Source organism: Streptomyces sp. NPDC059248 (assembly GCF_042753905.1).
In the GTDB taxonomy this organism is placed as follows: Bacteria; Actinomycetota; Actinomycetes; order Streptomycetales; family Streptomycetaceae; genus Streptomyces.
The window spans coordinates 1-52723 of record NZ_JBHYZV010000058.1 but is presented as its reverse complement, the minus strand read 5'-3'; the positions used below and the strand labels follow the sequence as shown (position 1 = coordinate 52723).

The following is a 52723-nucleotide window of genomic DNA, read 5'->3' as shown; positions in this document are numbered from 1 at the left end:
CCGCTACGACAAGACGGCAACGATCTACCGGGCAGCCCTACACCTCGCGGCCATCCACATCTGGGCCGCGAGGTGATCGCTAAGAAACGCCCTAGGCGGTCCGGCCGGCCGGGGCTCGCGGCTCTTCCGGTCAGGGCTCGTGGCTCTTCCGGCCGGGGGAGCCGCCGTCCGGCCGGAGGGAGCCGCCGCCCGGCGCCCTATCACCGCGCGAAAGCCGGTCCCGGTCCTCGGGGTAGCGGTGGGGGGATTTCGTGAAAGAGGTTTGGGCCACGGCCCGGGAATTCAGGGGCGGACGGCTCCGTCGCGGTGCGTGATAGCCCGCCGGTCCCGGTGATAGCCGATCTCGTACGCCGCGTGATAACCGGTCGACTGCTTGTGACCGGCGCCGCGCCGTTGATACAACCTGGCCACTACAACCATTCGGAGCGATCCCCCACGTCAGACGCCTATCCGGCACCGACGTGGGGTGCCGTTCCACACCCTCAATCGGAGGCTTTTGTGCGCCACATCATGAAGCAGACCTTCGTCGGCCTCGCCGCCGCCGCGAGTGTTGTCGCGTTCAGCCCCACGGCGTCGGCTGCGAACGCGCCGATCGCCGCGGCGCCCGCCGCGGTCCTCGCCCCCGACTGCTCCAAAGGCGTCGGTGGCGGTGCGGACAAGTACGGCTGGGCCCAGTGTTCGGGCCTGAGCGCGACGCAGCGGATCCGGGTCGAGGTCTGGTGCCCCGGCCGGGTGGAGTACGGGCAGTGGGTCCACAACGGCCAGCGGTCCGTCAAGTACTGCTCCGACCTGTCCGTGCCGAGCCGGGTCGACATCGACTACCGCTGAGCGGACCGGGACCGGGACCAGTGAGGACGTCGGCCCCGTAAGAGGGGACGACGGAGGGCGCCCGCGTGGTGTGCGGGCGCCCTCCGGCTCGTATCCCCGATACCGCCTACGGCCTACGGCCTACGGGGTGTCCTTCTCGTCGCGGGCGTTCAGGAGCGCCGCCGCGGTGAAGAGTTCGACGCCCACCCGGATGGCCTCCTCGTCGACGTCGAAGTCGCCGCGGTGCAGATCGCGGCGGACCGTGTCGCCGGGGCGGCGGACGCCGAGCCGGGCCATCGCGCCCGGGACGTGCTCCAGATACCAGGAGAAGTCCTCGCCGCCGAGGCTCTGCTCGGTGTCCTCGACGGTGTGGGCGCCGCGGCGGGCGGTCTGGGCCTCCCGCAGCAGTTCGGTGACGGCGGGGTCGTTCACCACGGGCGGGACGCCGCGGATGTAGTCGATCTGCGTCTTCGCCCGGTGGACCGTGGCGATCTCGTCGATCGCCGCGTGCACCAGGTCCGGCGCCTCACGCCAGGTCGGCAGATCGAGGCAGCGGACCGTGCCGGAGAGTTCGGCGTGCTGCGGGATCACATTGCAGGCGTGCCCGGACTCGATCCGGCCCCAGGTCACGGCGAGCCCGGAGCGGGCGTCGACCCGGCGGGCGATCATCGCCGGGACCTCGGTGACGATCTTCGCGGCGGCGGTGACCAGGTCGGTGGTCAGATGGGGGCGGGCGGTGTGGCCGCCGGGACCGTCGAGGGTGATCTCCAGCCGGTCGCAGGCGGAGGTGATCGGTCCGGGCCGCAGTCCGATGAATCCGGCGTCGACCTTGGGGTCGCAGTGGACGGCGATGATCCGCCCGACGCCGTCGAGCACCCCGGAGTCGATCGCGTCCGGCGCGCCGCCCGGCAGGACCTCTTCGGCGGGCTGGAAGACCAGCCGTACCGGCGCGGGCAGCAGCCCTTCCCGGTCCAGCTCGGCGAGTACGAGTCCGGCGCCGAGCACGGCCGCGGTGTGGACGTCGTGGCCGCAGGCGTGGGCCCGGTCCGGGACGGTGGAGCGGTACGCGACCGAGGTCTTGGTGTCCGGGATGGGCAGGGCGTCGATGTCGGCGCGCAGCGCCAGCATCGGCGACACCCCGTCCCAGATGCCGATGTCGCAGACGAGTCCGGTGCCCATCCCGAGTACGCGCGGCGCGAGACCGGCCAGCTCAAGCCGGTTCTTGATCGCCGTGGTGGTACGGAACTCCTGGTTTCCCAGCTCCGGGTGCATATGGAGATCGCGGCGGAACGCGATGAGCTCGGAACAGAGCGCCTCGGACAGCGTGCCGGGCAGGGCGACGGTGACGGGCGGTTCGCCTTCGGAGTCGGACTCGCGGGACATCAGTTGGTTCACCTGTTGAAGAGTAGGCCCAGCAGGGGGTCAACTGACCACTGATCAACAAAAGTTCAACCGGTCAGGGGAAGAAAAAACGTCGCACGGTGCATGATCATCCGACCCTGTGGGTAAGCTCACGCCTCCTTCCCGACCGTACAGGCCCCTGGTCCGTGCCGCCTCCCGGAGACCGCGCGGTGCGAGGATGGCCGAATGATCGGTATCGAGGATGTGCGCGCGGCGGCCCGGCTCGTCGAAGGGCGTGTGGTCCGCACCCCGACCGTGTTCTCCCCGGGGCTCACGGAGCTGCTCGGGGTCCCCGTCACGGCGAAGCTGGAGCTGCTCCAGCGCACGGGCTCCTTCAAGGCGCGCGGCGCGCTCGCGAAGCTGCTGTCCCTGGACGAGCCCCGGCGTAAGGCGGGTGTGGTCGCCGTCAGCGGCGGCAACCACGGGGTGGCGGTGGCGGTCGCCGCCGGGATGCTCGGCATCGAAGCGACGGTCTGTATGTCGCGTACGGCTCCGGCCCGGTCGATCGCGGCGGCGGAGGCGGCGGGGGCGTATGTCCGGCTCACCGACACGATGCCCGAGGCGTTCGCCTTGATGGAACGGCTGGTCGCGGACGGTCTCACCCTGGTGCACCCCTTCGACGATCCGCTGGTGGCCGCCGCGCAGGGCACCGTGGGCCTCGAATTCGCCGAGGACCTCCCGGCGACCGGCGCCGAGGCCCCGACGGACGTCCTGGTCAGCATCGGCGGCGGCGCCCTGATCACGGGGGTCGCGGTGGCGCTGAAGGCGCTGATCCCCGGGATCCGGGTCTGGGGTGTGGAGACGGCGGGCGCCGAGTCGATGTCCCGGGCGCTGGCGGCCGGCGGCCCGGTACCGGTGGAGCTGTCGTCGCTCGTGACGACGCTCAGCGCGCCCTCCGTGTCACAAATGACCTATGACCATGTGACAGCGCTGGTCGAGGACGTGCTCGTGGTGACAGACGCGGCGGCGGTGCAGGGCGTCACGGAGCTGGCGGAGCACGCCAAGCTGTGGACGGAGCCGGCGGCGGGCTGTCTCGTCCCGGCCGCGCAACTGCTCGTGGACCGTGTCGGCCCCGAGGCCCGGCTGGGCCTGGTGATCTGCGGCGGCAACGCGACGCTGGCGGACGCCGTGGAGTGGGGAGCGGTCTGAAACCGGCGCCCCCCTCGGCGGCGGGGGCCGACGAGGGGGGCGGTGGTACGGATCAGCTCGCGACGCCGTCCTTCAGGCTGCGGACGAAGGCGGTCCAGGCGGGGGCCGGGAACACCAGGGCCGGGCCGGACGGGACCTTGGAGTCCCGGACGGGGACGACGGGGTAGCCATCGGCAACCTCGACGCAACTTCCGCCGTCCGAACCGCTGTAGCTCGACTTACGCCAGCCGGTCCACGCGGCGGTGTAGCCATCCGCGACCTCGACACAGCTGTCGTTGTCAGGGCCGCTGTAGCTCGACTTGCGCCAGCCCGTCAGCACGGACGCGTCGAGAAGTATCCGCTCAGTTGTCATCGCGTTCGTAGTCCTTCGCAGTTGCTCGCACGAGGGCCAGGGACTCGGTCAGCGGCAGTGCCTCGGCCAGGGCGTGGTCGTATCGACCCTGGATGATTTCCACCACCGGCTGGACGTCGTGCACCTTGCCCGTCCGGACCCCCTCAACGTAGGCGATGGGCGGCTGATCCTCGAACCACATCAGGGACACCATGCCCTCCAACAACGGATACGCTCCGGCTCCGTACGGAATGACATGGAGCCGGATGCGCTCGCGGTCCACCAGGTCGGCGATGTGGTGGAGTTGGCGGGCCATCACACCCGGCCCACCGATGGGACGCCGTAACACGCTCTCATCCAGCAGTACCCAGACAATCGGGTCCACAGGGTCGGCCAGAATCCGCGAACGCTCTATGCGAGTGACCACGGTCCGGTCACGATCCTCCGCGCTGATCGGCGGGTATGCCGTCCGGATCACCGCGTGAGCGTACTCCGGGGTCTGGAGGATGCCCGGTACGAACGACAGGGCGAACTCCCGGATGATCGACGCCTGCCCCTCGAACTGGAGGGCCGCCTCGAAGTGGTCAGCCACCGGGTACGCGTCCGCCCCCGGCCGGAAGTTGGCCAGGACGTCACCCGTGTTGAGCGCCCGGTCCAGCCGTTTCGCGTCCTCCTCGGACGGCGTCCGCCGCCCCGCCTCGATATGAGCGATGTGGGTCCGCGTCATGATCGCCGCGTCGGCCAACTGCTGTTGCGTCATGGACGCCTTGACGCGCTGCTCCCGCAGCCACTCTCCGTAAGGCTTCGCCATCGTTCCACACTCCTTCGCAACTTCCTTGTCCTCTACGTGCCTTAGGGGACGTCACTCGCGACCCCCTTTCGGAGGCTACCGAGTTGGCCCGAAGCTTGTCCTGGAAAACCGGAAAACCGGGAAGTCCGTAAACGGCCGAAGGGATACGGCAACGAGCCATGACCGAGCACCGCACCCGCTCCGCCAATATGTTCGAATCGGCGGAGCTGTATCGATTGTTGAAAGCCGGGGGCGCCTGGCAACTCGCGCCGAAGTGGGTCCCCAGGACCGGCTATGCTCCCGTGACACCGGAACTACTCGAAGCCATTGCGCACGGGCTGCGAAGGAAACTCCGGTGAGCGGCGACAGGGACGCGGCGCCGACCGCGTACATTCCCGCCGTCGATGATGTGGTCCTCGACTCGGCCACCCACAAGGTGGGCCGCGTGATGGACAGGATGAGCCGCTTGGTGCAGCTCAGGCCGTTGGGCGGCGGTCTGGAGTGGGACGCGGCGGCGGCCGACCTGACCCCGGTCGAACCCGCCGACCTCCTGCGGCGGGCGGTCTCCGAAGCGAATGCGGCAAGCCGCCGGGAGGCGCTGAAATGAGCGCTCCGGAAGAGCCCGGGGAAGAGCGCATGATCTGCGCCGCCCTGGCCAGACTGCCGCTCCAGTTGATCGTCCTCACCCAGGAAATGGCACCCGATCCGCCGGTCCATCCCATTCGGATCATGACAAGTCTGCGGTGCGCGCTGGAATCGCACGGGACCGGCCCGCATTACGACCTCGTACGGGAACAGGACGAGGCGGAGGACGGTGCGGTATGGGCCCGCTGGAGCACCGGAATAGAGCCTTCCGCAGTGGGGATTCTGCGGGATTGCCCGGCCGACAACGGAGCGCCCGGCGCGGAAAATGACGCGTGCACGCTATTCGCCGGGCATCCGGGCGGACATAGTTTCATTTTCTCCGATCCGGAGTACGAGTCGGTGCTCACCAGCCCGGAATACGTACGGCTCGACGCGGAGTTCGACGGCCCCAAGGACCCGGCCGACTGAGCTGCCGCCGCCGCCCGGCCGCCCCTCCCCTCGAAGCACGGGCGGGCGGCCGGGCGGACGTGGTCGCACCGGTCACCCTGCGTGATAACCGCGATGTCAGTGGGTCTTTCTATGCTGATGGAGCAAGATCGACTCATGGGTGTGTCACGCGGGTGGGCCGATGGGCCAGGGGCGGAGGGGCGGCGGGCCGTGCGGATCGAGCGTCATGAAGTGGGGCGGGAGGCGATCTCCGAGGCGCTGGAGGGGTTCGCCGGGCGGATCGCGGGCGACGTCCGGATGATGGAGCACGACCGGCACCCGGCGGGTGGCTGGCAGTTGATCGCCGAGTCGCTGGTGGAGTACGCGGCGGCGAGGTCGGTGACGCATCCGGAACTGACGGACGCGGACGCCAGGATCGCGATCGAGTCGGCCGCGTCGGCGGCCGTCGGCTCGGTGGCGCTGGCGGCGGGCCTGGGCGGCCGGGTGTGGATCGACTACACGGGCACGGGTGTCGAGCACCGGGCGGCCCTGCCCGGCGGGACGGGCTCGCCCGTCCGGCCGCATGTCTGGCTGGAGGCGTTCCTGCTGGCGTTCGTCGCCGGGGTGTCCGACGAGAACGGGGACCTGTTCGTGGCGGCGGCGCCCGCACTCGCCGGTCAGGAGAGCCGGCCGGATGTGGCGCTGGTGCACGCGCTGCTGATCTATGTGTACGGCTGTGCGGAAGGGTGGCCGGAGACGGCGGGGCCGCTGTCCGAGACGAACCGGGCCGAGTTGATCGGCACGATCTGCGACGGGGTCGACCCGGATCCCACCCTCGGCCGCCAGTACCGGTCCGCGCTGGTCAGCCTGCGGGCCCTGGCCACCGGTGACCGGGAGGGGTTCGCCCGCTCCCTGGCCGCGCAGTTGGAGCGGCACCGGGCCGTCGAGTCGTCGTACGGCCGTCCGACGCTGAGCGGACTGCTCCCGATGGACGCGATCGCGCTGGCGGCGATGGCGGTCCGGTGGCACGAGTGGGAGCTGCCGGTCGAATCGGGGTATCTGCCCCGGGGTCCGGTATCGGGCTTCCGGCCGCCGCCGGGCCGGGTGGGGCCGTACGGACGGCACAAACGCCCCGACGCTGACCCGCTTCCGCTGGTGGTCGACCGCCCGGAGCACCCGTACGCCCGGTACGCGGCGGGGGACGGCACCGACAGCGGGTCGGGGATCTCCGCCTTCGAGGAGTACGTGGCGCGCGAGCTGGCCCTCTTCCACGACATCGACGGGGACCCGGCCGAGGCGAGCCGGGCGCTGGAACAGGTGATGCGGGGCCATCTGTGGCTCTTCCTGCACCGGGTCGCGGGTGACCCCGAGGGCCGGGACCCGGCGCTGCCGGACCTGCTGCGGACCGCCACGGAGGCGGGAGCGGCGGCGCTGCGGCTGGGGCGGGCGCCGAAAGGCACCCTGCTCCCGGTGACCGTGGGCGCCACGACACGTACCGTCCCCTCCCGGCCCGGGGAGGCGGGCGACCCCGGGTTCTGGAAGGAGACCATCGCCCTCGCGCTGATCACCGGCGACCGGGTGTCCCTGGCGGCCTGCGTCCTCGTGGAGCCCTCGTTCTTCACGGCCGCCGCCCCGCATCTCACGGACGTCGCGGCGTACGGGGCCGCGCTCCACGACTACCTGCGCGGCGAGGACCCGGTCCCGGCCGTCGACCGCGCCCTCACCATCGCCGCCTCCTACGACCACACCCGCACCCCCACCCCACCCGTGACCCTGCTGTCCCAGGTGGTGGAGGGCGACCGCGAGGGCTTCGCCCTGGCCCTCGCGGACACCCTGGAGAAGCACCGCGACCACTACGCCACGGGCGACCGCGCGGACACCCATCACGCGGTGCTCGACCTCGACGCCCTGGCCCTGGTCTGCCACGTCCACCGCATGGGCTGGCAGGTCCCGGTGTCCTCCCCGTACCTCCCCGCCCGAATACTGAACCTGGGCGCCCGCCCGGACACCGTGTGACGCCATGCCATTGCCGGGGGCGGGCAGATGTCACCGGCTCCGCCTACGGTCTGGGCATGACTGATCAGCGGTGGAGCGGTGTCCGTCGGCGTGTGCGCGACCTGGGTGTCCTGCCGTCGAGCGGCAAGGTGTTCGGCTCGCAGGGACACCGGTGGGCCCTGGACGACCCCCTGGCCGACGACCAGCTCGCCGAGCTCGAAGCACAGCTGGGCGTACGGCTGCCGGACGAGTACCGGACCTTCCTCACCTGCGTGGGCGCCGGTGGCGCGGGTCCCGCGTACGGCCTCTTCCCCGTTCGCCGGGTGCAGGGCCGCTGGCGCTGGGAAGGCGACGGTGCCCACCTGGCCGATCCGTCCATGCTCGCCCGGCCCTTTCCGGACCAGGGACCGGACCCCCGGGAACGCGACGCGCTTCTCGCCGTGCGCCCCGAAGAGGAGGACTTCGACGAGATCGATGACTTCGACGATGCCATCGAAGAGTGGGACGAACGCTGGGGAGCCCTGTTGTTCGCCCCCGAGCGCACCGCCGGCGCCATCGTGGTCTCCCACCTCGGCTGCGCCCAGCGGGAGTGGCTGATCATCAGCGGCACCCATCGCGGCACCATCTGGTCCGACTGGCGGGCGGACGACGGCGACCTCGTTCCGCTCCACGACCAGACCGGCCGACCGGTCACCTTCGCCCGCTGGTACCTCGACTGGCTGCGAAAGGCCGAGCTCACCGCCCACCAACCGGCTACGGACGCCTGACCTCGGCAAGGCGTGCGGACCACTGGAGCGTGCAGAGCGCTGACGAGCGAGCGGGGCCGCCCCAGTTCATGAGGGCCGGCAGAACTCCGCGTCGGCGATGCTTCTGGCCGCTGTGTCCTGGAGTGCGAGGTGGTCGGTGTTGAAATACAGGGTCATCCGGTGGCGGGTGTCGCGGGTGGAGACCGTGAGGGCTTCGAATCCGTAGCCGCCGCCGCGCTGTCCCCAGAGCTCGGCCCCGCAGGAGGTGGTCATACGGAAGAGGCCCAGCCCGTAGGCGTCGGCGCCCACGGAGATGGTGGTGGTCATCTCCCTCAGTTGCGCCCGGGGCAGCAGCCGACCGTCGAGGAGGGCGCTGTAGAAACGGTTGAGGTCGTCGGCCGTGCTGATGATCTCCCCGCTGGCGCGGAGGGGTGAGGGGTTGAACTCGGTGACGTCGACGCCTGGCAGGGGTGCCTGGATCTGAGCGGTGGAGTAAGCCCGTCCGGACGGGCGGGGCAGCGTCTCGCGGGTACCCGGCGAACTGGTGCCTCGCAGCCGGAGGGGGGTGATGATGCGCCGGTGCAGCTCGTCCTCGTAGGAGTGGCCGGTGATTCTCTCCACGATCAGCGCGGCCAGCAGGTAGTTGGTGTTGGAGTACACGAACCGTTCGCCGGGGGCCGCCGAGGGTGGCTTCGACATCGCGACGGCCAGGAGCTCCTCAGGGGTCCAGGTCTCGTGCAGGTGCTTCAGCCAGATCGGGCCGATCTGGTGCAGGGCGGGGTCGTTGAGGTAGTTGTACACACCGCTGGTGTGGTTCAGCAGCTGTCGGACGGTGATGCGGCGGCCGTCGTGACCGTGGCCCCGGACCACCCCGGGCAGATGCTTCTCCACCGTGTCGTCGATACTGAGCCGCCCCTCCGCCTCCAGCTGGAGTACGAGGGTGGCGGTGAACGTCTTGGTGATGCTGCCGACCCGGAAGTGGTCCGCCGGATAGGGAGGGCGTTTCGTGTCCCGGTCCGCTGCCCCTGCCGTTCCCACCCACCGGCCATGGCCGTCGGCCACGGTGACGAGGACCCCGGGCGCACCATCCCGTACCGCCCGGTCCATCGCGGCCCGCGTCCGCGCATGCTCCTGCCCGCCGGCCCCACCGGCTGGTGCGGTGGCAGCAGACGGCGATGGAGGCGGCAGGAATGCGGTCACCAGTGCGGCGGCCAGAGAGGCGAGAGCGGCCCGGCTTCTTCCAGTGGCCATGGGCATGGGTCGTGCTCCCTCGCGCGACGGGGATCATCCGCTCAGTCAAACAGAGGCGCCACCGCCCCGCACGCGGGTGGCCCGCCGGCGTTTGCTCCATTCGGCACGGGAACCGCAGGTCACCAGGCCACTGCGGGTCTGGCCGGGCGGGGCGCCGCGGCGTTGGGGTGGATGGGCGCGCGCGGGTGAGACCCCGGGTGGCCGGGGATCCCGACCCGGGGGTACGCGACGTGGTGGAGTGGGCCCGGTCGCCGGGGTGAGCGGCGGTGGAGGCGGGCCGCCGGGGTCAGGTGCCGCTGAGGGAGAGCTTGACCGCGAAGCCGAGGAAGAGCGCGCCGGCCGCCGATGTGGCACCGGCCGAGAGACGCCGACGACGCCGGAACGCCTCCGCGAGATGCGTACCGGTGAAGATCAGCAGGGTGAGGTAGAGCGCGCTGGCTATCTGCGCGAGGCCCCCGAGGACGGCGAACGAGAGCGCCGGATACGAGTACGCCGGGTCCACGAACTGCACAAAGAAGGCGATGAAGAACAGGATCGCCTTCGGGTTGAGCAGGCTGATCACCAGGGCCCGTCGGAACGGGCGCTCCACCGGCTCGGGTATCTCGTCGGCGGTGGCGGTGACCGCTTCCGCCGCGTCGCGCCGGTCGCGCCACATGCCCCAGGCCGCGCGCAGCATGCCCACCGCGAGCCAGGTCAGATAGCCCGCGCCCGCGTATTTCACGATCCCGAACAGCAGGTCGTTCGTCTTCAGCAGAGACGCGATGCCCGCCGCCGAGAGCACCATCAGCACGGCGTCGCCGGTGAACACACCGGCGGCGGCGCGATAGCCCGACCGCACGCCTTTGCGGGCCGCGACGGAGAGCACGTAGAGCGAGTTCGGCCCCGGCAGCAGAATGATCAGTACGAGTCCGGCCAGATAGGTCGGAAGATCGATGACGCCCAGCATCACGCGAGTGTCGCACATGTGTCCGACAACCCCGCAGCCGTTTTTTCCGGCGGTCCCTTGCTCCAGCGGTCCCTTGCTCTGGCGCCACGGCTCCGGCAGGTCAGAACGCCGCCGGCGGTTGATACGTGCCCCACACCTCCCGCAGGACCCCGCACACCTCCCCCACCGTCGCCCCGGCCCGTAGCGCCTCCCTCATCGGATACAGCGTGTTCGTCCCGGGCGACCCCGGCTCAGGGCCCGGCTCCGGGGCCGTGACCGGGAGCCCGGCCGCCGCCGTTCGCAGCTCCGCCAGCGCCGATGTGACGGCCGCCCCGTCCCGCGCCGCCCGCAGCGCAGTGAGCCGGTCCTTCTGGCGGGTCTCGATCCCGGGATCGACCCGCAGGGGTTCGTACGCCCGCTCCTCCTCCCCCTCCCGGAGCCGGAAGCGGTTGACCCCGACCACCACCCGCTCCCCGTCCTCGGTCTCCCGGGCGACGCGATACGCGTTCCGCTCGATCTCGCCCTTCTGGAACCCCCGCTCGACCGCCTCGACCGCCCCGCCCATCTCCTCGATCCGGTCCATCAGCCGGACCACCTCCGTCTCCACGGCGTCCGTGAGGCTCTCGATCGCGTACGACCCGGCGAAGGGGTCGACGGTCGCGGTGACATCGGTCTCGTACGCCAGAACCTGCTGGGTCCGCAGCGCCAGCCGGGCCGAACGCTCCGTGGGCAGCGCGATCGCCTCGTCGAAGGCGTTGGTGTGCAGGGACTGGGTGCCGCCGAAGACCGCGCCGAGCGCCTGGACCACGACCCGGACCAGATTGACCTCCGGCTGCTGCGCGGTGAGCTGGACCCCCGCCGTCTGGGTGTGGAAGCGGAGGGTCTGCGCCTTGGGGTCCCGGGCGCCGAACTCGTCCCGCATCACCCGGGCCCAGATCCGGCGGGCCGCCCGGAACTTGGCGATCTCCTCCAGCAGGGTGGTGCGGGCGACGAAGAAGAACGACAGCCGGGGGCCGAGTTCATCGGCCGTGAGCCCGGCCGCGAGAGCCGTACGGACGTAGGCGACGGCGTTGGCGAGGGTGAAGGCGACCTCCTGCGCGGGCGACGCCCCGGCCTCCGCCATGTGGTAGCCGGAGACGGAGATCGGGTTCCAGCGCGGCAGCTCGGCCCGGCAGTACCGGAAGGTGTCCGCGACCAGCCGCAGCGACGGTCCGGGCGGGAAGATGTACGTCCCCCGGGCGATGTACTCCTTCAGGACGTCGTTCTGGATCGTGCCGTTCAGCCGGTCCGCCGGGGCGCCCTGCTCCTCGGCGGCCAGTTGGTAGAGGAGGAGCAGCGGAGCCGCCGGGGCGTTGATCGTCATCGAGGTGGAGACCTGGTCGAGCCCGATGCCCGCGAAGAGTTCGCGCATGTCGTCGAGGGAGTCGATCGCGACCCCGACCCGGCCGACCTCGCCGTGGGCGAGGGGCGCGTCGGAGTCGTGGCCCATCTGGGTGGGCAGGTCGAAGGCGACGGAGAGACCCGTGGTGCCCTCGGCGATCAGCCGCCGGTAGCGGGCGTTGGACTCGGCGGCGGTGCCGAAGCCCGCGTACTGCCGCATCGTCCACGGGCGGCCGGTGTACATGGTCGGGTACACCCCGCGTGTGAAGGGGTACGTCCCCGGTTCGCCCAGCTTCTCCGCCGGGTCCCAGCCGGTCAGGGCGCCGGGGCCGTACACCGGCTCGACGGGCAGTCCGGACTCCGATTCACGGGGTTGTGCCGCCATGCGCCGCCTCGCCTCCTGAGGGGGTGACCGGGGCCGATCGGGAGCGACCGGATCCGGCCGGATTCCGCTCCCCGAAGATCTCGGGGTGTCGTTTTCGCCTCGCCTTCCCCATGATGCTCAAGAACGGACACCCCGGCAGGGCGGAAAGAGCATCCTCAAGGGTGGGCCACCACAGGGGTACCGGGTTACCGGGGTACAGGGGGACGGCGATGACGGGGCACACCGGATACGTACACAAGGCGCTCGCCGCCGCGGCGGTCGTCGCGCTCACCGTGAGCTGTTCGGCGCGGGCCACCGAGAGCCCGGCCGGAGCGGTCGACGCCGCGGCGGACGGCAAGGCGTCGGGCAAGGCGTCCGGCGGCGCCGCGCCGTACGACGACGGGCTGACCGTACCGCCGTCGTCGCCCGCGCCCTCCCCGTCCACCGAACCGCCCGGCCCGTCCGCGTCCCCGTCCGCCTCCCCGTCTGACGACGCGTCGGAGCCCGCGACGACCGCGCCGCCAGCCCCCGTACTGATGGAACGGGGCGACAGCGGGAAGCGGGTACGGGAGCTCCAGGCCCGGCTCGCCCAGCTCAGCTGGTTCGACGAACGGCCCACGGGTACGTACGGCCGGGTCACGGCCGCCGCCGTACGGGGCTTCCAGGACAAGCGGGGACTGCCCGCCACCGGCGCGGTCGACACCGTGACCTGGGACCGGCTGCTCGGAATGACGAAGCGGCCCACCCGCGACGAACTGGACGGCAGGACCGCCGGGACGAAACCGGCGGCGAAGCTGGATCCCCGGTGCCTCAACGGCCGGGCGCTGTGCGTCAGCAAGACGAGCCGCACCCTGTCCTGGGTGGTGGACGGCAAGGTGCGGTCCGCGATGGACGTCCGGTTCGGCGGCGAGGAGACCCCGACCCGGGAGGGCGTGTTCTCGGTGTTCCGGAAGGAGCGCGACCACATCTCGAACCTGTACGACACACCGATGCCGTACAGCCTCTTCTTCAGCGGCGGCCAGGCCGTCCACTACTCGGCGGACTTCGCCGCCCAGGGCTACGGCGGCGCCTCGCACGGCTGTGTCAACGTCCGGGACCGGGGCGCGATCGCCGCGCTCTTCGACCAGGTCAGGATCGGCGACAAGGTCGTTGTGCACTGGTGAGCCGCCGCCGGGTCGTTTGGAACGTCAGGAACATCGGGAACGTCGGCAACGGGAAGAAGGGGCGCGGGCGGGACCGGGGGAACGTGCCCCGCCCGCGCCGGTGCGCCAAGCCGTAGGTACGGGGGGAACCCCGGCTTCTTGGCGCTCGCCGATGACCAGTCGGCTCACTCTGTACAGCGTCGCGGTGCGCGAAAGTGTCACAGCACCCGCAGAATTCCGAGAAGACCCAGGTCAGGCGGGCAGCGTCGACGCGAAGGGCGCGGCGAAGAAGGTGGCGCTCTCGTCGCGAATGACGTCGCGGGTGACGTCGCCGTTCACCGTGCCGTCGGTGACGTCCCCTTGCGGGGCAGTGCCCTGCTTCTGCTTCTGCTTCTCGACGGGCTTGGGAGGCTTGGGGGCCTTCTCCGTCTTGTCCTTGCCGGGGGGATTCGCCTGACCCGGCCGGGTGTCCTGGGAGCCACCGCCGACACCACCGACACCACCGACCGCGCCGCCCTGGCCGTTCCCGTTCCCGCGGCCCTTCCCCTGGCCCTTGTCCTTGTTCTTGGCCTTGCCGTTCGGCTTGCCCTGGCCGTGGTCGTGCCCATGTCCGTGGCCGTGGCCGTGGCCGTGCCCGGCGCCGGGGGTGCCCTGGGAACCCCGGGCGCCACCACCGCCCGCGCCCGGATGCGTACCGGCGGCCCGGCCGAGTACCCGGTCGCAGAAGGCTTCCACGGCGGCCCGGCCCTTGGCCTCCCGCTCCAGCAGCTCGCGCCCTTCCGCGCCGAGGACCTCGGCGCGATGTTCCCGGCACGCCTTCGCGATCCTGCGCGCCTTCTCGCCCTTGGACCCCGTCCGCTCGCTCTGGCCGATCCCGGTGCCCTTGACCGGACGGGACGGGGAGACCTCCGGAGGGCCGTCACCGTCGAGTACGCCGGGCGCACGGGACGTCTCGCCGGGCGCCTCGCCCAGCGACCCCGTCGAAGTCCCGTCGGAGACGGACGTCCCGACCGTCGAGGTGTCGGTGTCGTCGAAGGGGGAGGGCAGGAAGTCGGAGGCGACGGCGACCCCGCCGATGGCGAATCCGGCCACGACTGCCACAAAGCCGAGCCGGAGCGGTGTGAGCGGCCGTCGCCGCCCGGCTCCCGGCCGGTCGTCCCGGCCCCGCGCCCCCACCGTGACGACGCCCGCGCTCCCGACCCCGCCCCCCGCGTTCGCGGCGCGGGCGGCGGACGCGGCCCGGAACGCCGCCACGGCCGCGTCCTCACCGGGCAACGCCCTGTCGCCGCGGTCGGCACCGGCCTCCGGTTCGGCGGCGGCGCGCAGCGCGTCGGCCAGCCGTACGGCGTCCCGACGCGCGGGTTCGCCGAGGTCTCCGAGTTCCCCGACCGGTTCACCGCGCAGCAGACGCTCCGCCGTCACCTGGTCGAGCCACTCGTTCCGGTCGTCGGCCATCACATGTCCTTCTGCGTCCGCCAACGGGAATGCGTCACACCCGCGGACTCCCGCTCCCCCCGCTTCCTGCCCCGCTGCGGCGGCACCCCGTCAAGCCCCCGCACCGGCTCCGGCCGCCCGGCCCCCGCGACCTCGTCGACCGCCCCCCGGGAACTCGGACTGACGCCCTCCGTATCGTCGCCGCCGAGCATTTCGGCCAGCCGTTTCAGCCCCCGGTGCGCGGCGGTCCTGACGGCTCCCGGCCGCTTCCCCAGAGTCTTGGCGGCGCTCTTGGCGTCCAGCCCGACGACCACCCTGAGGACCACGGCCTCCGCCTGGTCCTGAGGAAGCCGGGCTATCAGCGCCATGGCCCGCCCGGTGGCCAGGGCCTCCATCGCCTCGTCCGCGGTGTCCGAATCGGCGGCCCGGCCGGTCAGTTCCGATTCGTCGCCGCCGACCGCGGGACGCCGCCCCCGCATCCGTATATGATCCAGCGCGCGATTGCGGGCTATCCGCGCCGCCCAGCCGCGAAACCGGTCCGCGTCCCCGCTGAACCGGTCGAGGTCGCGGGCTATCTGGAGCCACGCCTCGGACGTCACGTCCTCGGCGTCGGGCTCCCCGACGAGCGTCCGCACATAGCCGAGCAGCCGCGGGTGCACCGCGCGGTACACAGAACGGAACGCGCACTCGTCCCCGTCCTGTGCCGCGAGCACCGCGGCCGTCAGCTCCGCGTCGTCCCCCAGCACAATCTCTACCTGTACCCGTGTCTGTGCCTTTTCGGTTCCGCAGCCGGTCAGCGCTGCGCCGCTGTGCTCTCAGCCCTTGTACGAGACCGCACGCTACGTCGTCGTACAGCGCCTCGTCCACGGCTTGTACAACTTGCAACAAAATTGCGAGCGACTGCTTCCGAACGGACAGTGACAGAAATCGACCGCCCGGCGCAGAGTGGATTACGGGGCCGTTCCGCGGACCCTGCGGACGGCGACCGGGGCCTCTCCTGTGGGGGGTGGCGGCCCCGGTCGTCCTCCCGAAGAACCCTGCTCCTTCTGCTCGTCTCACCAGCGCGCCGGGTTTCACACCCACCGGCCCGACGACGTGACGCGGGCCACACTTTGGGCGGTCAGGGGCGGGAGCCGCCGCCGCGGGCCCGGCGGGAGACGGCCGCGGCCAGGACCCGGCGGCCCTCGGTGGCGGCGTTCAGCGCCTGGCGCAGGCCGGCCGTGCCCTCGCCGTCGGCGAGGAGTTCCAGCACGCGGATCTGGCGCCGCAGCTCACCGGCGGTCAGTGGATCCGCGTCGGTGGCCTCCCCCGTGCCGTAGCGGCGGTGGAGGGCGAGGGCCGTACCGGAGCACTCCTCGGCCCAGGCCCGGAGCGGGCCCGCGGCCCACTCGGCGGGCGCCCCTTCCAGCATGGCGCGTACGGCGTCGGCCGAGTCGGGTTCACCGGTGTCCCGCTCCGGCGGGCCCTTGAGGGACTCCCGCGCCTCCCCGAGGCGCCCGGCCCAGCGTGCCGGGCCGTTGGCGAGCGCCGCCCACAGCGGGCGCAGCGCCTCGGGGTCGGCGATACCGTCCCCCAGCAGCGGAAGGCACCGTTCCAGACAGGCCACACCACTGGCGGCGAGCGCGCGCTCGTCGGCCCGCGCGATCAGCTCTCTCAGGTCACTAAGGTCACTCAGGCCATCGGACGCCACAGGACGCCTCCCCTCGCGGCCCCAGGCCGCTGCTCCACCTGCGAACTCGATGGCGCAAACTACTCGCTTCGCGAGTGGCGCGCCATGGGTGCACGGAGCCGGGAAGGTCAGGACACGTCCACTACTCCACCAAGTCGGTCCGGATCGTACACACTTACGCCATGGCTCTGTTACATTCGGGCCAACCGGAGAGTGGCCTGCGGGCGTCTTGCGACGGTCCGTTCGAGCCCCCCGGGCCGCGGTGCGGGCCCGCACTCCCCCGGGCGGGCCCGTACCGTCGGCATGCGCCGGATCGTGCCGTGCCGGTCAGTAGGCCCTGGGCATCGTGGGCATGATCGGCATCGCGGGCTGCCAGCCCATGGCGATCTTCTCGACCTGCATGCGGGTGATCTTCCGGACGACGAAAATGGCCATCACGGCGGCGGCGACACTGAGCAGGTCGGCGAAGACGAGCCCGTACGCCGCGCTCTTCAGCGCCCCGGGTGTCTCCGCCTTGTCGTAGTTCATGACCGTGCCCTGCCAGGCCAGGTAGCTCACGATGCACAGGGTCCACCACACGGTGAGGATCGTGCGCGGCTGCTCCGACTTGGGGGCGTAAGGGTTCCGGCGGCTGGCTTCCCATGTGGCTCCCGCGACCAGCCGCGGGATCGCGACGCACGCGAAGGGGATGAACCAGCCGCCGACCGCGAAGCCCTTGCCCCACTTGTCGATCTGGGGCGCGAAGGCGGCGGCGTTGCCACGGGCTATCGCGAACCAGATGATGAAGAGGATCCCGGTCACGATCACCACCAGCACCCTGAACACGATGGCCAGGGCCATCAGGGCGTCGGCGTCGTCGGCGTCGTCCTTGGTGACGGAGAAGGGCGAGACATCCATGTCCTCCGCGACGGAGGCGAGGTTCAGGGACGCGCCGACCGACAACAGCGCGGCCAGGACGTAGACACCGAGCAGGGCGATCACCGCGTACGACAGCCCGACCGGGGCCGTGACCCGCGGAGGTGCCGGGGCGAATGGCATCGGGGCGCCGTAGGGCGCGGCACCGTACGCCGGGGGCGGGTACGAAGCCGCGGCGGGGTTGCCGTACCCGTACGCGGGGCCGGGCGGCGCGGGCTGCGCGGCGGGCTGGGCGACGGCGGTGGCGCTGGTGGCGCACGGGCCGCACAGGCCCTGCGCGGTAGCCGCCGGATTCCGGTGGCAGATGGAACAAGGTGTCATCGGTACGCCCCCCTGGCGAAGAAAGAAAGACGCGCGCGGCGCAGACGGCGGGAGCGGTGCGGGTCGGTACCGGCGCGCTCCCCCGAGGTCGTGGCGACCCCCGGTCACGGGCGTCTGCGGACGGTACGCGTTCTGACGGGTCCACGTCCAACGGGATAGGCCGTGATACCGGGGACGGGGTCGTGTTCCGGGTGCGCCCTCGAATCAGTCACCCGGCGAGGCCGGGAACATCGAGCCGGCGTCAGGAGTCAGGAGTCAGGAGACGCGCCGGGCCAGGGACTCGAAGTCCGCCCACGACCGGGACGGCGGCCGCTCGTCCCAGACCTTTTGGGCCGTGGCCGCGAGCGGGAGCGCTATGCCGCGCGCGACCTGGTCCGGGGTCTGCGCCCCCGCCAGGTCGCACCAGACCGCGAAGCTCGCGCCGCGGATCCGGGACTCGTACCGCTCCGGTACCGGCTTGGTGCCGCGGAGGACCAGCGGGGTCCACTCCTCGTATATCCGGCGGCCGGTCGGGTAGGTGAAGTCGTTGGGCTCGCCCAGGACGTAGTAGAGGTACTCGTCGTTGAGGTTCACCACCGGGCGGCCCTCGGCCAGATACTCCTCAGGGGCGCGGGCGCCGATCTCCTTGCCCGTCCAGTACTCGACCTCGACGTCCTTGTCGACGGCGACCGCGCCGCCGCGGAAGAAGCCGTCGTTCCACGCCTTGGGCCGGCGGCCGAGGTCGCGGACGACGGCGGCCCGGTCGTTCACCCAGCGGGTGGCCAGGTCGCTGACCCGGCCGCCGGGGCCGTACGCCGCGCGGGCCTTCGCCGCCAGGTCGGGGAAGGACGCCTCGGGGTCGCGCCTGGTCAGCGCCTGGTACTCGTCGCCGCCCAGATGCCAGTACGGTCCCTCGAACAGCTCGGCGTACTCCCGCAGCAGTTCGTCGACGAGCCGCGCGGACGCCGGGTCGCCGATGTCGATCGCGCCGGGGACGACCCGGCCGGACGCGTCCTTCAGCCGTAGCTCCGGATACTTCTTCAGGACCGCGCCGAGGTGGCCCGGCGAGTCGATCTCGGGGATCACGGTGATGTGGAGCGACGCGGCGAGCGCCAGGATCCGCCGGACCTCGGCCTTGGTCAGCCGCTGCGCCGAGACCACCTCGGGGTGGGTGCTCGACTCGATCCTGAACCCCTGGTCGTCGGAGAAGTGGAGCCCCAGCTGGTTCAGCTTGAGGTCGGCCATCTCACGCAGCCGGTCCTCGATCCAGCGCGCGTCGAACGGCTTCCGGGCGATGTCGATCATCAGTCCGCGCTGCGGCTTGGCGGGCGTGTCGGTGATCTCGCCCTCCGGGACGACACCCCCGGAGCGCAGGGCCTGTTTCACGGTCCGGGTGCCGTAGAAGACGCCCGCCCGGTCCCGGCCGGTGATCAGGACCCGGTCGCCGCCGGTGCGGACGGTGTACGACTCGGCCTCGCGCGGCGCGCCGTCGCCGTCGGTCAGTTCGATGTCGCCCGGTCGGACGACGGCCGTGCCCGCGTAGGGGAGCTTCAGCTCCCGGGCGAGTATCCGGGCCTCCCCGGCGAGCCGCTCGCGGCCGGGGGCGACGACGACCCGGGAGCCGGGGCCCGGTTTCCAGCCGGGGCCGCGGGCCGGGGTGTGGCGGGTGACGGCGGGCACGGTCGCGGGCGCGGCGGAGAGGGGGAGGGTGCTGTCCGGGGCGGTGGTGGGCGGTCCTGGCCGGGTGGCCGACGTGGCGGGGGCGGCGGGAGTCGGCCCGGAGGACTCGGCGGCGGACGAGTCCGAACCGCCGGCCGAGCAGCCGCCCAGGGCGAGGCCGACGACCGCCAGAAGGGCGGCGGCGGTACCCCGGGACCGGCGGCGCGCCCGAAGGGCCGGTGCCGCGTTGCGTATCACTCGTCTGCCTCCCACCGGCTCATCCGTTCAGGAACGTCAAGATCTGCCCATCTTCCGTCCATCACATGGTCCGAAACCCTCCCGTCCGGGTGAAAATCGCGCATCCGTCGGACCTCTGCTCGTACACCTGGATAGCGTTGTGTCCCATTCGCCCCTCCCTCACCAGTTCGACGCCGTGACGGGCGTGGCGGGCGCCTTTACTGCCTGTGTCGTCCTCTCGTCCTCCGCTTTGAGGAGCCCACGCTGTTCAGCGATTCCGAAACCGGGACCGGTCCGCCGGGCGCCCTGCGGGGCGCACCGGTGACCGGGTTCGTCTTACCCGCCCAGGCGACCGGCAGTCCCCGGCGCGCCGATGACGGACGCGTCCCCGGGCACCAGGGTGGAACGGCGGGCTCCGCCCGGCCACCGGAGCGCGGCGGGGGCGCCCGGCGGACCGCCCCGGGCGTGGCGCGTCTGAACGAGGCGTCGCACGAGGAGGCCATCGCCGCCCTGCTCGCCTGCTGCGGCAGCGCCCGCTGGGCCGAGCGGGTGGCGGCGCACCGCCCGTACCCGGACACCTCGGCCCTGCTGGCCGCCGGCGACGAGGCGGCATACGACCTGCGCCCCGCCGATCTCACCGAGGCGCTCGCCGACGAGTACCCGGCAGGGCCGCATCCGGACGTGCCGCAGCGTCCGCACGTCCTGATGGCGCTGGCCGCGGCGCACGACGCGTACGAGGCACGCTTCGGTCACCCGTTCGTGATCTGCCTCGACGGCTACCGGCCGGAAGAGCGGCTCGACCAGATCCTGGCGGACATCCGGCTCCGGCTGACCCAGGAGCCCGAGGACGAGCGGGAGGTCGCGGCCGAGCAGCTGAGGGGGGTCGCCCGGGGGCGGCTGCGACAGCTCGCGGCCGGGTGGGGCGAGCCGTTTCCGCCGGTCGTTCCCGGTAGCCCGTCCGTGGCTGTTTGATTGCCGGTTTGATCACACCGGAGGACCCGGCGCGAACGAACCGACAAAGCGTCGCTACGATGGCCGGGGCCGGTGGACCGTACCCGGCCGGGCCAGACCGACACCCCAAGCCGGCAGGCCCCAGTCCCCGCTCCCGGAGGGTTCTTCCGTGCCGGCTGGAACGCTGTACCGCGGCCGGGAAGGAATGTGGTCCTGGGTGGCTCATCGAGTCACCGGCGTCCTCATCTTCTTCTTCCTGTTCGTTCACGTCCTGGACACTGCTCTCGTCCGCGTCTCGCCAGAGGACTACGACAAGGTCGTGGCCGTCTACAAGACGCCGATCGTCGCCCTGTTGGAGTACGGCCTGGTGGCGGCCGTCCTCTTCCACGCGCTCAACGGCCTGCGGGTCATCGCCGTGGACTTCTGGTCCAAGGGACCGCGCTACCAGAAGCAGATGCTCTGGACCGTGATGGGCATCTGGATCGTGCTGATGGCGGGTGCCCTGTACCCCGTCCTCGGCCACGCCGCACGTGAAGTCTTCGGAGGCTGACGCCGCTATGTCCGCTGACACCTCTTCCGCCATCGGCCCCGTCGAGACCGGCGCCGATTCCGGCCCGGAGTACGACGTCGACAACCCGGCGCCCGTGATCGAGCCCCCGCGCAAGCGGACCGGCCGGACCCCCCGCTCCACCCGCGGCAACTTCGAGATGGCCGCATGGCTCTTCATGCGCCTCTCCGGTGTCGTGCTGGTGGTCCTGGTCATCGGCCACCTGATCATCCAGCTGGTGCTCGACGGCGGCGTCTCCAAGATCGGCTTCGCGTTTGTCGCGGGCCGCTGGGCGTCCCCGTTCTGGCAGGTCTGGGATCTGCTGATGCTGTGGCTCGCCATGCTGCACGGCGGCAACGGCCTGCGTACCGTCATCAACGACTACGCCGAGCGCCCGAACACGCGGCTGTGGCTCAAGGGCCTGCTGTACACCGCCACGGTGTTCACCATCCTGCTGGGCACGCTGGTGATCTTCACCTTCGACCCGAACATCCGCTAGAGCCGGGGCTGACGACACCTCATGAAGATCCACAAGTACGACACCGTCATCGTCGGCGCCGGCGGCGCGGGCATGCGCGCGGCCATCGAGGCCACCAAGCGCAGCCGTACGGCGGTACTGACCAAGCTCTACCCCACCCGCTCCCACACGGGCGCCGCTCAGGGCGGCATGGCCGCCGCGCTGGCGAACGTGGAGGAGGACAACTGGGAGTGGCACACCTTCGACACGGTCAAGGGCGGTGACTACCTGGTCGACCAGGACGCCGCCGAGATCCTGGCGAAGGAGGCCATCGACGCCGTCCTCGACCTGGAGAAGATGGGCCTGCCGTTCAACCGGACCCCGGACGGCACCATCGACCAGCGCCGCTTCGGCGGCCACTCCCGCAACCACGGCGAGGCCCCGGTCCGCCGGTCCTGCTACGCCGCGGACCGCACCGGCCACATGATCCTCCAGACGCTGTACCAGAACTGCGTCAAGGAGGGCGTGGAGTTCTTCAACGAGTTCTACGTCCTCGACCAGCTGATCACCGAGGTCGACGGGGTCAAGCGCTCCGCCGGTGTGGTGGCGTACGAGCTGGCCACCGGTGAGATCCATATCTTCCAGGCGAAGGCGGTCATCTACGCCTCCGGCGGCACCGGCAAGTTCTTCAAGGTGACCTCCAACGCGCACACGCTGACGGGTGACGGCCAGGCGGCCTGCTACCGGCGCGGGCTGCCGCTGGAGGACATGGAGTTCTTCCAGTTCCACCCGACGGGCATCTGGCGGATGGGCATCCTGCTCACCGAGGGCGCCCGCGGCGAGGGCGGCATCCTCCGCAACAAGGACGGCGAGCGCTTCATGGAGAAGTACGCGCCCGTCATGAAGGACCTCGCCTCGCGCGACGTGGTCTCCCGCTCCATCTACACGGAGATCCGCGAGGGCCGCGGCTGCGGTCCCGAGGGCGACCACGTGTACCTGGACCTGACGCATCTGCCGCCGGAGCAGCTGGACGCCAAGCTGCCCGACATCACCGAGTTCGCCCGGACCTATCTCGGTATCGAGCCCTACACGGACCCGATCCCGATCCAGCCGACCGCGCACTACGCCATGGGCGGCATCCCGACGAACGTCGAGGGCGAGGTGCTGGCGGACAACACCACCGTCGTACCCGGTCTGTACGCCGCCGGCGAGGTCGCCTGCGTCTCCGTGCACGGCGCCAACCGTCTCGGCACCAACTCGCTCCTGGACATCAACGTCTTCGGGCGCCGGGCGGGTATCGCCGCCGCCGAGTACTCCGCGACCGCCGACTACGTCGAGCTGCCGGAGAACCCGGCCGCGCTCGTCGAGGACATGGTGGAGCGGCTGCGCGAGTCCACGGGCAACGAGCGCGTGGCGGAGATCCGCCGCGAGCTTCAGGAGACCATGGACGCCAATGTGATGGTGTTCCGTACCGAGCAGACCATCAAGACGGCCGTCGAGAAGATCGGCGAGCTGCGCGAGCGCTACAAGAACGTGTCCGTCCAGGACAAGGGCAAGCGCTTCAACACGGATCTGCTGGAGGCCGTCGAGCTGGGCAACCTGCTGGAGCTGGCCGAGGTCATGGCCGTCTCCGCGCTGGCGCGCAAGGAGTCCCGCGGCGGTCACTACCGCGAGGACTACCCCAACCGGGACGACGTCAACTTCATGCGCCACACCATGGCGTACCGCGAGGTCGGCGAGGACGGCTCCGAGACCGTCCGGCTCGACTACAAGCCGGTCGTCCAGACCCGCTACCAGCCGATGGAGCGTAAGTACTGATGGCTACCCCGACCATGGACAAGGTGGAGGCCGAGGCGGCGGCCTCGTCGGACCTGATCACCGTCACGTTCCGGATCCGCCGGTTCAACCCGGAGCTGTCCGAGCACGCGGTCTGGGAGGACTTCGAGTTCGACATCGACCCCAAGGAGCGGGTCCTCGACGGCCTCCACAAGATCAAGTGGGACATCGACGGCACGCTGACCTTCCGGCGGTCGTGCGCCCACGGCATCTGCGGCTCCGACGCGATGCGGATCAACGGCAAGAACAGGCTCGCCTGCAAGACGCTGATCAAGGACATCAACCCGGACAAGCCGATCACGATCGAGGCCATCAAGGGCCTGACGGTCCTCAAGGACCTGGTCGTGGACATGGAGCCGTTCTTCCAGGCGTACCGGGACGTGATGCCGTTCCTGATCACCAAGGGGAACGAGCCCACCCGGGAGCGGCGCCAGTCCGCCGAGGACCGGGAGCGCTTCGACGACACCACCAAGTGCATCCTGTGCGCGGCGTGCACCACGTCGTGCCCGGTGTTCTGGAACGACGGGCAGTACTTCGGCCCGGCGGCGATCGTCAACGCCCACCGCTTCATCTTCGACTCGCGCGACGAGGCCGGGGAGCAGCGGCTCGAGATCCTCAACGACAAGGACGGCGTCTGGCGCTGCCGTACGACCTTCAACTGTACGGACGCCTGTCCGCGCGGTATCGAGGTCACCAAGGCGATCCAGGAAGTGAAGCGGGCGCTCATCACCCGCCGGTTCTGATCCCACGGCGGTTCTGATCCCACGGTGGTTCGGTGGTGATCCGACGGGCCTCGTGACTACTCCGGTGGTCGCGGGGCCCGTCGGCGTACGATCGAGTTGTTTGCCGTGTCGACGCCGTGGGAAGCGGGGAGCCCGACGATGACCCAGCCCGATCCGTTCCAGCCTCAGCAGCCGCCTCACCAGCCGCCGCAACCGCAGCAGCCGCCGTCCGCCGAGGGGCAGCCGGAGTACCAGTGGGGCCCGGACAGTCCGCCGGGCACGCCCGCTTACGGGCATCCCGCGCCCGGTTACGGCTATCCGGACCCGGCCGCCGGATACAACCCGACCATGCCCGGGATGCCGGGCGCGCCCGGCGCTCCGGGGATGCAGGGGATGCCGGTGCCCGCGCAGCCGACCATGGGCGCCGGGGCGGTGACGGGCGGGACACCGCTGGTGTCGATCGGCGACATCACCGTCCTGCCGGACACGATCATCACCCCGTCCGGGAACATGCCGCTGCGCGGCGCTGTCTGGAACGCCACGGACATGTCCCGGACGGAGGAGAAGATCCCGGCCCATGCCATCGTGCTGGCGGTGATCTTCTTCTTCGCCTGTCTGCTGGGGCTGCTGTTCCTGCTCATGAAGGAGAAGAAGACCACCGGCTATATCCAGGTCACCGTCACCGGTGGCGGGCGCCACCACGCGACGATGATCCCGGCCCGGAACGCCATGACCTTCCAGGAGGTCATGGGCCAGGTGAACTACGCCCGCTCGATCAGCACGATCTGACGAAGTCCGTCAGCAGGGCGGTGATCTCCGCCGGGCGCTCCAGGCTCGGCAGATGACCGGCCCAGGGCAGGTGGAGCCGGCGGGCGGCGGGCAGTAGCGCCGTCTGCCGGTCGGCGGCCTCGTGGAAGTCCGGCAGATCGTGGGCGCCGGAGACGACCAGGGCCGGTACGGTCACGGCGGCCAGCGCCGCCGGGTCGAAGTCCCCGTCGCCGCTGTGCTCGTCGGCGCCCGCGAGCTGGATCCCGTACGCCCGGTACTGCATCTCCGTCACGGCCGCCAGGGCCGCCTCACCGGCCTCGGGCCCGAGGAACGTCCGCGCGCAGAGGGCCGCGGCCTCCTCCAGATCGCCGTATCCGACGAGTTCGGTCTCGCGCTCGTCGAAGGCGGTCATCTCGGCGCTGTCGGGGACACCGGGGAGTCCGGCGCAGAGCAGCGCGAGCCCGGCGACCCGGCCGGGGAAGCGGGCGGCGATCTCCAGGGCGGTCCGGCCGCCGTAGGACGCGCCGATCAGGACCGCGCGGTCCATACCGACGGCGTCCATCACGGCGAGGACGTCGTCGGCGTCGTTGTAGGGCCCCTGGCCGCAGGGGGTGTCGCCGAAGCCGCGGAAGTCGGCGCGGACGACGCGGTGTCCGGCCGCGGCGAGGGACTCGTACAGGCCGTCCCACATCCGGCGGTCGCAGACCGTCGAGTGCAGAAGGACGACGTCCCGTCCCGTGTTCTGCCCGGTGTTCTGTGCGCTGTCCGGCGTGCCGGTTATGTCATACGTGATCATCGCGGCGGACTCTACCCCGCGGCCGGGTCCGGGTCTCCCTCTTTTCCCGCCGTCGTCGGCCGGTGCGCCGACCCCCTCTTTCCGGAACGCCTTATTCCGCGTTGAACATGTTCAAAAACAGGGCTACATTCCTGCTGTCGGATCTTTTGAACATGTTCAGAAAGGTCGGGGAATGGATCTCCATGTCGTCGGATACCTGGTCTATCTGCCGGTCAGCGTGGCGCTGACCGTCTGGGTCGCCCGCACACTGAGCCGCAACGGCCGGATCTTCCTCGCCGATGTGACCGGCGGCGACGAGAAGCTCGCCGATGCCGTGAACCATCTGCTGGTCGTCGGCTTCTACCTGGTGAATCTGGGCTTCGTCGCCCTCTATCTGAAGATCGGGGGGACGATCCTGGACACCCGTGAGCTGTTCGACGAGCTGTCGGTGAAGTTCGGTGTGGTCCTGCTCGTCCTGGGGCTGCTGCACCTCACCAACGTCTATGTCCTCAACAAGATCCGGCGGCGCGGGATGATGGACCGCGAAACCGTGCCGCCGGTCGCGCCCGGTGGCTGGGTGCCGCCCATGCCGCACGGCGCCCCGGACCCGCGATGACATCCGCCCCGAGCCTCCGGAGGACACCGGTCCACCGGCTCACGGTGCTCTACGACGAGGCGTGCGGGCTCTGCGCCCATCTGCGGGACTGGCTCGTACGGCAGCGTCAGCTGGTGCCGCTGGAGCTGGTTCCCGCCGGATCGGGCCGGGCGCGGGGGCTCTTCCCCGGTCTCGACCACACGACGACCCTCCGGCGGATCACCGTGATCGGCAACCGGGGGCAGGTCTACACGGACGACGCGGCGTTCCTCGTCTGTCTGTGGGCGCTGGCCGAGCACCGGGCGACGGCCCACCGGCTCGCGACCCCGGCCGGAAAGCCGTTCGTCCGGGCAGCGGTCCTCGCCGCGTCGGCGTACCGGTCCGCCACCGGGGCCGCGGACCGCGAGATACCCGCCACTCGGGACCGTGATGAGGACGACCACGACTACGGTCACGACGGCGTCCACCAAGGCGTCCCTTCCGCCGGTCCGCCCTGTGACGACCGGTGCGCCCCGCCCGGTTAGGCTCGGGCAGCGTGACCGACCGGACCAACGAACCCAGCGTCGCCCGAGTCCCCAAGAGCGAGCAGACGCCCAAGAGCGAGCAGACCCGCACCCTGATCCTGGAGACCGCGTTGCGGCTCTTCCAGGAGCGCGGTTACGACCGGACCACGATGCGGGCCATCGCCAAGGAGGCGGGGGTGTCGGTGGGGAACGCGTACTACTACTTCGCCTCCAAGGAGCATCTGGTCCAGGGGTTCTACGACCGGATCGGTGCCGAGCACCGGGCCGCCGTACGACCCCTGCTGGACCGTGAGACCGATCTGACGAAACGGCTCTCGGGGGTGCTGAACGCCTGGCTCGACGTGGCGGAGCCGTACCACGAGTTCGCGGCCCAGTTCTTCAAGAACGCGGCCGATCCGGAGAGCCCGCTCAGCCCCTTCTCACCCGAGTCGGAGCCCGCGCGGGAGGCGGCCGTCGCCATGCACCGGGAGGTGCTGGCCGGGTCGCGGACGAAGGTCCCCGCCGAGCTGAAGGACACCCTGCCGGAGATGATGTGGCTGGCGCAGATGGGCATGGTGCTCTGCTGGGTCTTCGACCGCTCCGACGGCCATGAGCGCGCCCGGCAACTGGCCGGCCAGGGGGCGCGGATCACGGCCAAGGGGATCGTCCTGGCCCGCTTCAAGGTGCTGCGGACGCTCGTGGTCGACGTACACGAACTGCTGACGGACCTGCTGCCGGGGATGGCGCAGGGCGCGGCGGCCCGGCGGAACGGAGCCGACGCCGCCGCACGGCGCAAGGCCGCGCGGCGGAAGACCCCGGTGGAGGGGTCGGGGGCGGACACCGCCCCCGAGTGACGGGCACCCCGGACGGAGATCGGGGTGCCCTGAGCCCGGCTACCGCAAGGCCTACCGCTTACCCGAGACGGACAGCCCGGCTTTCTCGGGGGGTCGGCCGGAGTCGCCCGAGTCCGCCGAAGCCGATGAGTCCCCTGAGCGCGCCGAGTCCGCCGGATCCGCCAAGTCCTCTGCGTCCGCCGGTTCGACCGCCAGGTGCGGCAGGATCCGGTCCAGCCGTTCCGGCAGCCACCAGTTGGCCCGGCCCAGCAGATGCATCGCGGCCGGGACCAGTGCCGTCCGTACGACGAACGCGTCCAGCGCGACCGCGGCGGCCAGTCCCACCCCGACCATCGCGGCCTCCATATCGCCGCTGAAGACGAAGGCCAAGAAGACACAGATCATGATCAGGGCGGCGGAGTTGATGACCCGTCCGGTCTCGGCGAGGCCCACCCGGACGGCACGGGCGTTGTCCCCGGTGCGTATCCACTCCTCGTGCATCCGGCTGACGAGGAACACCTGATAGTCCATCGAGAGACCGAACAGCAGGGAGAGCATGAGCGCCGGGAGGAAGGCCGTGATCGGGCCCTCCTTGCCGAAGCCCGCCAGCTCCCCGCCCCAGCCCCACTGGAAGACCGCCACCATGACACCGAAGGAGGCGGCAGCCGCGATCAGATTCATCCCGGCCGCCAGCAGCGGTACCCCGATGGAGCGGAACGCGATCAGCAGGAGCAGGGCGCCGAGGGCGACGACGGTGACGATGAAGTACGGCAGCCGGTCGCGGCTGACCTCGGCGAAGTCCTTGCCGACCGCGGTGTTCCCGCCGACATGGGCCTGTTCGCCTGACGGCTTCACGACCTCGTCGCGCAGGGTGTCGACCAGCCGGTCGGTGGCCTCGTCCTGCGGCGCGGTCGCCGGGATCACGGAGATCACGGAGACCGGGGAGCCCGGCGGCACCGGCAGCACCTCGGCCCGTACGACCCCCTCGGTCGCCTTCGCCCGCTCGGTCAGCGCCGCCACCGCGGCCGGGGTCGCGCCGTCGACGACGATCTGGAGCGGGCCGTTGACACCGGGGCCGAAGCCGTCGGCGAGCAGGTCGTACGCCTTCCTCGTGGTGGTGTCCTCGGGGTGGTTGCCGTGGTCGATGATGCCCAGCCGCAGGGAGAGCACCGGCAGGGCCAGGACGACCATGACCAGCAGGGCGACGGCGCCGATGATCCGGGGCCGCCGTTCGACCAGGGTGGACCAGCGGACGGCCGCACCCGGGGCCGCGTCGGCCGCGGGGGCAGGGGCGGATCCGGTACCCGAGGGTCCGCCCGCCGACAGCCGGCGCCGCTGTGCCCGGCTGAGGACCCTGGTACCGAGCGCGCCCAGCAACGCGGGCAGCAGGGTGATCGAGGCCAGGACGGTCAGGACCACCGTCAGGGACGCGGAGACGACGATGCCGTCGAGGAAGCGCAGATTCGTCACCAGCATCCCCGCCAGGGATATGCAGACCGTGACGCCCGCGAAGATCACCGCACGCCCCGAGGTGTCGAGCGCCATGACGGCCGCTCGTTCCGGGTCGACGCCCCGTAGCAGCGCCTTGCGGTGCCGGGTGACGATGAACAGCGCGTAGTCGATACCGACTCCGAGGCCGACGAGGGTGCCGAGCAGCGGCGCGACCGTGCCCATCGTGACGACATTGCTGATCAAACCGGTCGCCAGCAGTCCGATACCGACCCCGAACACCGCCACCACCAGCGGCAGCAGCATCGCGAAGAACGAACCGAAGGCGACGAAGAGCACGATCGCGGCCGCGGCGATACCCACGGCCTCGGCCGTCCCGCCCGGCGGTCCGGCGGCGTAGACGATCGCCTGGCCGCCGAGTTCGACCCGCAGTCCGTCGGTACGGGCCTCGCCCGCGCGCTCGACGACCGCCTCGACCAGCGCCTTCGGAACCTGCTCCGAACGCTCGGCGAAGACGACGGTCGCATAGGCGGTCCGGCCGTCGGAGCTGATCGCCCGCGCGCCGTGGGCGCCGTACGGACTGATCACCTCGCCGACGCCGGTCATCCCCGCGATCTCCCGCAACGCGGGCTCCAGCCGCTCGCGGACGGCCCCGTCGCGGACCGTGCCGTCGTCGGTCCGCCACACCACCGTCGTCCGGTCGCCGGAGCGGTCCGGGAAGGCCGATGCCATCAGGTCGTACGCCCGGCGGGAGTCGCTGCCGGAGAGGGTGTAGTCGTTCGAGTACGCCGACCCCTTGACCCCGCTCAGCACGCCCAGACCAAGCAGCGTCACCACCCACAGCACCAGGACCACCAGCCTGTGCCGATAGCACCAGCGTGCCCATGCCCTCACGTCGTCTTCCCTCCGCCGTACCGTACTGTTCCGTACCGTTTTGTCGCGCCGGGATCGCCCCGGCCGCTCCTCAGCTTCGGCCGGTGGTCCGGCGTACGGGGCTCCACGGGCCCGACACTCAAGGAACTCCAAGACTTCGGCGGCCCAACGGCCGGGACGTGCGCCGATACTGAGGACGGCTGCGGCGGAAGGGGGCACGGGCATGGAACGGTCGGCCGGACAACGGCTCGACGGGGCGGAGGTCGGTGGGGGTACCGGCCCGGGGATCGGTGGGGGGACCGGCGCGGGGATCGACGGGGGTACCGGCGCGGGGGTCGGCGGGGGCGCGACCGTGCTCGTTCTGGAGGACGAGCCGGGCATCGCCGACATCCTCTCGATCGCGCTGCGCCACCACGCGTTCTCGGTACTGGCGGCGGGCACCGTACGGCAGGCCCGGCTGCTGATCGAACGGACCCGGCCCGACGCGGCGCTGCTGGATGTGATGCTGCCGGACGGAGACGGCCGGTCCTTCGGCCATGAGCTGCGGATACGCCATCCGGAGACGGCCGTGTTGTTTCTGACCGCCCGGGACGCTCCCGAGGAGGTCGTGGGCGCGCTGCGGTTCGGCGACGACTACATCACCAAGCCGTTCCATGTGGACGAGGTGGTGGCCAGGATCGGGGCCGTACTGCGCCGCACCCGGTCCGCGGACGTCCTGCCGGTGCCGCCGCCGCTGTGCCACGGGGATCTGGAGCTGGACGAGACGACGTTCGCCGTACGTCGCGCGGGGCGGGAGGTGCCGCTCACGCCCACGGAGTACGCGCTGCTGCGGTTCCTGGTGCGCAACGCGGGGCGGGTGGTGCCGAAGGAGCAGTTGCTGCGGCATGTGTGGCAGTACGAGCACGCCGTCGAGTCGACCGTGGTGGAGACGTACATCAGCTATCTGCGCCGCAAACTGGACCCGTTGGGACCGCCGTTGATCATCACCCGCCGGGGGATCGGATACGGGCTGGCATGAAGCGGATACGGGGCGGGGCGAAGGGGATTCCGGGCGGCGCGAGGCGGATACGCGGCGGGGCGAAGGGGGTACGGGGCGGTGCGAAGGGGTCCCTGCGCGTCAAGCTGACGCTGGTCAATCTGGCGCTGCTGCTGCTCGGTGTGGTGGTCGCGATCGCCTGCAGCCTGCTGGCGATGCGGCACTATCTGCACGAGCGGGTGGACCGTGAGCTGCTGACGAGCCGGGACGCCATCGAGGACACCGGTCTGACCCGGGAACAGATCAACTCGTTCCACGAGATGTCGGCGCTGCTCCAGCATGTGACGGGCGCGGAGGGACCCGGCTCCCTGCTGCCGGTACCGGAGACCCTGCTGGTGGCGCTGGACGCCGAACTGAGGCCAACGGAGTTCGCCCGCCATCCGCCGACCGGCCGGCAGTTGGGACTGGCGGCGGCCGTACGGGACCCGTTGGGCCTGGCCGAGGGGGAGACGACGCGCGATGTGGAGGTGGCCGGGGACGCGTACCGGGTCGTCGCCGCGCGGCTGCCGGACGGCTCCGTCCTCCTGCTGGCGTCCGATCTGGAGGCCGTGGGGTCCGTGGTCCACCAGGCGCTCCGGGTCGACGCCGCGTTCGGTGCGCTGCTGCTGGCCCTGCTGGCGCTGGGCACGCTGACGAGCACCAAGCACCTGGTCCGCCCGCTGGAGCACATGGTGGAGACGGCGTCGGCGATCGCGGAGGGCGATCTGACCCGGCGGGTTCCGGCCGGGCGGCATCCGGTCAACGAGATCGAGCAGCTGCGGGTGGCCCTGAACGCGATGCTGCACCAGGTGGAGTCCGCGTTCGAGACCCGGGAACGCAGCGCGGCCCAGCTACGGAGATTCGCCGCGGACGCCTCGCACGAGCTGCGGACACCGCTGTCGGCGATCCGCGGCTACCTCCAGCTGTACGACCGGGGGATGCTGGCCGAGCCCGAGGACCGGGCGCGGGCGCTGGCGCGGATGCAGGCGGAGACCGACCGGATGGCCCGGCTGGTGGAGGAGCTGCTGCTGCTGGCCCGGCTGGACCAGCGGCCACCGGTCCGGCCGGGGCCCGTGGATCTGGCGCGGCTGGCCCGGGACGCCGCCGGAGACCTGGCGGCGCAGCAGCCGTCGCGGCCGGTGACGGTACGCGCGACCGGGGAAACCGAGGTGCTCGGGGAGGAGGCGTCGCTCCGTCAGCTGGTGGGGAACCTGCTGGCCAACGCCCGGGTCCACACCCCGGCGGACACCCCGGTCCTGGTGGAGGCGGGGCGGGGGCCCGGTGGCGCGGTACGGCTGCGGGTGGCGGACCGGGGCCCCGGGATGGCCCCGCACGACGCCGACCGGATCTTCGACCGCTTCTTCCGGGCCGGTACGGGCACGGGCGGCGGCAGCGGGCTCGGGATGTCCGTCGTACGGGCGGCGGCCGACGCGCACGGCGCGGATGTGGAGGTCCGTACGGCACCCGGTGACGGGCTGACCGTCACCGTGACTTTCCCGGAGGTGTCCTGGTCAGGGGCGTCCCGGTCAGGGGCGGGGTCCGAAGCGGGGCCGGGGCCGGGGGCAGGGCCGGAGTAGGGGGTTACGCCTCGGGGGACGCGAGCTGGACCACGGTGATGTCGGAGTCCGCGCCCACCCGCACCGGGGGTCCCCAGGCGCCCGCGCCCCGGGTGACGTACAGCTGGGTGTCTCCGTAGCGTTCGAGACCGGCGACGGTGGGGTTGGCCAGGGCGGCCAGATACTCACCGGGCCAGAGCTGGCCGCCGTGCGTATGCCCGGAGAGCTGGAGATCGACCCCGTGCCGCCTCGCGTCGTGGACGACGACGGGCTGATGGGCGAGGAGGACGGCGGTACGGCCGCGATCGCGGTCGCCGAGCGCCTTGTCGAAGTCGGGGCCCTTGCCCTCGGTCTCGCCCGCCAGGTCGTCCACCCCGGCGAGGTCGAAGCCCGCGGCGATCTCCACCCGCTCGTTCTCCAGCGGTCGCAGGCCCAGTTCCCGGACGTGGTCGATCCACTGCTGCGCGCCGGAGAAGTACTCGTGGTTGCCGGTGACGAAGAACGAGCCGTGGCGCGCCTCGAGACCGGTCAGCGGCTCGGCGGCACGGCCCAGGTCGTCGACGTTCCCGTCGACCATGTCGCCGACGATGGCGACCAGGTCCGGATTGGCCGCGTTGATCGTGTCGACGATCCGCCGGGTGTGGGCCCGGCCCAGGATCGGCCCGAGGTGGATATCGCTGACCACCGCGATCCGGAAGCCATGGGCCGACCGCGGGAGCTTGGCCAGGGGAACGGTGACCCGCTTGAGGCTCGGGCCGTTGAGCACGCCGTACGTGCCGAAGCCGACGGTCCCCACAGCGGCGGCGGCAGCTCCCCCGCCGACGACCCGGGAGACGAACATGCGCCGCGACAGAGCGACCGGACGGACCGGGGCCCCGGGCTCGGAAACGGAGTCGGGCGTGGGCTGGGACGCGAGCTTGGGTTCGACCAGAGACTCGGTCGGGTGCGCGGCCGGACCGCCGGAGGTCCCGGCCAGCACGGACGCGGGCTCGGAAACGATCTCGGCCGGGCCGGATGTCTCGGCGTGCGCCGTCGTGACGGTGCCCGCCCCGGTCCGGGTGTCGCGGCGCGCGGCGAGCCGCAGCCAGACGAACCGTACGACCTCTCCCGCCACCAGGAACAGCACCAGATACAGCAGCAGCGCCAGCCACATGAACCCCGGCCAGGCGAGGATCTGCTGGGCCCGGAACGGGACGCCCGAGCGGGCCGAGAACTGGGCCGCGACCGAGATCAGCGGCAGGACGGTCAGCACGACCGCGCCGATCCGCCGCGCCCGTGTGCTGGTCGTCAGATCGCGGACGAGTCTCCGCCAGATGTACCAGTGCGCCGCCGCGAGCAGCGCGATCACGGCGACCACCGCGAGCAGGACGACCACGATCACAGACCGCTCCCTCGTTCTTCGTGAACTCCCGTGGGGCCCGGTCTCCCCCGGGGCCCCTCCGGGCATCTCAACGCGTCAGCCGCGCCGCTGGTGCCCGGGTTCCGCGATCACCCCCGGGCCGCGTCCCCGGAAGCGGCATCAGAAGCGGCACGGGAACCATCGTGACCTGCCGGGACGGCGGTCGCGGGCCCGTCCACGGCCGGTCGCAGCGCCCTGACGCCCCGGAACCCGATGACCCCAATGACCGTCCCCAGAAGAAACGAGACGACGGCGAGCACAAGATGGACCCAGAAGTAGCCGGTGGGGTCACCGGCTTCGTCGAAAGCGAGACCGCTGCCGTCCTTCCAGAGATTCCTGACGAAAGATATCCAGATGAACCAGCTCCACGCCCCGAAGGCGAGCAGGAACCAGGAGACGGGGCGGCTGAGCTTCATGGGACCAGTATCCGGTCGGCGGGCGGACGCGGGCCGCCGGGGTCGGCCGCCGTACCGGCGACTCGCCGACCCGACAAGCATATTTTCCCGACCGACAGGTAATTTCTCGTCCGTGTCTGTTCTGAGAAAGACGGTCCTGACGGCCGCCGCCGCGTCGCTTCTCCCAGCGCTCGCCGCCGCCCCCGCCTACGCGTACGCATACGAGGGGACCGCCGTCGCCGCCACCCCGGCCCCGAGCACGTCCGCGACCGCGCCCGCGACGGACGGCAAGCCGGCGGGGCGGGACGCGGGGGCCCCGAAGCAGCCCGCGCCCCCGGCCGCCATGTCCACGGTCGGCGGCACGCTGCTGGGACGGCCAGGGACGCAGGTCAAGCTCGGGGCCGGGGCGCCCGTGCTGCCGAAGGAGCTGAGCGCCCGGTCGTGGGTGGTGGCCGACGCGGAGACCGGTGACGTCCTGGCCGCGAACAACGCGCACTGGCGGCTGCCGCCCGCCTCCACCCTGAAGATGCTCTTCGCGGACACCCTGCTGCCCAAGGTGCCCAAGACGGACACCCGCAAGGTCACCTGGAAGGACCTGGAGGGTGTGGGGCCCGGCAGCAGCGCCGTGGGCGTCAAGGAGGAGCTGACGTACAGCGCCCACGATCTGTGGAACGGGGTCTTCCTGGTCTCCGGCAACGACGCCGTCCATGTGCTCGCGGCGATGAACGGCGGCATCGACAAGACCGTCCAGGAGATGCAGGCGCACGCGGAGGAGTTGCAGGCGCTCGACACCCAGGTCGTCTCGCCGGACGGCTATGACGCGCCGGGTCAGGTGTCGTCCGCGTACGACCTCACCCTGATCGCCCGCAGCGGGCTCCAGAAGAAGGACTTCCGGGACTACGCGGCGACGGTGGAAGCCCAGTTCCCCGGCCGGATGGTCGACGGCAAACGGGAGACCTTCGCCATCGCCAATACGAACCGGCTGCTGACCGGGGACGGAGTGGCCCCCTACGCGGGGATCGCGGGCGTGAAGAACGGCAATACGTCCCAGGCGGGCGCGACCTTCACCGGGGTCGCCGAACGCAACGGCAAGGTCCTGCTCGTCACCGTGATGAACCCGGACTCCGGCGAGCGCCAGGCCGTCTACAAGGAGACCTCGCGCCTGCTGGACTGGGGCTTCGCGGCGGCGGGCAAGGTCACCCCGGTGGGCGAACTGGTCGCGCCCCGTTCGGCGACCCCGCCGGTGGGCGCGGGCCCCGACAAGCACTCCGCCCAGACGGACCGTACGAAGACGGCGTCGGCGGAGAACGAGCGGGCGTCGTCGGGGGGCGTGGGCACGGCGCTCGCGATCGCGGGCGGGGTGCTGGTGGTCCTCGCGGGCGGGGTGTTCCTGGTGAACCGGCGCTGGCCGAGGCACCGGGTCTGAGCCGTCGAAGGCCGTTCGGCGCGGGGGTCGTCAGGTCCCGCCGCCGGACGGCCGGTCCGGTTCCGGTTCTTCCTCCCCTGCTTCTCCTGTTTCTCCTGTCTCTCCTGCTTTCCCGGCTTCCGGTGCTTCTCCTGCTTCCGGTGATTCCGGTGCTTCCGCTGTTGCCGGTGGTTCCGGTGTTGCCGCCGTTTCCTGGTCGGGCTCGTCGTCCGGTTTCCGCGTCGCCGTCCACGCCGCACAGAACAGCAGCAGCTTCGCGGTCAGATTGATCCACAGCAGCAGGGCGACCGGGACGCCGAACGCCCCGTACAGACTTCGCCCCGCGACCTCCCGGATATACCCGCCGATCAGCAGCTTCAGCGCCTCGAAGCCGACGGCGCCGATCAGCCCGGCCACCACCAGCCGGCGGCGCGGCGGATGCACCCCCGGGAGCAGCGTCAGCAGATAGAGCAGGATCAGGAAGTCGGCGGCGACGGCGATCGCGATCGCCGCGACCCGCAGCAGAACACCCTCGGACCCGCCGCCGTCGAGGCCGAGCCGGTCCGCGCCCCACCCCACCGCTGTCGACCCGAGCGCGGAGGCGACCACCGACGCGAGGGCGGTGGCGCCGAGCCCCAGCAGGATGACCGCGTCCTCCGCCTTGCGGACGATCGGATTGCCCTGATCGAGGTCGTCGAGCCCCCACACCGCCCGCAGACAGTCCCTTATCGCCCCCACCCAGCCGATACCGGTGAGCAGCAGCAGGGCGCCGGAGACCAGTCCGACGGTCCCCGCGTTGGCGGCCAGGGCCGCGATGTCCAGCTGGTCGGAGATGCCCGGCACCTGGTCGCCGATCCGCTCCTCAAGACGGGTCAGCCGGTCCTGGCTCAACAGCGCGGCGCCGACCGCCACCGCCAGGCTGATCAGCGGGAACATCGCGAGAAAGCTGAGGAAGGTGATGGCGGCGGCGAGCCGCGTCCAGTGCACCCGCTCCAGCGTTTCGTAGGTGTGCCAGGGGTGCGTCCGCATCAGCCGGACCACCCACGGCCCGACGACGGGAAGCCTGCTCAACCAGTCCATGGCCTACGCGTACCCCTCCTCGCCCCGCCAACCGCCGTCCCGGCCGATGGGGCGTCCGTCACACCCCGGGCCCGTCACACCCCGGGCCCGTTACAGCCCGGCGACCGCCAGTCCGTACATCGCCGCCCACACCAGCCCGATGACGGCGAGTGCCCGGTCGCCCAGGACGACGTCCTCGGGTGCTCCGGCCGCGCCCCGGTCGGCGAAGACCGCGTACCGCAGCACCGCCAGGATGAACGCGATCACCGACAGCTGGCGCCACGGCAGCAGCGCCGATCCGGCGGACGCGCCGCCGCCCTCCAACGCCCACAGGCAGTACCCGAGGACGGCGACCCCGGCCGCGAGCTGCCAGACGAACCGCAGATAACCGGTGGTGTACTCGCCGAGCAGCGCGCGGGCCGCGCCGCGTCCGCCCTCCGCGCCCTCCATCTGCACGGCCTCCGAGTACCGCTTGGCCGCGACCATGAAGAGCGCGCCGAACCCTGTGGTGATCAGGAACCAGCGGGAGAGGGGGATGCCGAGCGCGACCCCGCCGATCATCGCCCGCATCAGGAATCCGGTGGTCACCACGGTCATATCGACGACCAGGACATGCTTCAGCCGGACGCAGTAGGCGAGTTGCATGACGAGGTACGCGATGATCAGCGCGCCCGTCATGGGGTTGCAGAGCGCGACGGCCCCGATGACGGCGAGGGCGGCGAGCAGCGCGCCGGTGGCGTACGCGAGGGAGACGGGTACGGTCCCGGCGGCGACCGGCCGCCGGCGCTTGACCGGGTGGGCCCGGTCGGCCTCGGCGTCCCGGGCGTCGTTGACCAGGTAGACGGCTGCCGCGGCGGCCGTGAACAGGACGAAGACGACGGCCAGGCGGACCGCGTTGTCCGGGTCGTCCAGCTCGCCCGCGGCGGCGGGTGCGGCGGCGACCAGCACGTTCTTGACCCACTGGCGGGGGCGCGCGGTCCTGACGAGCCCCGTCAGCAGTCCGGCCGCGCCCCGTACCGCCGTCGCGCGCCCCGCACGCGCCGCGTGTCCCGTGGGATCCGTGGGCGCGCCCGGTCCGCGCCGGGGCGGCTCGGGACGCTCCAGCAGGACGGCCCGGGGTTCGGTCGTCACACGGGCCTCCCGGCGCGGCGGGCGGCGGCGCGGGCCGTGAGACCGCCGATGAGGACCCCGGCGACGACATCGCTCGGATAGTGGACCCCGGCGACGACTCTCGACACGCACATCGCGGTGGCGGCGGCGGCCGGGACCGCCCGCAGATCCCGGCCGCCGGGCCGGGTCAGCAGGGCGCCGAAGGCGATGGCGGCGGCCGTGGCCGATGCCGCGTGGCAGCTGGGGAAGGAGTGGTGTCCGGCGGTACGGACGAGGGCGCCGCGCCCGTCGGACCCGGGCGGTCTGGGGCGTCGTACCACCCGTTTGACGGCCATTCCGGTGAGATGCGCGCCCACGACGACCGCGGTGGCCCGGAGCCAGGCCGGGCGGCGGGCGGGGTCGGCGGCGGCGCCGGTCAGCCCGGCGGCCAGCCAGAGTGCCGCGTGCTCCCCGGAGTAGGAGAGCGCGCGGGCGGCGGAGGCGACGGCCGGGTGGTCGCCGCCCGCCCGCAGCAGCGCGAGCAGCCGCAGATCGGCGCCCGAGCCACCGCCGGGTGCCCGCCCGGGTTCGTGCCCCGGTTCGTGCCCCGGTTCGTGCCCGGGTTCATCCCCCAGTCGCTCCGTACGGTCCACGTTTCCCATCTCCACCGCCCCTTCCCGGCACCGTCCGTCGCCGCTTCCGGCACCGTTTCCGTCCCATGAGCCGCAGCAGGCACGGGGGACTCTTCTGGGCCGTGCGCCGACTTTCACGTCACGCTCAGATGACACTCCTTTAATCACCCGTTTCGGCGAGTCCCCGAGGCACTCCAAAAATGTGGGCATAAGCGGCTATACGGTCGCGATTATGGTTGCCGACATCCGTACCACCCCCGTCGCCGACGCCGATGATCCGTTCGTGTCCGTCACCGGCTGGGGCCGTACCGCGCCGACGACGGCGTACGTCCGGCGCCCCCGGACCCCGGAACAAACCGCGGCGGCCGTACGGGAGTGGGGCGCGCGCGGCGGGATCGCCCGGGGACTCGGCCGCGCCTACGGGGACGCGGCGCAGAACGCGGGCGGCTGCGTCCTCGATATGACGGGCCTGGACCGGATCCACTCCATCGACGCGACCGCCGGGACCGTCGTCTGCGACGCCGGGGTCAGCCTGCACCGGCTGATGGAGGTCCTGCTGCCGCTGGGCTGGTTCGTCCCGGTCTCCCCCGGCACCCGCTACGTCACCGTCGGCGGGGCGGTCGGCGCCGATATCCACGGTAAGAACCACCACGTCAGCGGCGCCTTTACCCGGCACGTCGACGCCTTCGACCTGCTGACCGCCGACGGAACCGTACGGACCGTCACACCGGGCACGGAGCTCTTCGACGCGACCGCGGGCGGCATGGGCCTGACGGGGATCGTGCTCACCGCCGCCGTACGGCTGCACCGCGTCGAGACCTCGTACATGCTCGTCGACACCGAACGCGCCACCGACCTCGACGACGTGCTCGCCCGGCTGGCCGCCGACGGCGAACGGCACCGCTACTCCGTCGCCTGGATCGATCTGCTCGCGCGCGGCCGGGCCACCGGCCGCTCCGTGATCACCCGCGGCGAGCACGCGCCCCTCGACGCGCTCCCCGCCCGCGCCCGGCGCGCCCCGCTCGCGTTCCGCCCCGGCGCACTGCCCGCCGCCCCCTCCCCCGCCCTGGTACCGCCGGGTCTGCTGAACCGGGCCACGGTCGGTCTGTTCAACGAGTTCTGGTACCGGGTGTCGCCCCGCGCGGGCAGCGGCAGGCTCCAGCGGCTGACGTCCTTCTTCCACCCGCTGGACGGGGTGCCCCACTGGAACCGGATCTACGGCCGCGACGGCTTCGTCCAGTACCAGTTCGTCGTCGGGCACGGCCGGGAGGAGACCCTGCGCCGGGTCGTCCGGCGGATCTCACGGCGGGGCTGTCCTTCGTTCCTCGCCGTCCTGAAGCGGTTCGGCGCGGGCGACCCCGGCTGGCTGTCGTTCCCGGTGCCCGGCTGGACGCTGGCGCTGGACATCCCGGCGGGCCTGCCCGGCCTCGGGGCCTTCCTGGACGAACTGGACGAGGAGGTGGTGTCGGCGGGCGGCCGGGTCTATCTGGCCAAGGACTCCCGGCTCCGGCCCGATCTGCTCGCCGCGATGTACCCGAGGCTCGACGACTTCCGCGAGCTACGGGCCCGTACCGGCGCCGACCGGGTCTTCACCTCCGACCTGGCGCGCCGACTCGCGCTCTGACCCCGCCCCCTGCACCCGGCCCCGTATCCGGCACCCGCACCCGGCCCGTATCCGGCCCCGTATCCGGCCCCGGCCATCGATCTGAAGGAGCACCCCCGATGAAAGACGCCTTCGGCGCCCCGCAGTCCCTCCTCGTCCTCGGCGGTACGTCGGAGATCGGACTGGCCGTCGCCCGGCGGATGATCGCCCGCAGGACCCGTACCGTCTGGCTCGCGGGCCGTCCCTCGTCCGATCTCGACGCGGCGGCGGACGGGCTGCGCGCCCTGGGCGCCGATGTCCGTACGGTCGCCTTCGACGCGCTCGACCCCGCCGCGCACGAGGAGGTCATCGGCAAGGTGTTCGCGGAGGGCGACCTCGATCTGGTGCTGCTCGCCTTCGGGGTGCTCGGCGACCAGGCGAACGACGAGGGCGACCCGGCCGCCGCCGTACGCGTCGCCCAGACCAACTACACGGGGGCCGTCTCCGCCGGGCTGCTCTGCGCGACGGCCCTCCAGAACCAGGGGCACGGATCGCTGGTGGTGCTCTCGTCGGTCGCCGGGGAGCGCGCCCGGCGCAGCAACTTCATCTACGGCTCCAGCAAGGCCGGGCTCGACGCCTTCGCCCAGGGGCTCGGGGACGCGCTGCACGGCACGGGGGCGCAGGTGATGGTGGTCAGGCCCGGGTTCGTCCGGACGAGGATGACCGCCGGGCTGCCGGACGTACCGCTGTCGACCACACCCGAGGCGGTCGCGCTCGCCGTCGAGCAGGGGCTGCGGCGCCGGGCGGAAGTGGTGTGGGTGCCGGGTGCGCTGCGGCTGGTGATGGCGGCGCTGCGGCACGTACCCCGACCGCTGTTCCGCAGGCTCCCGGTCTGATGGCCGGTCCGATGGCCGGTCCGATAACAGCCCGAGAGCCGGTCCGATGACGGCCCCGATGACGCGCTTCTCAGGTCGTCGTGGCGGGTGAGGCGGGCTCGGCGCGGTCGTCGACAGGGGTGCCCTGTGCCGGTACGGCCCCGAGTCCGCTCCCGAAGGCGTACGCCCGCAGCTTCCGCCAGACCCCGTCCGCCCCCTGCTCGTACAGGGCGAACGAACCGCAGGTCCACGACGCCTCGAAGGCGGCCAGCTCCGTATATGCCCGGTCCATGGCCGCCTCGTCGATCGCGTGGGCGACCGTGACATGCGGGTGGTACGGGAACTGCAGCTCACGGGCGAGCGGCCCGGAGCCGCCCCGGACCCGCTCCTGGAGCCGGGCACAGGCGGCGGCGCCCGCGACGACCTTGACGAAGACGACCGGGGAGACGGGACGGAACGTTCCCGTACCCGCGAGCCGCATCACGAACGGCCGGCCGACGGCGGCGACCTCGCGCAGATACGCGTCCACGGACGGGAGCAGCTCCCGGTCGACCACGGTCGGCGGCAGGAGCGTGACATGGGTGGGAATGCAGTGCGCGACGGGGTCGCCGAAGGCCGCACGCCGCTCCTGGAGGAAGCTGCCGTGAGGCTCCGGGACCGCGATCGAAACGCCGAGCGTTACGGTCCCCACGTCTTTCTCCCGTCCATCGCGTCGTGACTGCCGCCGGCTTTCGCCGCGTGATGCGTACTGCGTACTGGTGCCTGTGGTCGTGCCTGTGGTCATGCGGTGCGGTGCGGTCGTGTGGTGCGGTGCGGTGCGGTTCGGCGCGACCCGTGGGCCGCCCGTCGCCAGTGTGGCCGGTGGGCGGCGGATGGGCCAGAGACGCAGAACACACCATCAATTGGTTCGAACGGACCACGAAAGCGATCCGCGACTGCTCGGCGCAGCCGCCCGGAGCGGGGTTCCGACGGCCGGAAGCGGCCCCGGACACCGCCCCGGACGGCGGTGTCCTCAGTGCTTGGCGGGCAGCAGGCCGATCCGGTCGTAGGCCGTCGCGAGCGACTCGGCGGCGACGGCGCGGGCCTTCTCCGCGCCCTTGGCGAGGATCGCGTCCAGTGATTCCGGATCGTCCAGATATGCCTGGGTACGCTCCCGGAACGGCGTGACGAAGTCCACGACGATCTCGGCGAGATCGGTCTTCAGGGCCCCGTACATCCGGCCCTCGTACTCCTTCTCCAGCTCGGGGATCGACCGGCCGGTGAGGGTGGCGTAGATGGTCAGCAGATTGCTGATCCCGGCCTTCTCGACCGGGTCGTAGCCGACGACCGTCCCGGTGTCGGTGACCGCGCTCTTGATCTTCTTCGCGGTGACCTTGGGCTCGTCGAGCAGATTGACCAGGCCCTTGGGCGTGGAGGCCGACTTGCTCATCTTGATCGACGGGTCCTGGAGGTCGTAGATCTTGGCGACCTCCTTGACGATGTGCGGCGCGGGGATCGTGAAGGTGTCGCCGAAACGAGTGTTGAAGCGCTCGGCGAGATCGCGGGTCAGCTCGATGTGCTGGCGCTGGTCCTCGCCGACCGGGACGGAGTCCGCCTGGTAGAGGAGGATGTCCGCGACCTGGAGGATCGGGTACGTGAACAGGCCGACCGTGGCCCGGTCGGCACCCTGCTTGGCGGACTTGTCCTTGAACTGGGTCATCCGCGACGCCTCGCCGAAGCCCGTCAGGCAGTTCATCACCCAGCCGAGCTGGGCGTGCTCCGGGACGTGGCTCTGGACGAAGAGGGTGCAGCGATCCGGGTCGAGACCGGCCGCGAGGAGCTGGGCCACCGCGAGGCGGGTATTGGCGCGCAGCTCGGCGGGGTCCTGCGGAACGGTGATCGCGTGCAGGTCGACGACCATGTAGAAGGCGTCATGGGTCTCTTGCAGCGCCACGTACTGGCGGATCGCCCCGAGGTAGTTCCCGAGATGGAACGAGCCCGCGGTGGGCTGGATCCCGGACAGGGCGCGAGGTCGGACGGATGCCATGGTCCTCATTCTCTCAGGTGCGGAACCGATCTCGGGCCGCCGGTGCGGGAAAGGGCGTGACCGTACGGGAGGGGACGCGTACGGGAGGGGACGCGGGACACCGCGCGGCCGGCCGGGCCGGACCGTCAGGTGGGGAGGCCCGGTGCGGGGTAGGCGGACATCAGCTCCGCGACCTCGGCCCGGATCGCCGTGAGCGCGGCCTCGTCACCGGTCCGGGCGGCGGTCACCCCCCGGTCGATCCAGTCGGCGACCGTCGCCATGTGCTCGGTACCCAGCCCGCGGGAGGTGAGGGACGGGGTGCCGATCCGGATACCGGAGGGGTCGAAGGGCTTCCTCGGGTCATAGGGGACGGTGTTGTAGTTGACGACGATCCCCGCCCGGTCGAGGGCCTTCGCCGCGATCTTGCCGGGGACGTCCCTGCCGGTCAGGTCCATCAGGATCAGATGGTTGTCGGTCCCGCCGGAGACCAGGTCGAAGCCCTTGGCCAGCAGGGCGTCCGCGAGGGTGCGGGCATTGGCGACGACCGCGTGGGCGTAGTCGCGGAAGGAGGGCCGGGCGGCCTCGTGGAGGGCGACGGCGATCGCGGCGGTGGTCTGGTTGTGGGGGCCGCCCTGCAAACCGGGGAAGACGGCCTTGTCGATGGCCTTGGCGTGCTCCTCGCGGGACATCAGCATCGCCCCGCGCGGACCCCTGAGGGTCTTGTGGGTGGTCGTGGAGATCACATCGGCGTGGGGTACGGGCGAGGGGTGCGCGCCACCCGCGATCAGCCCCGCGATATGGGCGATATCGGCGACGAGCACCGCCCCGGACTCCCGGGCGATCTCGGCGAAGGCGGCGAAGTCGATGGTCCGGGGCAGGGCCGTACCACCACAGAAGATGATCTTCGGTCGCTCCTTGAGGGCGATCTCCCGCACCTCGTCGAAGTCGATCAGCCCGGTGTCCCGGCGGACCCCGTACCGCACCCCGTGGAACCAGCTGCCGGTCGCCGAGACACCCCAGCCGTGGGTGAGATGGCCGCCCATCGGCAGGGCCATGCCCATGACCGTGTCGCCGGGGCGGGCGAAGGCGAGATAGACGGCGAGATTGGCCGGGGAGCCGGAGTAGGGCTGGACATTGGCGTGCTCGACGCCGAAGACGGCCTTGGCGCGGGCCACGGCCAGCCGCTCGACCTGGTCGATGACCTGCTGGCCCTCGTAGTAGCGACGGCCCGCGTAGCCTTCGCTGTACTTGTTCTGAAGGACCGTGCCGGAGGCTTCCAGTACGGCCCCGGAGACATAGTTCTCACTGGGGATCATCCGCAGGGTCACGGCCTGGAGCCGTTCCTCGTCGGCGACGAGCCCCGCGATCTCGGGGTCGGTGGCGGCCAGTGCGGGATGGGGCAGGGGGAGAGTCATGGTGTCCTCCGGGCTCACGAGTGGTCCGGGGTACCCAGGCGGGCGGCACCTCGTGTGCTCCTGCGGCACGCGGCTCCCTCGGGGTGATCTCCCCGTACGCCAGTCGCCGCGCGTACCGCCAACCCTATGCCACGGGATCACGGCGGGGAGCTGCCCGGCGCGGGGACGGCCGGGCGTGCGCCCGGTGCGGTGACGGCCGGGGCGACCGGGGGCGGCCAGGGCGGTGACGGCCGGGGACGGCCAGGGGCGGCCCGGGGCGGGATCCGGCCCGGGGAAGGCCCGGCCCGGCTGAAGGTTTCCCGGTCCGGTCGGCGAGTGACGATAGGAAGAGGGGCGGCGATCCCGCCCCACCGGAAGTGACGTCCGTCCGGCTCGCCACGAGAACGGAGACCCCGTGACTGCTTCGGAACGCGCCATCGCCACCGCGGAGGCCTACAGCGCGCACAACTACCACCCCCTGCCCGTCGTCGTGGCGACGGCGGAGGGCTCCTGGCTGACCGATGTCGAGGGCCGCCGCTATCTCGACCTCCTGGCCGGCTACTCGGCCCTGAACTTCGGCCACGGCAACCGCCGGCTGATCGCGGCGGCCAAGGCCCAGCTGGAGCGGGTCACCCTCACCTCCAGGGCGTTCCACCACGACCGGTTCGCCGACTTCTGCACCGGCCTCGCGGAGCTGTGCGGCATGGAGATGGTCCTGCCGATGAACACGGGCGCGGAGGCCGTGGAGACCGCCGTGAAGACCGCCCGGAAATGGGGCTACCGGATCAAGGGCGTCCCGGACAATATGGCCAAGATCGTGGTCGCCGCGAACAACTTCCACGGCCGGACCACAACGGTGATCAGCTTCTCGACCGACCCCGAGGCCCGGGAGGACTACGGCCCGTACACCCCCGGCTTCGAGATCGTGCCCTACGGGGACCCCACGGCGATGGCGGCGGCCCTGACGGAGAACACCGTCGCCGTACTGCTGGAGCCGATCCAGGGCGAGGCCGGGGTGCTGGTCCCGCCGCGGGGCTATCTCGCGGAGGTACGGCGGCTGACCGAGGAGCGGAACATCCTCTTCCTGGCCGATGAGATCCAGTCCGGTCTCGGCCGGACCGGCCGGACCTTCGCCTGTGAACACGAGGGCGTCGTCCCCGATATGTACATCCTCGGCAAGGCGCTGGGCGGCGGGATCGTCCCGGTGTCGGCGGTGGTGTCGTCGCGGGAGGTGCTCGGGGTGTTCCGGCCGGGCGAGCACGGTTCGACGTTCGGCGGCAATCCGCTGGCGTGCGCGGTGGCGCTGGAGGTGATCGGCATGCTCCGCACCGGCGAGTACCAGCAGCGGGCCACCGAGCTGGGCGAGCACCTCCACCGCGAGCTGGGCGTGCTCACCGGCGGCGGCGCCGTGGAGGCGGTCCGCGGCCGCGGACTCTGGGCGGGCGTCGACATCTCCCCCGCGTACGGCACGGGCCGGGCGATCTCCGAGCGGATGATGGAACGCGGGGTGCTGGTGAAGGACACCCATGGCTCGACGATCCGGATCGCCCCGCCCCTGGTGATCACCAAGGAGGATCTGGACTGGGGCCTGGACCAGTTGCGGGCGGTCCTCGCCACCTGAGACCGACCGAGACCGACTAAGCCCGGCCGAATCCGATGGAATCCGGCGGAACACTGCCGAAAACGGCTGAATCCATCGGGGTGCGGCCCGGGGGCCCGGCATTAGATTCCCCGCTATGACGACATCCGACAACGGCGACCGGGCGGCCACGGCACCGGCACCGGCACAAGCACCGGCGGCCGGACGGGCCCCCGACCGGTTACCCGAGCAACCCCCTCGTATCGACCTCGGCGCGCTCGACTCGGGCGTCCACCGGGCGATGAACCAGCTGGACCGGGCCGTCCACAAGGTGGTCGACCCGGTCCTGCACGAGCTGGTGAAGATCCGCGCGTCGCAGATCAACCGCTGTGCGTTCTGTATCGATATGCACACCAAGGACGCGCTGGCGGCGGGCGAGACCGTGGAGCGGATCGTCCAGCTCCCGGCCTGGCGGGAGTCGCGCCACTTCTACTCGGCGAAGGAGGTCGCCGCCCTCGATCTGACGGAGGCGATCACCGTACCGACGGAGGGTTCCGTCCCCGACGACGTCGTCGAGCGGGCGGCGAAGGAGCTGGAGCCCGCCGAGCTGACCGGGGTGATCGCGGCGATCAACCTCATCAATATGTGGAACCGCCTGTCCCTCACGGCACGGATGGCGCCCGGCCACTACGAGCCGGGGATGTTCCCCTTCCCCGTCCGCGGGGACTGAGCCGATCCCCCCGAACGCGGCCCGTCCTCCGCCGAACGCGGGCGGCGGAGGACGGTGCGAGCCGGGGCGACCGCGGCCGGAACCCGGCCGGCGAATAGCCGGGAGGGCCGACAGTGTTCCCCGGTGAACAGGGGCACCCGTTCAGAAGTCGAATCTACGGGCCCGCGCCGGGGGTTACTTGACCTTCCGTGCGGACTTCATTGACATCCCCCGCACCGTTCGGCAACCGGTCCGCGCCGTGCTCGCCACCGCCCCGCCCGCCCTCCGGCCCGTCCACCGGCCCGCTCTCCCGCCCGTCCACCGGCCCGCTCTCCCGCGCATACGAAGAACCCGGCGGCGCAGGGTCAGGGACTGCGCCGCCGGGTTGTCATCGGATGCTGTTCAGTTGTGGTGTTCGGTCGCGATGTGCCGGTTGCCGGTCCGCGCCGCTACCGGTGGTACGGCGCGGACCGTCAGGAGCGGCGGATCAGCAGGGGCCGAGGTCCTGCCAGACGCCCCACTGGCCGGTGGTCCCGGGCTCCTCGCCCTTCGTCCACCACTTGGACTTCCAGTTCTTGCCCTGGTGGGAGACCTGCGTCCCGGTGGGGTACTCGGTGTTCCGGTCCCACGGCGGCGAGGTGCAGACACCGCCGGTGTTGGTGCCACCGTTGTTCGCGCCGTTGTTGGCACCGGTGTTGGTGCCACCGTTGTTGGCGCCGTTGTTCGCGCCGGTGTTGGTGCCACCGTTGGTGGTTCCGCCGCCGGGCTCGACGATCGTCGTACCGCGGGCCAGGTCACCGGCGATGGAGTAGGACTTGCCACCGAAGGTGACCGTCCAGTTCGACGGGGTCGAGGTCGGCAGGTAGTAGACGAAGTCCAGCTCGACCGAGGCCCCAGGAGCCACCGACTGCCAGGCCGGGAGCTTCAGCGACATCCGGTGGAAGTCGCCCTTCAGGCCACCGACGTTCGGACCCGTGTGGTCGCTGCGGACGATCGTCGCGCCGAAGCCGGACTGGTCCTTGGCGTTGTTCGGCGCGGAGGTCGCGTAGTCGAACTGGAACTCCGTACCGCCGGGCAGGGTCGCCGTGGTGTTGTTGGTGATCTTCAGCTTCGGGCTGATCGGGTAGTTGCTGTCACCCAGCGCGAACTGGTTGAACTCGACACCGACCTTGATCGCCTCGGTCGGCAGGGCGATGTTGGACTTCTTCGCCCCGTACGGCGCGGCCGCCTTGTACTTGTTGTACATCAGGGAGATCAGCGACGAGCCGGGCTCGTACTGGCCCTTGGCGGTGTTGTAGTCGTAGTCGCCCGCCAGCTCCCAGATCATGGTGCCGCCGAGGCCGTTGTTGACCACGTAGTCGGCCTTCGCACCCATGGACTGCTCGTCCTCGGTGGAGATGAAGACCTTCTTCTGCGCGTTCCACAGCCACGGCGCGACCAGGGTCGAGTCGTACTTGCGGACGTAGGTGCCGGTCAGCTTGGTGTCCGCGGGCAGACCGAACTTGGGCAGGTAGTCGGGGACGATCCCCTTCTCCAGGTTCTTGGCGTGCCACATCGGGTTGAAGCCCGCCGGGGACTCCTGGCCGTTGGTGTCCTTGTCGTGCCAGACGTTGTCGATGCCGACGGCACCGTCACCGCACTTGGTCAGACCGGAGCCGGGCGGACAGGTGTTCGCGACCGACTTGCCCCACAGTCCGTCGGTACCGCCCTGGACGTTCTTCCAGCCGCGGGTGTAGGTCGGCACACCGATATTGATCCGGCCGGCCGGCATCGAACCGCGGAAGTAGTGGTACGCCCAGTCCGTGTTGAGGTAGCCGATCCCGCCGTACTGCGAGGTGTTGTAGATCGGCGCCAGCTCGGTGTCCTTGCCGTCGTCGTAGAGCGCGGCGTTCGGACCCACGTGCTCGTTCCACGTGCCGTGGAGGTCGTACGACATGATGTTGAGGTAGTCGAGGTACTTCGTGGTCTCGAACGTCTCCATGCCGCGCAGCAGATAGCCGGAGGACGGCGCGGCGACGGTCAGCAGATAGTGCTTGCCGTCGGCGGCGCTGGCCCGGTCCAGCTTCTCCCGCAGGGTCTTCATCAGGACGCTGTAGCTCTTGTTGAGCCCGGCGCGGCGGGCGTTGGCCATCGGCCAGTCGGCCGGGTTGCCCGCGTCCTTCATCGAGGTCGGGTACTCGTAGTCGATGTCGACGCCGTTGAACCCGTACTTGCGGATGAACTCGACGGAGGAGTCGGCGAAGGCGTTGATGCCCGCCGTGTTCACCGAGCCGTCGGCGTTCGTCGTGGTCTTGTAGAAGCCACCGCTGTCCGTCCAGCCGCCGACCGAGATCAGCGTCTTGACGTCCGGGTGCGCCTTCTTGAACTTGTTGAGCAGGTTGAAGTGGCCCTTGTACGGGAGCGTCGGGTCCATCTCGGCCCCGGCGACGCCCGGCCAGGTCATCCCGGTGTTGGGGTTGTCCGCGGTGTCGGCGCCAACGGTGATCTTGTTGGCGGCGTCGATACCGGCGAACGCGTAGTTGATGTGGGTGATCTTGTCCCACGGAATGTTGTTGGCGAGGTAGGCGGGCCTGCCGTCCTTGCCGGTACGCCAGTTGGCGAAATAACCGATGATGCGGCGCTGGTGGTCGGCGCCCATCTTCTCGCGGCCTTCGGCGTCGTACACGGAGCAGTACGGGACGTCGACGCCCGGGGTCGTGTACAGCCCGTCGGGGCGACACGTCGACTGAGGTGAGGCGGCCTGAGACACGCCTGACGAGAGCGTCGTCGCCAGCAGCGCGCCGACGGCGGCGGCGCCGGCGGCGAACAGCGTCGCTCTCGTTCGTCGGGGGGACAGCACGTTCGGATCCTCCAGGTGGGGGGCCCGCGTCCGTCACGGGACGCAGGGTGTTCGGCCAGCGCAACTCGCTTGGGGGGTGGGCTCGTTGACCCCGGGCTTTCGTGCTGCTCCCGGGGTCGGATCCGCAGAGGTGAACGAGACATTAAGAGGACTAGACCAACCCGTCAATAGGTCTGGACCTTTACACCGTGATTCGCATATCCCTTATGCCCCACCCGGGTACGGCACGTCCGGGCCCTGACCGGGGACTGAGGGGGCGGAGCCGCACGAACGGCGCCCCGGCTTCATGAAAGAACTTTCACCCCGGACGGCGCCGAGTCCCCCACTTCCCCGGCAAACGAGACGAGACGAACCGTCTTGCAATCTCCGTGCCGACCCTCTAAAGTCATCACCACGACAACGAGACGCTCCGTCTCGCAAGTGAGTCGTACCCCAGGTAACCGAAGGAGCCCGTGTGACCACCTCACCCGACCGCGTCTGGTTCATCACCGGCGCCAGCCGCGGCCTGGGCCGGGCCTTCGCCGAGGCGGCCCTGGCCGCGGGCGACCGCGTCGTCGCCGCGGCCCGCGACACCGGACCGCTCGACGAGCTGACCGCCGTCCACGGCGAGCGGCTGCTCGCCCTCCCCCTTGACGTCACCGACCGCGCGGCCGTCTTCACCGCGGTCGACCGGGCCTTCGCCCACTTCGGACGGCTCGACGTGGTCGTCAACAACGCGGGCTACATGGCCATGGGCATGATCGAGGAGTTCACCGAGGAGCAGGCCCGCGCCCAGCTGGACACCAACTTCTTCGGCGCGCTCTGGGTCGGCCAGGCCGTCCTCCCCCGGCTGCGCGACCAGGGCTCCGGCCATATCCTGCAGATCTCCAGCATCGGCGCCCTCGGCGGCTTCCCCCTCACCGGCCTCTACAGCGCCAGCAAGTTCGCGCTGGAGGGGCTGAGCGAATCGCTCGCGGCGGAGGCCGGGCGATTCGGCGTCAAGGTGACCATCGTCGAGCCCGGCGGCTACTGGACCGGCCTGTACACCAAGGGTCTGACCATGACGGAGCCGCTGGACGCCTATGCCGGTCTGCGGGCCGACCTCCAGCGGCAGTTCGCCGAGGGTTCCAAGGACAGCCTCCCCGAACTCGCCGCCGATGCCGTGCTGAAGCTGGTCGCCGACGACGACCCGCCGCTCCGGCTGCTGCTGGGCAGCCTCGCCTTCGACGTCGCGATGACCACGACGGAGGCACGTCTGGAGACCTGGCGCGCCTGGGAGTCCACCAGCCGCGCGGCGGAGGACGCGGTCCCGGCGCCGGAAGGGTACGGGGCGTAGGCCGTCTCTTGTGGATCTTGCCGGGCTCGCGTGCCCCGGCAGCCGCCCTCGCACGCGGAGTACGACGGACCCCGGGTCCGGCCCCATGACCGGGGCCGGACCCGGGGTCCGTCGCGTGCTGCCGTACGGCTCAGAGGAGGCCGAGGGCGCGGACCGCGTCGCGCTCCTCCGCCAGCTCCTGGACCGAGGCGTCGATCCGGGTACGGGAGAACTCGTTGATCTCCAGACCCTGCACGATCTCGTACTTCCCGTCCTTGGTGGTGACCGGGAAGGAGGAGATCAGGCCCTCCGGGACGCCGTACGAGCCGTCCGACGGGATGCCCATGGAGGTCCAGTCGCCGTCGGCGGTGCCGTTGACCCAGGTGTGGACGTGGTCGATCGCCGCGTTCGCCGCCGACGCCGCCGAGGACGCGCCGCGGGCCTCGATGATCGCCGCGCCGCGCTTGGCGACGGTCGGGATGAAGGTGTCCGCGAGCCACTTCTCGTCGTCGACGACCTCAGCGGCGTTCTTGCCCGCGATCTCCGCGTGGAAGATGTCCGGGTACTGGGTGGCCGAGTGGTTGCCCCAGATCGTCAGGCGCTTGATGTCGGAGACCGTGGCGCCCGTCTTCGCCGCGAGCTGGGAGATCGCCCGGTTGTGGTCGAGGCGGGTCATCGCGGTGAACCGGTCGGCCGGTACGTCCGGCGCCGCGGCCTGGGCGATCAGCGCGTTGGTGTTGGCCGGGTTGCCCACCACGAGGACCTTGATGTCGTCCGCGGCGTGGTCGTTGATGGCCTTGCCCTGCGGCTTGAAGATGCCGCCGTTGGCCTCCAGCAGGTCGCCCCGCTCCATGCCCTTGGTCCGGGGGCGGGCGCCGACCAGGAGGGCGACGTTGGCACCGTCGAAGGCGACGTTCGGGTCGTCGGTGATGTCGATGCCGCGCAGCAGCGGGAACGCGCAGTCGTCCAGCTCCATCGCGGTGCCCTGGGCGGCGCCGAGGGCCGGGGTGATCTCGAGAAGGCGCAGCTTGACCGGCACGTCCGGGCCGAGCAGGTGGCCGGAGGCGATGCGGAACAGCAGCGCGTAGCCGATCTGGCCGGCCGCGCCGGTCACGGTGACGTTGACGGGAGTGCGGGTCATGGCGATCTCCGTAAGACAGCTGGCGGTGGGGGTCCCTGCCCCTGGGTCGGATCTCTCCCCGCATCGCTCTCCGGGTCGGCGGCGCCGGGGGACCGGGGGTCCCCGTGAACCGCTTCTCACGAATCTTGATGTGAAGAGATTTCTCGGCGTCAGGCTATCCGACCCGGGCCGCCGTGGTCGTTCGGCCCCTCGTTGCCTTGCTCACTGCACCACCGTGCAGGCCGTGGTGCCGTTCGTCAGCTCGGCGCACGCCTTGGCGTCGGAGCCCTTGCCGGCCGCCGTCATCGGGGTGTAGGCGTCGCTCTCCCCGTTGACCGTGCCCCGCTGAACGCCCTTGCCGCCGACGCTGATGCGGACGGAGTCGCCGGTGGAGGCGTCCACGAGCCGGGCCCAGGCCGCCTGGCAGACCTGGCTGAAGCGGACCTCGATCCGGGCCTTGCCGACGGTCGCCTGGGAGACCGTACGGGCGAGACCGGCGCCGCAGCCCATCGCCTCCGGATTCTTGCCGTTGCACGCGGTACCGGTGCACTTGACGCCCGCGGGCGGCGCGGACGGGCCGGGGGAGGTTCCAGGGCCGGAACCGGTACCCGTACCCGTACCGGTGCTCGCGCCGGATGAGGTGGGCGGGACCTTGGCCACCGTCTCCGTACGGTCGCGCCCGGTGTCGTCGCCGTCGCCCGTACCGCCGAGGTCGGTGAAGAGGACCGCGGCGGCGACCAGGACGAGCGCCCCGACGACGCCCGAGAGGAACAGCAGGATCCGGCGCTTGTCGACCCCGGGCGCCGGACGGGCCCCGGGCGCCGGGGCCGGGGCGGCGGCGGGAGCGGGGGCGGGAACGCGGCCTCGATCTGCTCTGTGTGGACGCGGTACCAGGGTCCGTCCCAGCCTCCCGGCGTTGTGCTGTGGCTGATCGGGCGAGTGTGCGACGACCGCACTGCGC

Annotated in this window: 48 protein-coding genes; 24 read left to right on the top strand and 24 right to left on the bottom strand. The window is 71.3% G+C overall.

Going from position 1 to position 52723, the window contains the following annotated elements; translation table 11 throughout:
- The first annotated feature begins 498 nt into the window (after window positions 1-498).
- The gene (locus ACFXG1_RS23505) at window positions 499-828 is read left to right on the top strand and encodes a hypothetical protein (protein WP_384744405.1); all 330 of its coding nucleotides are present in this window, start codon (window positions 499-501) and stop codon (window positions 826-828) included.
- A gap of 120 nt (window positions 829-948) precedes the next feature.
- Here the strand turns inward: ACFXG1_RS23505 and ACFXG1_RS23500 are convergent, their stop codons facing one another.
- Window positions 949-2190: an amidohydrolase gene (locus tag ACFXG1_RS23500; RefSeq protein WP_384719095.1), complete on the bottom strand. Its 1242-nt coding sequence runs from the start codon at window positions 2188-2190 to the stop codon at window positions 949-951.
- 204 nt (window positions 2191-2394) lie between these two features.
- Between ACFXG1_RS23500 and ACFXG1_RS23495 the strand changes: the two genes are divergently transcribed.
- The gene (locus ACFXG1_RS23495; RefSeq protein WP_384719085.1) at window positions 2395-3357 is read left to right on the top strand and encodes a threonine/serine dehydratase; all 963 of its coding nucleotides are present in this window, start codon (window positions 2395-2397) and stop codon (window positions 3355-3357) included.
- A gap of 52 nt (window positions 3358-3409) precedes the next feature.
- Here ACFXG1_RS23495 and ACFXG1_RS23490 read toward each other — a convergent pair whose 3' ends face one another.
- Both ACFXG1_RS23490 and ACFXG1_RS23485 read right to left on the bottom strand, forming a co-directional pair.
- Window positions 3410-3709: a DUF397 domain-containing protein gene (locus ACFXG1_RS23490; protein WP_384719087.1), complete on the bottom strand. Its 300-nt coding sequence runs from the start codon at window positions 3707-3709 to the stop codon at window positions 3410-3412.
- On the bottom strand, window positions 3699-4499 hold the full coding sequence (locus ACFXG1_RS23485) for a Scr1 family TA system antitoxin-like transcriptional regulator (protein ID WP_384719089.1): 801 nt from the start codon (window positions 4497-4499) through the stop codon (window positions 3699-3701). The genes ACFXG1_RS23490 and ACFXG1_RS23485 overlap by 11 nt, the downstream gene beginning before the upstream one ends.
- A 334-nt stretch (window positions 4500-4833) precedes the next feature.
- On the opposite strand from ACFXG1_RS23485, the gene ACFXG1_RS23480 reads away from it, so the two are divergent.
- From ACFXG1_RS23480 to ACFXG1_RS23465, 4 genes are all read left to right on the top strand, one after another.
- On the top strand, window positions 4834-5085 hold the full coding sequence (locus ACFXG1_RS23480) for a hypothetical protein (protein WP_384719091.1): 252 nt from the start codon (window positions 4834-4836) through the stop codon (window positions 5083-5085).
- Window positions 5082-5531 carry a hypothetical protein gene (locus ACFXG1_RS23475; protein WP_384719093.1) on the top strand — a complete coding sequence of 150 codons (450 nt, stop codon included), beginning with the start codon at window positions 5082-5084 and terminating at the stop codon, window positions 5529-5531. Before ACFXG1_RS23480 ends, ACFXG1_RS23475 begins: the two co-directional genes overlap by 4 nt.
- A gap of 189 nt (window positions 5532-5720) precedes the next feature.
- Window positions 5721-7505, top strand: a complete 1785-nt coding sequence (locus tag ACFXG1_RS23470; protein ID WP_384744402.1) for an Imm49 family immunity protein — start codon at window positions 5721-5723, stop codon at window positions 7503-7505.
- 56 nt (window positions 7506-7561) lie between these two features.
- Window positions 7562-8251 (top strand): SMI1/KNR4 family protein, encoded by a 690-nt coding sequence (locus ACFXG1_RS23465; RefSeq protein ID WP_384719182.1) that lies wholly within the window; start codon window positions 7562-7564, stop codon window positions 8249-8251.
- 66 nt (window positions 8252-8317) lie between these two features.
- On the opposite strand, the gene ACFXG1_RS23460 is transcribed toward ACFXG1_RS23465, so the two are convergent.
- The 3 genes from ACFXG1_RS23460 to ACFXG1_RS23450 all read right to left on the bottom strand — a co-directional run bounded on the left by ACFXG1_RS23460 (window position 8318) and on the right by ACFXG1_RS23450 (window position 12171).
- Window positions 8318-9481 carry a serine hydrolase domain-containing protein gene (locus ACFXG1_RS23460; RefSeq protein ID WP_384744400.1) on the bottom strand — a complete coding sequence of 388 codons (1164 nt, stop codon included), beginning with the start codon at window positions 9479-9481 and terminating at the stop codon, window positions 8318-8320.
- 286 nt (window positions 9482-9767) lie between these two features.
- Window positions 9768-10427: a leucine efflux protein LeuE gene (leuE, locus tag ACFXG1_RS23455; RefSeq protein ID WP_384719186.1), complete on the bottom strand. Its 660-nt coding sequence runs from the start codon at window positions 10425-10427 to the stop codon at window positions 9768-9770.
- A gap of 100 nt (window positions 10428-10527) precedes the next feature.
- The gene (locus ACFXG1_RS23450) at window positions 10528-12171 is read right to left on the bottom strand and encodes a methylmalonyl-CoA mutase (protein ID WP_384744398.1); all 1644 of its coding nucleotides are present in this window, start codon (window positions 12169-12171) and stop codon (window positions 10528-10530) included.
- Window positions 12172-12380: 209 nt separating this feature from the next.
- Here ACFXG1_RS23450 and ACFXG1_RS23445 point away from each other — a divergent pair, with 209 nt between their 5' ends.
- Window positions 12381-13313 (top strand): peptidoglycan-binding protein, encoded by a 933-nt coding sequence (locus tag ACFXG1_RS23445; protein ID WP_384720456.1) that lies wholly within the window; start codon window positions 12381-12383, stop codon window positions 13311-13313.
- A 231-nt stretch (window positions 13314-13544) separates the two neighbouring features.
- Here ACFXG1_RS23445 and ACFXG1_RS23440 read toward each other — a convergent pair whose 3' ends face one another.
- From ACFXG1_RS23440 to ACFXG1_RS23420, 5 genes are all read right to left on the bottom strand, one after another.
- The gene (locus ACFXG1_RS23440; protein WP_384720454.1) at window positions 13545-14747 is read right to left on the bottom strand and encodes a hypothetical protein; all 1203 of its coding nucleotides are present in this window, start codon (window positions 14745-14747) and stop codon (window positions 13545-13547) included.
- Window positions 14747-15472: an RNA polymerase sigma factor gene (locus ACFXG1_RS23435; RefSeq protein WP_384720451.1), complete on the bottom strand. Its 726-nt coding sequence runs from the start codon at window positions 15470-15472 to the stop codon at window positions 14747-14749. The genes ACFXG1_RS23440 and ACFXG1_RS23435 overlap by 1 nt, the downstream gene beginning before the upstream one ends.
- 374 nt (window positions 15473-15846) lie before the next feature.
- Window positions 15847-16416, bottom strand: a complete 570-nt coding sequence (locus ACFXG1_RS23430) for a hypothetical protein (protein WP_384744395.1) — start codon at window positions 16414-16416, stop codon at window positions 15847-15849.
- 306 nt (window positions 16417-16722) lie between these two features.
- Complete coding sequence (locus tag ACFXG1_RS23425) at window positions 16723-17631, bottom strand: DUF4328 domain-containing protein (RefSeq protein ID WP_384707690.1); 909 nt, start codon at window positions 17629-17631, stop codon at window positions 16723-16725.
- A 255-nt stretch (window positions 17632-17886) separates the two neighbouring features.
- On the bottom strand, window positions 17887-19527 hold the full coding sequence (locus tag ACFXG1_RS23420; protein ID WP_384744393.1) for a family 20 glycosylhydrolase: 1641 nt from the start codon (window positions 19525-19527) through the stop codon (window positions 17887-17889).
- A gap of 444 nt (window positions 19528-19971) precedes the next feature.
- On the opposite strand from ACFXG1_RS23420, the gene ACFXG1_RS23415 reads away from it, so the two are divergent.
- The 6 genes from ACFXG1_RS23415 (at window position 19972) to ACFXG1_RS23390 (ending at window position 24808) form a co-directional block, all read left to right on the top strand.
- On the top strand, window positions 19972-20478 hold the full coding sequence (locus ACFXG1_RS23415) for a 2-oxo-4-hydroxy-4-carboxy-5-ureidoimidazoline decarboxylase (RefSeq protein WP_384707684.1): 507 nt from the start codon (window positions 19972-19974) through the stop codon (window positions 20476-20478).
- A gap of 148 nt (window positions 20479-20626) precedes the next feature.
- Window positions 20627-21007: a succinate dehydrogenase, cytochrome b556 subunit gene (sdhC, locus tag ACFXG1_RS23410; RefSeq protein ID WP_078902167.1), complete on the top strand. Its 381-nt coding sequence runs from the start codon at window positions 20627-20629 to the stop codon at window positions 21005-21007.
- A 7-nt stretch (window positions 21008-21014) separates the two neighbouring features.
- Complete coding sequence (locus ACFXG1_RS23405) at window positions 21015-21503, top strand: succinate dehydrogenase hydrophobic membrane anchor subunit (RefSeq protein WP_384707681.1); 489 nt, start codon at window positions 21015-21017, stop codon at window positions 21501-21503.
- Between the two features lie 21 nt (window positions 21504-21524).
- Entirely contained in the window at window positions 21525-23279 is a 1755-nt protein-coding gene (gene sdhA / locus ACFXG1_RS23400) for a succinate dehydrogenase flavoprotein subunit (protein ID WP_384707678.1), read from the top strand.
- Entirely contained in the window at window positions 23279-24040 is a 762-nt protein-coding gene (locus tag ACFXG1_RS23395) for a succinate dehydrogenase iron-sulfur subunit (RefSeq protein WP_384707675.1), read from the top strand. Before sdhA ends, ACFXG1_RS23395 begins: the two co-directional genes overlap by 1 nt.
- Window positions 24041-24178: 138 nt before the next feature.
- Window positions 24179-24808, top strand: coding sequence for a hypothetical protein (locus tag ACFXG1_RS23390; protein WP_384707672.1), 630 nt, complete (start codon window positions 24179-24181; stop codon window positions 24806-24808).
- On the opposite strand, the gene ACFXG1_RS23385 is transcribed toward ACFXG1_RS23390, so the two are convergent.
- Entirely contained in the window at window positions 24795-25583 is a 789-nt protein-coding gene (locus ACFXG1_RS23385; RefSeq protein WP_384707669.1) for an alpha/beta fold hydrolase, read from the bottom strand. The two genes, ACFXG1_RS23390 and ACFXG1_RS23385, sit on opposite strands and share 14 nt — an antisense overlap.
- A gap of 172 nt (window positions 25584-25755) precedes the next feature.
- Here ACFXG1_RS23385 and ACFXG1_RS23380 point away from each other — a divergent pair, with 172 nt between their 5' ends.
- The 3 genes from ACFXG1_RS23380 to ACFXG1_RS23370 are packed head-to-tail and all read left to right on the top strand — an operon-like array spanning window position 25756 to window position 27514.
- Window positions 25756-26178, top strand: a complete 423-nt coding sequence (locus tag ACFXG1_RS23380; protein WP_384707666.1) for a hypothetical protein — start codon at window positions 25756-25758, stop codon at window positions 26176-26178.
- A complete protein-coding gene (locus tag ACFXG1_RS23375) occupies window positions 26175-26681 on the top strand; it encodes a thiol-disulfide oxidoreductase DCC family protein (protein ID WP_384707663.1) in 507 nt (168 codons plus the stop codon). Before ACFXG1_RS23380 ends, ACFXG1_RS23375 begins: the two co-directional genes overlap by 4 nt.
- An 11-nt stretch (window positions 26682-26692) precedes the next feature.
- Complete coding sequence (locus ACFXG1_RS23370) at window positions 26693-27514, top strand: TetR/AcrR family transcriptional regulator (protein WP_384707660.1); 822 nt, start codon at window positions 26693-26695, stop codon at window positions 27512-27514.
- Window positions 27515-27565: 51 nt separating this feature from the next.
- On the opposite strand, the gene ACFXG1_RS23365 is transcribed toward ACFXG1_RS23370, so the two are convergent.
- Window positions 27566-29836: an MMPL family transporter gene (locus ACFXG1_RS23365; protein WP_384744389.1), complete on the bottom strand. Its 2271-nt coding sequence runs from the start codon at window positions 29834-29836 to the stop codon at window positions 27566-27568.
- Window positions 29837-30167: 331 nt separating this feature from the next.
- Between ACFXG1_RS23365 and ACFXG1_RS23360 the strand changes: the two genes are divergently transcribed.
- Together ACFXG1_RS23360 and ACFXG1_RS23355 are read left to right on the top strand one after the other, a co-directional pair.
- Window positions 30168-30833 carry a response regulator transcription factor gene (locus ACFXG1_RS23360; protein ID WP_384707693.1) on the top strand — a complete coding sequence of 222 codons (666 nt, stop codon included), beginning with the start codon at window positions 30168-30170 and terminating at the stop codon, window positions 30831-30833.
- Complete coding sequence (locus tag ACFXG1_RS23355; protein WP_384707654.1) at window positions 30830-32407, top strand: ATP-binding protein; 1578 nt, start codon at window positions 30830-30832, stop codon at window positions 32405-32407. The genes ACFXG1_RS23360 and ACFXG1_RS23355 overlap by 4 nt, the downstream gene beginning before the upstream one ends.
- Before the next feature lie 4 nt (window positions 32408-32411).
- On the opposite strand, the gene ACFXG1_RS23350 is transcribed toward ACFXG1_RS23355, so the two are convergent.
- Window positions 32412-33767, bottom strand: coding sequence for a metallophosphoesterase (locus tag ACFXG1_RS23350; RefSeq protein ID WP_384707651.1), 1356 nt, complete (start codon window positions 33765-33767; stop codon window positions 32412-32414).
- A gap of 107 nt (window positions 33768-33874) precedes the next feature.
- On the bottom strand, window positions 33875-34201 hold the full coding sequence (locus ACFXG1_RS23345; protein WP_384707648.1) for an SCO4848 family membrane protein: 327 nt from the start codon (window positions 34199-34201) through the stop codon (window positions 33875-33877).
- Here ACFXG1_RS23345 and ACFXG1_RS23340 point away from each other — a divergent pair.
- Entirely contained in the window at window positions 34140-35606 is a 1467-nt protein-coding gene (locus tag ACFXG1_RS23340; RefSeq protein WP_384707644.1) for a D-alanyl-D-alanine carboxypeptidase, read from the top strand. The two genes, ACFXG1_RS23345 and ACFXG1_RS23340, sit on opposite strands and share 62 nt — an antisense overlap.
- 30 nt (window positions 35607-35636) lie before the next feature.
- Here the strand turns inward: ACFXG1_RS23340 and ACFXG1_RS23335 are convergent, their stop codons facing one another.
- From ACFXG1_RS23335 to ACFXG1_RS23325, 3 genes are all read right to left on the bottom strand, one after another.
- Window positions 35637-36665, bottom strand: a complete 1029-nt coding sequence (locus ACFXG1_RS23335; protein ID WP_384744386.1) for a YihY/virulence factor BrkB family protein — start codon at window positions 36663-36665, stop codon at window positions 35637-35639.
- A gap of 90 nt (window positions 36666-36755) precedes the next feature.
- The gene (locus tag ACFXG1_RS23330; RefSeq protein WP_384707638.1) at window positions 36756-37775 is read right to left on the bottom strand and encodes a decaprenyl-phosphate phosphoribosyltransferase; all 1020 of its coding nucleotides are present in this window, start codon (window positions 37773-37775) and stop codon (window positions 36756-36758) included.
- Window positions 37772-38395: a phosphatase PAP2 family protein gene (locus tag ACFXG1_RS23325; protein ID WP_384707635.1), complete on the bottom strand. Its 624-nt coding sequence runs from the start codon at window positions 38393-38395 to the stop codon at window positions 37772-37774. Before ACFXG1_RS23325 ends, ACFXG1_RS23330 begins: the two co-directional genes overlap by 4 nt.
- Window positions 38396-38597: 202 nt before the next feature.
- Here ACFXG1_RS23325 and ACFXG1_RS23320 point away from each other — a divergent pair, with 202 nt between their 5' ends.
- Both ACFXG1_RS23320 and ACFXG1_RS23315 read left to right on the top strand, forming a co-directional pair.
- Window positions 38598-39989, top strand: coding sequence for an FAD-binding protein (locus ACFXG1_RS23320; protein ID WP_384707632.1), 1392 nt, complete (start codon window positions 38598-38600; stop codon window positions 39987-39989).
- 98 nt (window positions 39990-40087) lie between these two features.
- The gene (locus tag ACFXG1_RS23315) at window positions 40088-40843 is read left to right on the top strand and encodes a decaprenylphospho-beta-D-erythro-pentofuranosid-2-ulose 2-reductase (protein WP_384707629.1); all 756 of its coding nucleotides are present in this window, start codon (window positions 40088-40090) and stop codon (window positions 40841-40843) included.
- 70 nt (window positions 40844-40913) lie between these two features.
- On the opposite strand, the gene ACFXG1_RS23310 is transcribed toward ACFXG1_RS23315, so the two are convergent.
- The 3 genes from ACFXG1_RS23310 to glyA all read right to left on the bottom strand — a co-directional run bounded on the left by ACFXG1_RS23310 (window position 40914) and on the right by glyA (window position 44242).
- Entirely contained in the window at window positions 40914-41513 is a 600-nt protein-coding gene (locus tag ACFXG1_RS23310; RefSeq protein ID WP_384707626.1) for a 2'-5' RNA ligase family protein, read from the bottom strand.
- 321 nt (window positions 41514-41834) lie between these two features.
- Entirely contained in the window at window positions 41835-42848 is a 1014-nt protein-coding gene (gene trpS / locus ACFXG1_RS23305) for a tryptophan--tRNA ligase (protein ID WP_384707623.1), read from the bottom strand.
- Between the two features lie 125 nt (window positions 42849-42973).
- Window positions 42974-44242 (bottom strand): serine hydroxymethyltransferase, encoded by a 1269-nt coding sequence (gene glyA / locus ACFXG1_RS23300; RefSeq protein ID WP_384707620.1) that lies wholly within the window; start codon window positions 44240-44242, stop codon window positions 42974-42976.
- A gap of 394 nt (window positions 44243-44636) precedes the next feature.
- Here glyA and rocD point away from each other — a divergent pair, with 394 nt between their 5' ends.
- Together rocD and ACFXG1_RS23290 are read left to right on the top strand one after the other, a co-directional pair.
- Entirely contained in the window at window positions 44637-45842 is a 1206-nt protein-coding gene (gene rocD, locus ACFXG1_RS23295) for an ornithine--oxo-acid transaminase (RefSeq protein ID WP_384744381.1), read from the top strand.
- A gap of 115 nt (window positions 45843-45957) precedes the next feature.
- Window positions 45958-46530: a carboxymuconolactone decarboxylase family protein gene (locus ACFXG1_RS23290; protein ID WP_384707615.1), complete on the top strand. Its 573-nt coding sequence runs from the start codon at window positions 45958-45960 to the stop codon at window positions 46528-46530.
- 466 nt (window positions 46531-46996) lie between these two features.
- On the opposite strand, the gene ACFXG1_RS23285 is transcribed toward ACFXG1_RS23290, so the two are convergent.
- Window positions 46997-49348 carry a chitinase C-terminal domain-containing protein gene (locus tag ACFXG1_RS23285; protein ID WP_384744379.1) on the bottom strand — a complete coding sequence of 784 codons (2352 nt, stop codon included), beginning with the start codon at window positions 49346-49348 and terminating at the stop codon, window positions 46997-46999.
- A 454-nt stretch (window positions 49349-49802) separates the two neighbouring features.
- Here ACFXG1_RS23285 and ACFXG1_RS23280 point away from each other — a divergent pair, with 454 nt between their 5' ends.
- Window positions 49803-50663 (top strand): SDR family NAD(P)-dependent oxidoreductase, encoded by an 861-nt coding sequence (locus tag ACFXG1_RS23280; RefSeq protein ID WP_384707609.1) that lies wholly within the window; start codon window positions 49803-49805, stop codon window positions 50661-50663.
- Window positions 50664-50793: 130 nt separating this feature from the next.
- Here the strand turns inward: ACFXG1_RS23280 and ACFXG1_RS23275 are convergent, their stop codons facing one another.
- Window positions 50794-51783, bottom strand: coding sequence for a malate dehydrogenase (locus tag ACFXG1_RS23275; RefSeq protein WP_384723483.1), 990 nt, complete (start codon window positions 51781-51783; stop codon window positions 50794-50796).
- Window positions 51784-51984: 201 nt separating this feature from the next.
- Window positions 51985-52723: DUF2690 domain-containing protein (locus tag ACFXG1_RS23270; RefSeq protein WP_384744376.1), on the bottom strand; the 739-nt coding region annotated here is incomplete at its 5' end.

Coding starts and splice junctions, on each gene's coding strand:
- ACFXG1_RS23500 (WP_384719095.1), bottom strand. CDS start 2,190: ATGTCCCGCGAGTCCGACTCCGAAGGCGAACCGCCCGTCACCGTCGCC.
- ACFXG1_RS23495 (WP_384719085.1), top strand. CDS start 2,395: ATGATCGGTATCGAGGATGTGCGCGCGGCGGCCCGGCTCGTCGAAGGG.
- ACFXG1_RS23490 (WP_384719087.1), bottom strand. CDS start 3,709: ATGACAACTGAGCGGATACTTCTCGACGCGTCCGTGCTGACGGGCTGG.
- ACFXG1_RS23485 (WP_384719089.1), bottom strand. CDS start 4,499: ATGGCGAAGCCTTACGGAGAGTGGCTGCGGGAGCAGCGCGTCAAGGCG.
- ACFXG1_RS23475 (WP_384719093.1), top strand. CDS start 5,082: ATGAGCGCTCCGGAAGAGCCCGGGGAAGAGCGCATGATCTGCGCCGCC.
- ACFXG1_RS23465 (WP_384719182.1), top strand. CDS start 7,562: ATGACTGATCAGCGGTGGAGCGGTGTCCGTCGGCGTGTGCGCGACCTG.
- ACFXG1_RS23460 (WP_384744400.1), bottom strand. CDS start 9,481: ATGGCCACTGGAAGAAGCCGGGCCGCTCTCGCCTCTCTGGCCGCCGCA.
- leuE (WP_384719186.1), bottom strand. CDS start 10,427: ATGCTGGGCGTCATCGATCTTCCGACCTATCTGGCCGGACTCGTACTG.
- ACFXG1_RS23450 (WP_384744398.1), bottom strand. CDS start 12,171: ATGGCGGCACAACCCCGTGAATCGGAGTCCGGACTGCCCGTCGAGCCG.
- ACFXG1_RS23445 (WP_384720456.1), top strand. CDS start 12,381: ATGACGGGGCACACCGGATACGTACACAAGGCGCTCGCCGCCGCGGCG.
- ACFXG1_RS23440 (WP_384720454.1), bottom strand. CDS start 14,747: ATGGCCGACGACCGGAACGAGTGGCTCGACCAGGTGACGGCGGAGCGT.
- ACFXG1_RS23425 (WP_384707690.1), bottom strand. CDS start 17,631: ATGACACCTTGTTCCATCTGCCACCGGAATCCGGCGGCTACCGCGCAG.
- ACFXG1_RS23405 (WP_384707681.1), top strand. CDS start 21,015: ATGTCCGCTGACACCTCTTCCGCCATCGGCCCCGTCGAGACCGGCGCC.
- sdhA (WP_384707678.1), top strand. CDS start 21,525: ATGAAGATCCACAAGTACGACACCGTCATCGTCGGCGCCGGCGGCGCG.
- ACFXG1_RS23395 (WP_384707675.1), top strand. CDS start 23,279: ATGGCTACCCCGACCATGGACAAGGTGGAGGCCGAGGCGGCGGCCTCG.
- ACFXG1_RS23390 (WP_384707672.1), top strand. CDS start 24,179: ATGACCCAGCCCGATCCGTTCCAGCCTCAGCAGCCGCCTCACCAGCCG.
- ACFXG1_RS23385 (WP_384707669.1), bottom strand. CDS start 25,583: ATGATCACGTATGACATAACCGGCACGCCGGACAGCGCACAGAACACC.
- ACFXG1_RS23380 (WP_384707666.1), top strand. CDS start 25,756: ATGGATCTCCATGTCGTCGGATACCTGGTCTATCTGCCGGTCAGCGTG.
- ACFXG1_RS23375 (WP_384707663.1), top strand. CDS start 26,175: ATGACATCCGCCCCGAGCCTCCGGAGGACACCGGTCCACCGGCTCACG.
- ACFXG1_RS23355 (WP_384707654.1), top strand. CDS start 30,830: ATGAAGCGGATACGGGGCGGGGCGAAGGGGATTCCGGGCGGCGCGAGG.
- ACFXG1_RS23340 (WP_384707644.1), top strand. CDS start 34,140: ATGAACCAGCTCCACGCCCCGAAGGCGAGCAGGAACCAGGAGACGGGG.
- ACFXG1_RS23345 (WP_384707648.1), bottom strand. CDS start 34,201: ATGAAGCTCAGCCGCCCCGTCTCCTGGTTCCTGCTCGCCTTCGGGGCG.
- ACFXG1_RS23335 (WP_384744386.1), bottom strand. CDS start 36,665: ATGGACTGGTTGAGCAGGCTTCCCGTCGTCGGGCCGTGGGTGGTCCGG.
- ACFXG1_RS23325 (WP_384707635.1), bottom strand. CDS start 38,395: ATGGGAAACGTGGACCGTACGGAGCGACTGGGGGATGAACCCGGGCAC.
- ACFXG1_RS23320 (WP_384707632.1), top strand. CDS start 38,598: ATGGTTGCCGACATCCGTACCACCCCCGTCGCCGACGCCGATGATCCG.
- ACFXG1_RS23315 (WP_384707629.1), top strand. CDS start 40,088: ATGAAAGACGCCTTCGGCGCCCCGCAGTCCCTCCTCGTCCTCGGCGGT.
- trpS (WP_384707623.1), bottom strand. CDS start 42,848: ATGGCATCCGTCCGACCTCGCGCCCTGTCCGGGATCCAGCCCACCGCG.
- glyA (WP_384707620.1), bottom strand. CDS start 44,242: ATGACTCTCCCCCTGCCCCATCCCGCACTGGCCGCCACCGACCCCGAG.
- ACFXG1_RS23290 (WP_384707615.1), top strand. CDS start 45,958: ATGACGACATCCGACAACGGCGACCGGGCGGCCACGGCACCGGCACCG.
- ACFXG1_RS23275 (WP_384723483.1), bottom strand. CDS start 51,783: ATGACCCGCACTCCCGTCAACGTCACCGTGACCGGCGCGGCCGGCCAG.